The organism is Blastococcus sp. SYSU D00868 (assembly GCF_054050575.1).
This window is the reverse complement of sequence record NZ_JBJGZO010000033.1, coordinates 1-53,790: the sequence shown is the minus strand read 5'-3', so window position 1 is coordinate 53,790 and position 53,790 is coordinate 1. Positions and strand designations below refer to the sequence as shown.

Below are 53,790 nucleotides of genomic sequence, written 5' to 3'. Positions count from 1 at the left end.
GCGGGAGCGCCGGTTCCCTGCGCTCCCGCACTCCGCTCAGACCCAGCGGTCGAGGAAGGTCGCCACCCGCTCGGAGAGCTCCACCAGGTGCTCCCGGCCGACGATCGTGTGCCCCTCGCCGGGCAGCAGGAGCAGCTCGCTGCGGGCGCCCCGCGCCTGCAGCGCCTGGTGCGCCTGCACCGACTCCGCGACCGGCACGTTGGTGTCGCGGTCGCCGTGCGCGAGCAGGACGGGCGCGGTGAGCCGGTCCAGCGCGGTCATCGGCGAGATCGCCGCCAGCATCTCCCGCTCGGCCACGGGGTCGCCGTACTCGGTGACCGAGGCGGCGGCCATCCACGGCTCGGTGCCGGCGAAGAAGGTGCGCAGGTCGCTCATCCCGGCCAGCGACACCCCGGCGGCGAAGAGGTCGGGCCAGCGGGTGAGCGCGACCAGCGTCAGGTAGCCGCCGTAGGACCACCCGTGCGCGCCCACCCGGCCCGGCAGCGCGATCCCGGCGTCGACCAGGAACCGCACCGTGGCCGGCACGTCGGTGAAGGTGGACGCGCGGGCGGCGCCGTCGTCGCCGGCCATGAAGGCCCGGCCCTGCCCGCCGGAGCCGCGGACGTTCGGCGCGAACACGGTGAACCCGGCGGCGACCAGCGACTGGGCCACCGGCGACCAGGCCGGCCGCTCCTGCCCCTCCGGGCCGCCGTGGAAGCTCACCACCGTGCGGTTGGGCCCGTGCGCGTCCGGCGGGGTGTACAGCCAGCCGTGCAGGCCGGTGCCGTCGCCGCCGGCGTACTCGACGCGCACCGGCTCCACCGACAGCGCCCGGTCGGGACGGCGCGGCAGCGAGGGCAGCCGGGCCGGCGTGCCGCCCCGGCGCAGCGGCACCGACCACAGCCCACGCGGGGTGTGCGGGCCGGTGAGCTCGGCGACCATCGTCGCGCCGTCGGCGGCCAGCGACCAGCCCGGCAGCACCGGCTCGGGCAGCGGGAGGCGCTCGACGACCGCGCCGCCGGCCCGGTCGTGGACCGCCAGCTCCGTGACGCCGCCGGCGTTCCACACGGCCAGCACGGTGCCGTCGGGTCGCAGCGCGTAGCCGTCCAGGTCGGCGTCGGCACGGGCGAGGACCACGCGGCCCTCGCCGAGCTCGCCGTCGCCGGTCAGCGGCACCTCGACCAGGCCCGCGCGGTCGGCGCCGGGCGGCCCGGGCAGGGAGGCGCGCAGCAGCACCGCCCGGCCGTCGGGGGCGAACCGGCCGTCCTCGGACGCGACCCCGCCGGCGGCGCCGAGCGGCAGCACGCGCCGGGTCGTGCCGCCGGCGACGTCGACGAGGACGACGTGCCGGTGCCCGCGCGGGCCGCGGCGGGCCAGCACCCACCGCTCGTCGGCGGAGACGGCGGTGACCGACAGGAAGCCGCCGCGGGCCAGGGTGCGGTGCCCGCCGGTCGCGACGTCGACCAGGACGACGTCGGCGTCGGGCCCGGTTCCCGGGGCGATGGAGCACACGTAGGAGCCCGGCCGCGTCCAGTGCCCGGCGAAGACGGTGGCCCGCGGGTCCGCCCCGGCGACCAGCCGGGCGTCGCTGCCGTCCGGGCGGACGACGTGCAGCTCGGCGCAGATCGACCCGGCGGGGCTGACCAGGTACGCCAGCCACGCGCCGTCGGGCGCCCAGGCGACGGAGACGACCTCCTGGTCCGGGCCGGAGAGCACCTGCGGCAGCGTCGCGGCCGGCCCGTCGCCGCCGACGGGCAGGACCTCCAGCCGCGGGATGCCGGAGCGGTCGGTGACGTAGGCGACGCGGTCCCCGGCCGGCGACAGCGCCGGGCACCAGGCGCCGGCCGCGCCGGCGATCTCGGCGACGGCGAGCCGCACCTCGGCCGGCAGACCGGCGGTGGGCGGAGCGGCGGACACGGTGCCGAACGGCTCGGCCAGGACGGGGGACGGCGGGGAGATCAGGGGGCTGGCCACGGCACCTCCTCGGCTCGGAGCGACGGCCGCTCGCTCGCGGCCCGCGGGAGGGTCGCACGCCGGGGTGGTGTGGCCGCGCACGCACTCCGGAGGGCCCGTGCCGCCGGCACAACCGCCCCACCGGCCACAGTGCAGGCGTCGTGTTGCGCCCGTATGTCATCGGGAACAACTCCCGCCACGCCGGGCGTGGTTGCGGGGGCGCCCCGCGGCGCGCGGATAGCCTCGGGCGCCGGTCCATCCACCCTCGCGACGAACGGAGGACGCCCATGCGCACCCTGCGCCTCGTGGGGCTCTCCGACGACGGCTCGAGCCTGGTGCTCGTCGCCGAGGGCACCGAGCCCGGGGACGAGGGCGAGCGGTTCGAGCTGCCGATCGACGACCGGGTCCGGGCCGCGGCGCGCGGGGACACCCGGCGGCTGGGCCAGATCGACGTGGACCTCGGCATGAGCATCCCGCCGCGGGTCATCCAGGCCCGCATCCGCGCCGGGGAGAGCCCGGAGCAGGTCGCCGAGGCCGCGGGGATCCGGGTGGAGCGGGTGCTGCGCTTCGCGCACCCCGTGCTGCAGGAGCGCGAGCGGGTCGCCGAACAGTCGCGGGAGGCCCGGGTGCGCCTGTCCGACGGCAGCACCGCGCCGCCGCTGCAGCAGTTCATGGCCGAGCGGCTGCGGCTGCTCGGCGCCGACCTGGACGCCGTCCGGTGGGACGCCGCCCGCGCCGCCGACGGCGTGTGGCAGGTGACCGCCGCGTGGCAGGCCGGCGCGAAGTCCGGCGTCACCCGCTGGGCCTACGACCTGGCTGCCCGTGTCGTCTCCCCGGCCGACGCCGCCACCACCGACTTCGCCGAGGGGACCCGGCTGGTCCGCGTCGTCCCCGACGTGCCCGCCGGGCTGCCGGCGTCCCCGCTGTACCGCTCCCGGCCGGTCACGGTCGTGACCGAGCAGGTGCCGGCGACCGAGGCCGGGGACGAGCGGGTGCGCGACGTCGCCGCGCCCGACGGCTCCCCCGAGCCCCGCCCCGAGGCCCGCCCCGAGCCGCAGCGCCGGGCCGCGGACGCCGAGGTGGACCTCGACGAGATCGCCGAGCACGACACCGTCGTCCTCGGCCGCCCCGACGGCGAGGACGAGGACCCGCGGGCCCGCATCCCCGCGTGGGAGGACATCGTGTTCGGGGTCCGCAAGCACCGCTGACCGCGCCCGGAACAGCACCGACGTGTGCCCCGTTGTCCCGGGGTAGGAGGTGTCCCATGGGTATGTCGGTGTCGATGCCGCTCGGCGGCGTCCAGGTCGGGTCCTACGACAGCTACGAGCAGGCGCAGGCCGCGGTGGACTTCCTCTCGGACGAGAAGTTCCCCGTCGAGAACGTCACGATCATCGGGTCGGACCTCCGGATGGTCGAGAAGGTCACCGGGCGGCTGACCCGCGGCCGGGCGATCGCCGCCGGGGCCGCCGGCGGCGCCTGGTGGGGTCTGTTCGTCGGGCTGCTGCTCGGGATCTTCGCCAGCGACGGCAGCGAGTGGATCGGGTCGCTGCTGTCCGGCCTGCTCATCGGCCTGGTCTTCGGCGCGCTGTTCGGCGCCATGGGCTACGCCGCGACGCAGGGCAGGCGTGACTTCACGAGCACCAGCCGGATCACCGCCGGCCGCTACGACGTGATGTGCGAGCCCAGCCGCGCCGAGGAGGCCCGCGCCGCGCTGGCCCGCTTCTCCCTGCGGGGCTAGCTGTACTGCCCAGACAGGTTGGTCAAGCGGGTGATCGGTGGTCGGCGTCCGATCGCGGTGTGGGGCCGGTGATGGTTGTACTCGTGTAGCCAGCCGGGCAAGGCGCGGCGGCGGGCGAGTTCGCTGAGGAACATGCGGCGGAAGGCCCAGCCGTCTGCCATGGTGCGGTGGAAGCGCTCGATCTTGCCGTTGGTCTGCGGCCGGTAGGGCCGGGTCCGCTTGGGCTTGATTCCCAAGTCGGCGCAGGCCTGGCGCCAGGCGTGCGAGCGGTAGGCCGAGCCGTTGTCGGAGAGCACCCGCTCGCCGGTGACCCCGCGGGCAGCGAACCAGGCCACCGCCCGGCGCAGCACACCGATGGCGGTGGCGGCGGTCTCGTCGTCGTGGATCTCGGCGTAGGCGACCCGGCTGTGGTCGTCGAGCACGGTGTGCACGAACGCGGTGCCGAGCTTGGGGTTGTAGTGGGCGTTGCGCGGCTTGCCCGGGGTGGCGGCACGGTTGCGGTCGCCCTGGGCGCGGCCGACGTAGCGCCAGCCACCGCCGTCAGGGATGTTGCCCAACTTCTTGACGTCGACGTGCAGCAGCGCACCGGGCCGGTCGTGCTCGTAGCGCCGGATCCGCTCGCCGGTACGCCGGTCGATGTGCGACAGCCGGTTGATCCGGCAGCGCCGCAGCACCGCGTAGACCGTGGAGGCCGGCACGCCCAACCGGGCGGCGATCTCCACCGGCCCCAGCCGCTGATGCCAGCGCAGAGGCACGATCCGGCGCACCAGCGGCCGCGAGGTGCGACGGGGACAGCGGTGCGGGCGGGAGCTGCGATCGACCATGCCCGCCGGGCCGGCCTGCCGGTAGCGGACCGCCCACTTCTTCGCCGTCGGCCAGGCGACCTGGAACATCGCCGCCGCGTAGGTGATCGACCAGCCGTCCTCGACCACGGCACGACCGAGACGAAGACGCTGGCGTGGCGTCAGAGCGGCATTAGCGTGGGCCACGAGGACCTCCGGATCGTGTGTGGATGCCTTGAGCAGCTCCACTCCACGACCGGAGGTCCTCCCTCCACAAGATCGATCAATCAGATCCCGTGATCACATGCCCTCGACCAACGTCTCTGCTCAGTACAGCTAGCGGAGGGTCGCGAAGGCGACCGCCGCGGCGGCCGCCACGCCGAGCGAGTCGACGCCGGAGCGCATCGGGATGCGGGCCCGCACCCGCGCGGCGGCCTGCGCCTCCGGTGTGAGCCCGGGGCCCTCGGCGCCGAGCAGCACCGCGGTCCGCGGGTGCGCCCGCGGGTCGACGTCGCCCAGGTCGACCGCGTCGGCGGCGGGGGTGAGCGCCACGGTGAGGTAGCCGGCCTCGTGCAGCCGGTCGAGGCCGGCCGGCCAGTCGGGCAGGACGGCGAACGGCAGGGCGAGCACGTGCCCCATCGACACCCGCACCGCCCGCCGGTACAGCGGGTCGGCGCACCGCGGGTCCAGCAGCAGGCCGTCGATCCCCAGGGCCGCCGCCGAGCGGGCGATCGAGCCGAGGTTCTCCGCGTCGTTGAGCGCCTCGAGCACCGCCAGCCGCCGGGGGGCGGCCGGGTCGGAGCCCGCCAGCAGCGCGTCGAGGTCGGCGGGCGGACGGCGGTCGGCCGACGCCAGCACGCCGCGCGTGAGACGGAACCCGATGACCTCCGAGAGCACCCACTTGTCGGCCTCGTAGGCCGGCACCCCCTCGGGCAGGTCCAGGTCCGCGAGCCGGCCGGGGACGCCGAGCACGGCGCGCACCCGGTAGGGCGAGGCGAGCAGCCGCTGCACCGCGGGGACGCCCTCGACGATCACCGGGCCGGTGCCCCGCGGCGTGCCGGGCCTGCGGTCGCCGGCGACCAGGTCGCGGAAGTCGGCGACCCGCTCGTCGGCGGGATCGGTGATCGCCTCGGGCGCTGCCACGCCCCCGATCCTGAGGCATCGGAGGCTGTGCCCACGTATCCGGGCCTCGGACGTGTGCATCGCTTCCCATGCCTCGAGGGGCGGCCGGGTCTCGGAACCCGCAGGATCGAGCGGTGCCCTCCCCCGTGACCGTCGTCGGCGGCGGCATCGCCGGCCTGGCCTGCGCCCGCGCGGTCGCGGCCGCCGGGACCGCCGTCCGGGTGCTCGACCGCGCGCACCGCCCCGGCGGCCGCATGGCGTCCCGCTCGATGCGCGGCGGCCGGGTGGTCGACATCGGCGCCTCCTACCTGACCGCCTCCCCCGGCTCCGACTTCGCCGCCGTCGTCGACGGCTGGGTGGCCCGCGGGCTGGCCCGGCCGTGGACCGACACCTTCGCCGTCGCCGGGCCGGACGGCGTCGAGCGGACCACCACCGGCCCGGTCCGCTACGCCGCGCCCGCCGGGCTGCGGTCGCTCGTGGAGGACCTGGCCGACGGCGTGGTGGTGACCGCCGAGCAGACGGTCGAGGGCGTCCGGCCCGGCCCCACCGTGGACGGCGAGGACGTGCCGGCCGCCGTCCTCGCGATGCCCGACCCGCAGGCCCGCCGGCTCCTCGACCCGGCCACCGCCGACCGGCTGCTCGGCGACCGCGCGTGGGAGCCCGCCCTGGCCGTCGTCCTCGGCTTCGACCGGCGCCGCTGGCCCGCGGATCTGCACGGCGCCTTCGTGCACGACGACGACGCGGTGGCCTGGATCGCCGACGACGGCGACCGGCGCGGCGACGGCGCCCCCGTGCTGGTCGCCCACACGCCACCCGGCCTGGCCCGCGCCCACCTCGACGACCCGGACGCCGCCGCGCCCGCCGTCGCCGCGGCGGTGGGCCGGGTGCTGGGGCTCGACGCCGGCCCCACCTGGACGACGGTGCACCGCTGGACCTTCGCCCGGCCGGCCGAGCCGCGCGAGGAGCCCTACGGCCTGCTGGACGGCATCGGCGCCTGCGGCGACGGCTGGGCCGCGCCCTCGCGGGTCGAGGCCGCCTGGACCTCGGGGACGGCGCTGGGCCGGGCGCTGGCCGGGGCCGCCTGATGCCCGCCGGGCTCGAGCCGCCGCCCGGGCCGGCCGACCAGGCGGCCGAGGAGCGGCGTTCCGACGGCTCCACGGTCAGGGCCGGGCTGCGCGGCATCGTCCTGCCCGCCCTGGTCGCCGTCGCCGTGGGCGCGCTGCTGATCGCGGTCTACCTGGCCGCCTTCCCGACCGCCGAGCCGCACGACCTGCCGGTCGGCGTCGTCGGCCCGGACGCCGGGATCGGCGACGTCCGGTCCGCCCTGGAGCGGGACCAGCCGGGGGTGCTGCGGCTGGTCGAGCTCGGCAGCGCCGCCACCGCCGAGCGCGCGGTCACCTCCGGGGAGGTCTACGGCGCGCTGGTGCTGGACGGCCCGGCGCCGCAGCTGCTGGTGGCCGGCGCGCACGGGCAGTCGGTGACCCAGGACCTGACCGACACCCTGGGGCCGCTGGTCCAGCAGTCCGGCGGGCAGCTGGCCGTCACCGACGTCGCCCCGCTGGCCGCCGGCGACACCCGCGGCCGCGCCATCGACCACACCGCCTTCGGCGTGGTGCTCGGCGGCTTCCTGTTCGGCATCACCAGCTACCAGGTCGCCCCCAAGCTGCGGCTGCGGCTGCGGCTGCTCAGCGCCGGGCTGTTCGCCGCCGCGGCGGGGCTGGTCGGAGCCTGGCTGTCGGTCGGCGCATTCGACGCGCTGCCGGCCGGGTTCTGGACCGTCGCCGGGCTGGTCGCCCTGCTCGCCCTGGCGTGCGGCGCGGCCGCGGCGCTCGCCCTGCGGCTGCTGGGGGCGGCCGGCACCTTCGTGGCCACCGCCGTCCTGCTGACCATCGGCGCGGCGACGAGCACCGGCAGCCACCCCGCCGAGTACCTGCCCGGCTGGCTGGAGCCGCTGGCGCACGTGCTGCCGCCGGGCGTGGCGGTGCAGGCGCTCCGCGGTGCGGCCTACCTGTCCGGCGACGCGGTGGGGCGCGGGGTCGTCGTCCTGGCGCTGTGGTCGGTGGTGCCGTTCGCGCTCATCGCCGTCCTCGACGCCGTCTCCCGGCGCCGCGCCACCGCCTGAACCCCCCGGCGGGATCCGCACGGTCGTCGCCCTCGGCGGCCGACGGCGACGAGGGCGCAGATCCCCGTTGACGCCGGGGACAGAACTCACCTACCGTTGAGTTCATCAGGCGTTGAGTTCCGCCTCGGGAGGTCCCCATGACCGACGCCGTCACCGTCCGAGACCTGGTCGTCGACCGGGGGCCGCGCCGCGTGCTCCCCGGCCTCAGCTGCGCGGTGCCCGCCGGCCGGGTCACCGGCCTGCTCGGCCCCAGCGGCAGTGGCAAGTCCACGCTGCTGCGGGCCGTGGTCGGCGTGCAGCGCATCCGCTCCGGCGAGATCACCGTGCTCGGCGAGCCCGCCGGCTCGCCCGCCCTGCGTTCCCGGGTCGGCTACGTGACCCAGGCGCCGAGCGTCTACGCCGACCTCACCGTCCGGGAGAACGCCCGCTACTTCGCCGCGCTGTACGGCCGGGGTGCCCGGGCGGCCGACGCGGCGGTCGCCGACGTCGGCCTGGCCGACGCGGCCGGGCAGCTGGTCGCCGACCTCTCCGGCGGGCAGCGGGGCCGGGTGTCGCTGGCCTGCGCGCTGGTCGGCGAGCCGGAGCTGCTCGTGCTCGACGAGCCCACCGTGGGCCTGGACCCGGTGCTGCGGGTGGAGCTGTGGGACCGCTTCGCCGCACTGGCCGCCGAGGGGACGACGCTGGTCGTGTCCAGCCACGTCATGGACGAGGCCGGCCGCTGCGACCGGCTGCTGCTCCTGCGCGAGGGCGAGCTGCTGGCCGACTCCACACCGGAGCGGGTGCGGGCCGAGGCCGGCACCGACGACCTGGAAGAGGCCTTCCTCCGGCTGATCCGCGCCCGGCAGGAGGTGGCGGCGTGAGCACCGCCCTGAGCCCCCGGCTGACCGCCGCGACCGCCGGGCGGGTGCTGCGCCAGCTGCGGCACGACCCGCGCACGATCGCGATGCTCGTCGTGCTGCCCAGCCTGCTGCTCGGGCTGCTGTACCTGCTCTGGCGCGACGTCCCCGTGCTGCCCGGCCGGTCCCCGTTGTTCGACCGGGTCGGGCTCACGATGCTCGGGATCTTCCCCTTCGTCGTGATGTTCCTGGTCACCAGCATCGCGATGCTGCGGGAGCGCACCTCCGGCACGCTCGAGCGGCTGCTGTCCACGCCGCTGTCCCGGCTCGACCTCCTGTTGGGCTACGGCCTCGCGTTCGGCGTGGCTGCGGCGGTGCAGGCGCTGGTCACCGTGACCGTCGCGACGACGCTGTACGACCTGGACGTCGCCGGGTCGCTGTGGCTGGTCGTCCTGATCGCCGTGGTCGACGCCGTGCTCGGGGTGGCGCTGGGGCTGCTGGCCAGCGCGTTCGCCCGCAGCGAGTTCCAGGCGGTGCAGTTCATGCCGGTCGTCGTCCTCCCCCAGTTCTTCCTCTGCGGCCTGCTGGTGCCCCGCGAGCAGATGGCGGGGTGGCTCCAGGCGGTCAGCGACGTGCTGCCGCTGACCTACGCCGTCGAGGCCCTGGGGGAGGTCGGCCGGTCCGCGGCCGAGACCACCACCATGTGGCGCGACGTCGGGATCGTGGCCGGCGTCGCCGTCCTCGCCCTCGCCCTGGCGGCGGCGACCCTGCGGAGGAGGAGCAGCTGACCGAGACGCGACGGGCGCGCGGCGGACGCCGCCCCGGCAACCCCGACACCCGGCAGGCGGTGCTCGCGGCGGCCCGGGCGGCGTTCGCCGAGCGCGGGTACGACGGCGCCTCCATCCGCGGCATCGCCACCGCCGCCGGCGTCGACCCGGCGCTGGTGCACCACTACTTCGGCACCAAGGACAAGCTGTTCCTCGCCGCGGTCGAGGCGCCGGCCGACCCCGAGGACTTCCTCCCCGAGGTCCTCGCGACCCCGCTCGACGCGCGCGGGGCCGCCGTCGTGCGCATGGTGCTGCGCGTCTGGGACGGCCCCGCGCGGCCGGCGATCCTCGCCCTGGTCCGGTCGGCGGTCAACCACGAGTGGTCGGCGACCCTGCTGCGCGAGTTCGTGCTCGCCAAGGTCATCCGGCGGGTCATCGGCTCGATCGACATGCCGGTCGAGGAGCGCCAGGCCCGCGGCGCCCTGGTGGCCTCGCAGCTGATCGGCATGGTCATGACCCGCTACGTGCTGCGCCTGGAGCCGCTGGCCTCGGCCGCCCCCGACCAGGTGGTGGCCGCCGTCGGCCCGACGGTGCAGCGCTACCTCACCGGCGACGTCGACCTGCCCGGCTGACCGCTCGACGAGATCTGCACAGTCGTCCCCATCAGCGGCTGATGCCGTCGAGTGTGCAGATCTCGTCGAGGACGGCAGGGTCAGCGGGGCAGGCGGGCCAGCTGGCGGCTCTGCGCGACCAGCCGGCCGGTGGAGTCCCAGATCCGGCAGTCCTCGTCGGTCCAGCCGCCGGCCACCTCGGTGTTGACGTTCTCGACCAGGCACCAGCCCGGCGCCGGCAGCGCGCGGACGAGAACCTGCAGCTGCACGGTCGGCGCCCAGCCCATCCGGCCGATCGCGAAGCCCGCCGGCGGCAGGGCGTCGGCGAACACCAGCAGCGCCAGCGGGTCGGGCTCGCGACCGTCGGCCAGCCGCATCCAGGCCCGCAGCCGCGGCTCGGCGGCCGGGCGGCCCTCCACGAAGCCGGCGGTCGCGGGGTCGAAGCGGATGTCGAGCCGCTCCACCAGCCCCGGCACCGGCACCCCCGGCGGGCGCAGCGCGGCCGAGCACTCCGCCGGCGCCGGCACCGACGGCATCGGGTTGGCCGACCAGTCCACCGGCGCCTCGCCCAGCGTGGCGGTGGTGACCTGCGCGGTGAGCGTCGGCCCGCCCCCGGTCGACAGGACGGCGACGCTGTTGGCCAGCGTGCGCCCCGCCGGCCCGGACGTCAGCCGGACGTCGGCCCGGCCGCCGGCGCTGGAGCGCAGGAAGGTCGCCGACACCGCCACCGGGTGCGGGTGCGGGCTGCCCAGCAGCGCCGCCCGCGCCGCGACCGCCATCAGGTAGCCGCCGTTGAGGATGCCGCCGCCCACCTCCCACCCGGGGTCCAGCTCGGCGACGGCGCCGCCGCCCTCGGCGGCGGAGACGGCGGTGGCACGGTCGAAGGCGCTGTCGGGGTGGGTCTGCGGCACGTCGGTCAGGGTGCCAGGGTGCTCTCCCATGGAGTACACGCACCTCGGGCGCAGCGGTCTGTCGGTCTCCCGCCTCTGCCTGGGCACCATGAACTTCGGCTGGAAGACGCCGGAGGCCGACGCGCACGCGATCATGGACCGGGCCCTGGCCGAGGGCGTGAACTTCGTCGACACCGCCAACGTGTACGGCCGCAGCGCCGGCCGCGGGCGCACCGAGGAGGTCATCGGCTCCTGGTTCGCCCAGGGCGGCGACCGCCGGGAGAAGACCGTCCTGGCCACCAAGGTCTACGGGACGATGTCGGACTGGCCGAACGACTCCCGGCTGTCGGCCCGCACCATCGTGCGGTCCTGCGAGGCCTCGCTGCGCCGGCTGCGGACCGACTGGATCGACCTCTACCAGTTCCACCACGTCGACCTCGAGACGCCCTGGGACGAGGTCTGGCAGGCCTGCGAGACGCTGGTCGCGCAGGGCAAGGTCGTCTACGTCGGGGCCTCCAACCACGCGGGCTGGCAGCTGGCCACCGCCAACGCGGTCGCCGCCCGGCGCGGGTCGCAGGGCCTGGTCAGCGAGCAGTCGCACTACAACCTGCTCACCCGGCACGTGGAGCTGGAGGTGCTGCCGGCCGCCGAGCACCACGGCATCGGCGTCATCCCGTGGAGCCCGCTCGCCGGGGGGCTGCTGGCCGGGGTGCTCGACGAGTCAGCCGGCGACCGCCGCCGGGACGAGCGCGTCCGCGCCCGGATCGAGCGGCACCGGCCGGCGCTGGAGGCGTGGGAGGCGCTGTGCCGCGAGCTGGGGCACGCCCCGGCCGACGTCGGCGTCGCCTGGCTGCTGCACCGGCCCGCGGTGACGGCGCCGATCGTCGGCCCGCGGACGATGGAGCAGTTCGAGGGCGGGCTGCGCGCGCTCGACATCGCCCTCGACGACACGACCCTCAAGCGGCTCGACGAGATCTTCCCGGGCTACCGGCCGGCGCCGATGGAGTACGCCTGGTGACTCAGCCGCCGGGCGGCCAGCCGGCGAGGCGGTCGTGGCGGGGCCGCGGTCCCAGCGTGCTGCGCACCAGCGCCACCTCCTCGACCGGCCAGGCAGGCCCCTCGTAGCCGGTCAGCCGGTCGGCCAGGGCGCCGTCCGCGGGGCGGCCGGGCCGCCAGCGGCCCAGCGTGAGGTGCGGGCGGAACGGCCGGTCCTCCACCGGCAGCCGCAGCGAGCGCGCGGCCCGGCCCAGCCGCGTGGCCAGCGCGCCGAGCTCGGCGACGTCCCCGGCGAGCCCGGCCCACAGCACCTGCGGACGGCGGAGCGAGCCGAACCGGCCGCCGCCGGCGAGCCGCAGGGTCATCGGCGGGCCGGCGGCGACCGCCTGCCCCACCCGCTCCGCCAGCGGGTCGACGGTGTCCGGCGGCACGGCGCCGAGGAAGAGCAGGGTGAGGTGCCAGCGCTCGACCGCCGTCCAGGCCGGCGCGCCCGCGGTCTCGCGCAGCGGCCCCACCGCCGCGCCGAGGTGCGCCAGCGCCGGCCCGGGCGGGGTCACGGCGACGAACAGTCGCAGCGGCGCCGGCGCGCTCAGCGCGGGTCCAGGCCGGCGTCCGCGAGCGCCGCCTGGAGCCGTCCCCGCTCGGCGTCCCGGGCGGGCCCGACGGGCGTGAGGGTCATCGTGTGCCGGACCTCCAGCAGGGCCGCCGCCTCGACGAGGACGTCGTCGTAGGCCGCCTGCAGCCCCCGCCGCCGGGCCATGGGCGCGCCCGCGGGCACCAGCGAGAGCTGGCGGGCGAGCCGGCGCAGGTCCGCGGCCACCTGTTGCAGCGGGCGGTGCACCGGGACCTCGGGGGGACGGCGCCGCGTCCGCAGCCGCACGCTGCCGCAGAAGAGCCCCGTGAGCAGGCCCAGCAGCCCGAAGGCCCCGACGAGGGCCGCGGTCAGCAGCGCGATCTGGAACAGGGCGCCGGCCATGGCGGCCTCCGGGTCGGGCGGGACAGCGGTGGCCCGAACGGTACGCGCACTCAGCCCGCGGCGATCGGCGAGCGGCGGCCCGCCGCGGGGACGCCGTCCGCCGTCCCCGCCCGCCGCCGTCGGCGCAGCAGCCAGACCGCGGCGCAGAGCCCGGCGACCACCTGCAGGCCGCCGCTGGACACGAACGCCCACGGCGCGCCGAGGTGCTCGGCGACCCACCCGACCAGCGGCGCCCCGATCGGCATGCCCCCGGTCAGGCACATGAAGTACAGGGCCATGACCCGACCGCGCAGCTGCGGGTCGGCGCCCAGCTGCACGAAGCTGTTGTTGGCGACGGTGAACACCATGGCCGCCGCGCCGGTCGGCACCAGCAGCGCGGCGAACCAGGCGTAGCCGGGCATCAGCCCGGCGACCGCGCAGACGACGCCGAACACCACGACGGCGCCGACGAGGAAGCCCTCCCGCGGGCGGCTGCTGCGGCGGGCCGAGACCAGTGCCCCGGTGAGCGACCCGACGGCGAAGAAGGTGGTGAGCAGGCCGAACGCCTCGGCGCCCAGGTCGAACTCCTGCCGGGCCATCAGCGCGATGGTGACCTGGGTGTTCAGCCCGAACGTGCCCATGACCAGCGCCAGCGCCAGCGCCAGGACCAGGTCCGGGCGCGACCAGGTGTAGGCCAGGCCGGCGCGCAGCTGGCCGCGCGCCCGCGCGACGGGCGGGCTGGGGAACAGCTCCCCGGGGCGCATCACGAGCAGCGCGACGATCGTGGCCGCGAAGCTGCCGGCGTTGATCAGGAAGGCGGGGCCGGTGTCGCCCGCCGTGGCGCCGATGAGCAGCCCGGCCACCGCCGGGCCGACCAGCCGCGCGCCGTTGAAGATCGTGGAGTTGAGCCCGACGGCGTTGGTCAGCAGCTCCGGCCCGACCATCTCCGACACGAAGGCCTGCCGCACCGGGACGTCGACGGCCGACACCGAGCCCAGCGCCGCGGCCAGCACGAACACGTGCCAGAGCTGCACCGCGCCGGTGGTCACCAGCAGCCCCAGCACGAGGGCGACGATCCCCATCAGCGCCTGGGTGGCGACGAGCATCCGCCGCTTGGGGTACCGGTCGGCCAGGACGCCGCCGTACATGCTCAGGAGCAGGCCCGGCGCGAACTGCAGCGCGGTGACCACGCCGAGGGCGACGCCGCTGTCGCCGGACAGCTGCAGCACCAGCCAGTCCTGGCCGATCCGCTGCATCCAGGTGCCGATGAGGCTGACCAGGTTGGCCGAGGCGAACAGCCGGTAGTTGCGCACCCGCAGCGACCGGAACATCCCCCGGGAGGACCTCGCCCCGACGCCGGCCGCGCTCACCGGCCGGCCAGCTTCTCCATGATCTCCGCGGCCTCCCGCAGGACCGCGCGCTCCTCGTCGGTCAGCTCGGCCAGCTGACCGGTCAGCCACGCCTCGCGGGCCTGCGCCTCGGCGGTGAGCAGCTCCTCGGCCGCGGGGGTCAGGTCGATGACGACCTGCCGGCCGTCGGTCGGGTGCGGGCTGCGGGTGACCAGCCCCATGGCCTCCAGGGCCACCACGACCCGGGTCATCGACGGCGGCTGGACCCGCTCGTGCCCGGCCAGCTCGCCCGGGCTCATCGGGCCGTGCCGCTTGAGCGTGGACAGCGCGGCCAGGTGGGTGAGCGTGACCGACGTGTCGACCCGCTGGGCGCGCAGCCGCCGCGAGAACCGCATGACCGCCAGCCGCAGGTCGTGGGCCAGCGCCGCGGTGTCCAGCGTCGTCCGACCCACGATCCGTAGCGTACCTAACGATCGTCCTGCCTCGGGCCGGGTCGGCCCGGGGCCTGCCCGCTCAGACCAGCTGCTGGATCGGGTCGAGCGCGAAGTACACGAGGAAGACGACGGCGATGACCCACATCAGCGGGTGGATGTCGCGCCGCCGGCCGACCGCCAGGCGCAGCAGGACGAAGCTGATCACGCCGGCGCCGATGCCGTTGGTGATGGAGTAGGTGAACGGCATCAGCGCGATGGTCAGGAACGCCGGGATGACCAGGGACATGTCGTCCCAGGCGAGGTTCCGGATCTGCGTGATCATCAGCGCGCCGACGATCACCAGCGCGGGCGCGGCGGCCTCCGAGGGGACCATCTCGACCAGCGGGGTGAAGAACATCGCGACCAGGAACAGCACGCCGGTGACGACGCTGGCCAGGCCGGTGCGGGCGCCGTCGGCGACACCGGCGGTGCTCTCGATGTAGGTCGTGTTCGACGAGACGCTGCCCGCGCCACCCGCGGCGGCGGCCAGCGAGTCGACGAGCAGGACCGGCTGGGACTTCGGCAGGTTGCCCCGCTCGTCGAGCAGGTCGCCCTCGGCGCCGACGGCGGTGACCGTGCCGACGGTGTCGAAGAAGTCGGCGATCATGATCGAGAAGACGATGAGCAGGGCGGCGATGATGCCGATCCGCTCGAAGCCGCCGAACAGGGAGAAGTTGCCGACCAGGGAGAGGTCGGGGCTGCTGACGACGTCGTCGGGCAGCTCGGGCACCTGCAGCGCCCAGCCGCGCGCGTTCTCGCCGTCGTCGGTGAAGCGCGGGCCGATGTCGGCGATCGCCTCGACGACGATCGCCAGCAGCGTCGTCGCCACGATGCCGATGAGCAGCGCGCCCTTGACCTTGCGGACGACGAGGACGGCCATGAGCAGCAGGCCGACGACGAAGACCAGCAGCGGCCAGCCGGCCAGCTCGCCGCCGACGCCGAAGCTGATCAGCGGGCTGCCGGGTCGGATCACCCCGGCGTCGGCCAGCCCGATGATGGTGAGGAAGAAGCCGATGCCGACGGCGATGGCCGTCTTGAGCTGCGACGGGATGGCCTCGAAGACGGCCTTCCGGAAGCCGGTGAGCACCAGCACCGTGATGAGCAGGCCCTCGAGCACGACCAGGCCCATGATCTCCGGCCAGGTGAGCTGCGTGGCGGCGTAGACGCCGACGATGGCGTTGATGCCCAGGCCTGTGGCCAGCGCGAACGGGTACCGGCCGACGACGCCCATGAGGATCGTCATGGCCCCGGCGATCAGCGCGGTGACGGCGGCGACCGACCCGAACGGCAGCGTCGTCCCGTCGACGTCCGCGCCGGACAGGATGATCGGGTTGAGCACCACGATGTAGGCCATCGTGAAGAACGTCGTCAGGCCGCCGCGGACCTCGCGGGTGACGGTCGACCGCCGCGCGCTGATCTCGAAGTAGCGGTCCAGGCCGTTGCGCGGCCGGACCCGCGGGCCCTCGCTGCGGCGGGGCGGGGTCGCCGGCGCGGCCGCGGAGGCGTCCGCGGGGGTGGCGCCGGTGGCGGGGCGGGACTTCTCGGGCATGACGCTCTCCCCGTGGGAACTGCCGGTCGGGCGGCGACAGAGTAGCCACCCGCCGGGTGCGGGGAGATCACGGCCGTGTGACGCCTAGGGTCGGGGCGTGCCCGGACCGACCAAGCAGGCCCCTCCCCCGCTGCGGGTCGACACCGCCCGCGTCGTCCTCGCCGGGACGGCGCTGTGGGCGGTGGCGCTGGTCGTGGTGCTGCTGCTCGGCGACCGCGTCGACCGGGTGTGGACCTGGACGTGCGTGGCCGGCATCGCCCTGGCCGCGATCGGCCTGGGCATCATGCGCTGGCAGGGCCAGCTGGGCCGCCGGGACTGAGCGGAGCCGTCACAGGAGGTCGAAGTCGGCGGTGTCGTAGCGGGCGGTGTTGACGACCTCGGTGGCCTCCTGGACGACGAGCGTCGCCTGGCTGTGCGCGCCGCAGCCGTAGTCGACGGTGACGACGTGCCCGTCGGCCGGCGCGTAGGCGTTGCCGCAGGCGCCGAGCGCGCTGCGCAGGGAGCCCGCCAGCGGCAGGAAGAACCCGCACGTGCCGCAGTGGCCGGGGGCGTGCCGGGCCATCGACGACCGCGGCCCGAAGTCGCCGCCGTCCCAGCGGGCCAGCGCCTCCGCGCGCCCCTGCCGCGACATCACCCGCTCGCGGCCCAGGCCGATCTCGGCGGCGACCGCGCGGGCCTCGGGGTCGTCGGCGGCGTCGTCCTCGACGGCGTAGGCGGGCACGAGCCGCGGGTCGTCCTCGGTGGAGGGCAGCACGTCGCCGACGGAGAGGTCGCCGGGCCGCAGCCGCTCGTGCCACGGCACCCAGGCGGGTGCGAGCAGCGCCTGGTCGCCGGGCAGCAGCACCACCTCGTCGACGGTGACGGCCTCCTCCCCGGCCACGCGGGCGAGGGTGACCGCCCAGTACCAGCCGACGTAGCCGGGAAGGGTGCTGGCGAAGGAGTGGGTCAGGGCCTCGCCCAGGGCCGGGTCCGCGCCGGGCTCGGGGGTGGCCGCGAGGTGCTCGCCGACGACGGCGGGGTCGCCGGCGGTCTCCTCCGCCGCGGCGCGGGCGAGGTCGACGGCGGCGGCCAGCGGGGAGGGCGCGGTGTCGGGCACGGCGCCATTGTCGCGCACGCTCCCCGGGAGGGTGCGTGAGCGGCACCGCTCACGCCTTCCCCGCCTGATCAGCAGCGTGCGGCACCATGGGGTGGTGCCCGACTCCCCCGTCCCCGGCCCGCGCCGCGGCGTCCTGCGCCGCCGGTCGGCGCCGCCGGTGACCGGGAGCCTGGACACCACCCCGGTGGAGCGGCCGCGGTCGGCGACCCGGCCGATGCCGGCGGCCGGCACCGGCCCGGACGACGCGCCGACCGGCCCGGCGACGCGGGTGCCGGCCCCGGCCGCCCCGGCGTACCAGCCGCCGCCCGCGCCGCCGGCGCACCCGTCCGCCCAGCCCGGCGCGTACCCGCCGGCGTACGGCCCGGGCGGGCCGTACGCCGCGTCGCCGTACGCCCCGTCGCCGTACGCGGGCCCGCCCGCTGCGGCGCCGTACGGCGCCGGCGGCTCCCCGCCGGTGCCCGGCCAGCCGGGTGCCCACCCGGCCGGCGGCTACCCGCCGGCGGCCTACCCGCCCGCTGCATACCCGCCCGCTGCCTACCCGCCGGCGGGGTACCCGCCCGCGGCCTACCCGCCCGCGGCCTACCCGCCGGGACCCCACCCGCCGGGCCCGTACCCGCCGGGGGCCTGGTACCCGGCGCAGCAGCCGCCCTCCTGGCCGGAGCAGGACCCGGCGGCGGAGACGACGGTGCTGCCGGAGGAGCCGGCCGACGCCGCCACCGAGCCGGCCGGCCTGCCCGGGCAGCGCACGACGGTGACCCGGGTGGCGGTCGCCCGCTCCCGCGAGCTGACCGGCGCCGCGGTGCGCCGGGTCAAGGCGGCCAGCCGGGCCGACGGCGCCGCCGAGAGCGGCCTCACCCACCTGCTGTGGACCAACGCCCTGCACGCCGCCGGCGACGCGATGATCGCCGTCTCGCTGGCCGGCACCTTGTTCTTCGCCGCCACGACCGACGCGCAGCGCAGCAACGTCGCGCTCTACCTGCTGGTCACCATGGCGCCGTTCGCCGTCGTCGCCCCGGTGATCGGCCCGCTGCTGGACCGGCTGCAGCGCGGCCGCCGGTGGGCCATGGGCGCCTGCTCGATCGGCCGCGCGGTGCTCGCGCTGGTCATGGCGGCCCACTTCGACGACCTCGTCCTCTACCCCGCGGCGCTCGGCGTGCTCGTGCTGTCCAAGGCGCACAACGTGCTGCGCGCGGCCGTGCTGCCCCGGGTGCTGCCCGGGGCCATGTCGCTGACCAGCGCGAACTCGCGGACGTCGGTGTTCGGGCTGGTCACCGCGGGCGTGTTCGGCGGCATCGCGGCCGGCGTCTCCTGGGCGTTCGGGTTCCCGCCCGAGCTGTGGCTGACCGCCGTCGTCTTCACGGTGGCCGGGGTGCTGGCCGTCCGGCTGCCCGCGCACGTCGACGTCCCAGCCGGCGAGCAGCCCGCCGACGTGCTCACCACCACCCCGCAGGAGGCGGTCGGCAGGCGGCGCCGGCAGGTGAGCCCGCACGTCGTCGTCGCGCTGCGGGCCAACTCGGCGCTGCGCGGGCTGGGCGGGTTCCTCACGATCTTCTCGGCGTTCCTGGTGCAGGCGACCGCCGACGGCTGGGAGGCGACGCTGGCGCTGGGCGGCATCGCCGCCGCGGCCGGCGTGGGCAGCGTGCTGGGCACGGCGGTGGGCTCGCGGCTGCACACGGTCAGCCCCGACCGGATGGTGCTGGTCTCCGCCGGCGCCGCGGCCGCGATCACGGTGCTGGCCGCGATCTTCTACGGCTTCGCGATGGCGGCCGTGGTCGCCGGCGTCTCGGCCGTGGCCAACGCGCTGGGCAAGGTCTCGCTGGACGCGATCATCCAGCGGGAGGTCCCCGACTCGCTGCGGGCGTCGGCGTTCGCGCGCTCGGAGACCATGCTGCAGCTGGCCTGGGTGGTCGGCGGCGCGCTCGGCATCGCACTGCCGCCGATCGGCTGGCTCGGGTTCACCGTCGCCGCCGCGCTGCTGGTGCTCGCCGTCGGGGTGGTGCTGTGGGGCCGGCAGCGGCAGCGGCCGCCCGCCCCGGCCGGGGAGTGGGCGTCCTGAGGCGGGCGGGGGCCGGGGTCGCGGCCCTGCTGGTCGTGCTGGCCGGCTGCGGCGAGGACGAGCCGGACGGCCCCCCGTCGGTGCAGGTCACCGTCGGGCCGCAGGACGTCGAGGTCGCCCCGACGCAGTACTGCCTGGACGGCGAGGGCCAGCGGTACACCTCGGTGCAGCCGCCGGTCATCGAGGTCTCCGCCGACGCGGCCATCACCCTGACCGTCGCCGACGCCGTGGCCGAGCGCGGCTGGAGCGTGCAGGTCTTCGACGACCGGCTGGAGGAGCAGCTCGGCGAGGTCGACGTCGACGCCGGGCGCGCCAGCTTCGACGGGATCAACACCTCCGACGTCGTCCCGGCGGCGTTCTACCTGGTGGTCGTCGAGGACTCCGACACCGACTGCGACGGCTTCTCCGGCGCCTGGCCGGTCGGCTTCATCCGCGCCGAGTGAGGCTCAGTGCTCCAGGTCGGTGGCGACCGCGCGGAGCACCGTGCCGACCTTGCGGGCGTGCGCCCGGTCGGGGTGCCGGCCGTGGCGCAGCCCCTCGGAGACGTCGTCGAGGAGCTTGATCAGGTCCTCGATGATCGGCACGAGCTCGTCGGGCTTCTTGCGGGTCGCCGCGGCGTGGGCGGCGGTCACCGACGGCAGCGGGTCCAGGACGCGGACCTGCAGCGCCTGGTCGCCGCGGCGGCCGGCGACGATGCCGAACTCCACGCGCTGGCCCGGCTTGAGCTCCTCGGTGCCCGCGGGCAGGGCGTCCCGGTGCACGAAGACGTCGGGGCCGTCCTCGCGGGAGAGGAAGCCGAAGCCCTTCTCCGGGTTGAACCACTTCACTCTGCCGGTGGGCACGTCGATCCCTCAGTCACGTCGCGGTCGGTCCGGCGGGTCGCCGGGGGACGGCGCGGCACACGCGGCCGCTCACCGCCCAGGTTAGTCGGCCGGGCCCCCGAGCGCGGACACCGTTCCCGGCGGACGTCGCCGCGCCGCCGTCGTCAGTCGCCGCCGGGCACGTCCACGATGCCCAGCCGGTCGAGCAGGACGAGGAAGACGACGGCGAAGTCGTTGCCCGCGGTGTCGCGCCGGACCCGCTCCCAGTCGACCTGCTCGCGCAGCGCCCGGGCCACCGGCAGCATCCGGGCGAAGTCGCAGTAGTGCTCGTCCAGCGCCATCAGCTTGGTGACGACGATGTCGGTGGCGGCCAGGACCGGCATGTGCACCGACAGCACCGGCTTGTCCTCGGCCCGGTCGATGAGGTCGGTCTCCACCGGGGCGCCGCACACCCGCCACAGGACGTCGACGAACGAGTTGCCCTGGACGACCTTGGTCAGCCAGTCCTCCGCCGGGTCGGCGACCTCGAGCCCGGCCTCGGCCAGCACCTTGGCGGCCCGCTCGGACTCCGCGGCGGGCACGAGGAAGTCGGCGTCGTGGTCGGGCTCGGGGGCGCCGCGGACCCAGGCCGCGTAGCCGCCGCACAGGGCGAAGGGCACCCCGCCCTCCTTCAGGGCCACGGCGGTGCGCTTGAGCAGGTCGCGGATCTCTTCGCGGTCGTCGGGCTGCACCTGGCCCTGCTACCCGCTCGCGCCCGGCGCACGCACGGTAGGGAGCGGCTCACCCGGGGCATGGGAGATCCCGTGCGCATCGCGACGTTCAACATCCTGCACGGCCGCTCCCTCGCCGACGGCCGCGTCGACTGCGACCGCCTGGCGGCGGCGGTCAAGGCCCTGGACGCCGACGTCCTCGGGCTGCAGGAGGTCGACCGGGACCAACCGCGCTCGCTGAACGCCGACCTCACCGCGGTGGCGGCCGAGGCCATGGGCGCCACCGACCACCAGTTCGTGGCGGCGCTGGCCGGCACCCCGGGCGGCACCTGGATGGCGGCCACCGGCGACGAGCAGCCGGGGTCGGCCAGCTACGGCATCGCGTTGCTGTCCCGGCTGCCGGTGGTGTCCTGGCGGGTGGTGCGGCTGCCCGCGCTGACCACGCGGGTGCCCGTCTGGTTCAAGGGCGACCGCAGGCCGCGGGTGGTCGGGGACGAGCCGCGGGTCGCCGTCGCCGCCGTCCTCGAGGGGCCGGCCGGGCACCTCACCGTGGCCAACACCCACCTGTCGTTCGTGCCCGGGTGGCACGTGTTCCAGCTCGGCCGGCTCATGCGCTCGCTGGCCGGCACCCGGGAGCCCCTGGTGCTCATGGGCGACCTGAACATGGAGCCGCGGCAGGCCGCCCGGGTCAGCCGGCTGCGGCCGCTCGCGTCGGCGGCGACGTTCCCCGCCGACGCGCCCACGCGGCAGCTGGACCACCTGCTTGCCCGCGGGCCGATCAGCGCCGCCGGCCCCGCCGAGGCGGTACGCCTGCCGCTGTCGGACCACCGGGCGCTGGCCGTCGACTGCCGGGTGGGCTGACCGGCGAGGAGTCGCGCGACCGTGTGACCTGCGCGATCATCGTCGCCATGGCCGCCCGAGCACTGTCCGTCGTCGCCACCGTGGTGCGGGTGGTCTGCTCCCTCATCGGAGCGGTCATCCTGCTGCACGCGGTGTTCTGGTTCTTCAAGGCCAACCCGGCCAACTCGCTGGTCGACTTCGCGACCACGGTCCGGGAGGACTTCGGCTGGTTCACGGTGGACCTGTTCACGACCACCGGCGACAGCCGCGTCCCGGAGACCGTCAACGCGGCGATCGCCGCGCTGGTGTGGGTGGTCGTGGGCAGCGTGCTGTCGAAGCTGCTCGTGCGGCTGGCGCCGGCCTCCACGACGAAGGCCGGCTGACCAGCCGCCCCGCTTCAGCGCCGCTTGCGGGTCTCCCCGGCCATCAGGCCGGCCCGGTTCGGCTTGTCGGTGGGGTGGGCGTAGCGCAGCCGGTCGGCCGGCAGCGGGAAGCTGTGGTCCTCGCCGAACGGGGAGAGCCCCCCGGCCACCGACGTGGTCAGCTCGGTCACCGGCGGGCCGTCGTCGTCCGACTGCCCCCAGGTGGGTTCCACCAGGTGGGCCTGCTTGGGGTTGCGCTTCGCCATGTCGCCTCCGAGGTCGTGTGCGCACGCGGGGTGCGCCCTTGCGGCCATTCTCGCCGAACCGCCCGCCGCCGGTGCACGCGACACCACCCGGTTGGAGGTCAGCGCCGACGGCGGGGTTCCCGCGCCCCGAAGAGGGTGCCCAGCCCGTCGGCGGTGAACACCCACTCGCCGCCGCCCACCGGCACCGCCCGCACGTCCGCGCCGTCCAGCTGCTGCACCAGCCGCGCGCGCCAGATGGTCGTGCTCTCCAGCTGCCAGCGCACCGTCTCGTCGGTGTCGCCGCCCAGCGGCTCGAACGCGAGCACCGCCGGGCCGCCGGCCCGCAGCACGCCGGGCCGCCACGGCGTGGTCGCCAGCGCGACGGCCCAGCGGCGGGCGCGCAGCAGCGAGCCGACCCCGACGACGACCGCCGCCGGGGCCACCAGCAGCAGCGCGACGACGGCCAGCCCGACCACCGGCACCCGCCGGCCGGTGTCGTCGGCGACGGCCGCCACGGCCATCCCGACGAGCACCGCGAGCACGGCGGCCAGCACGCCCCCGGCGATCCAGCGCAGCGCGCCGCCGCGGTAGGCGGCGAGGGCGGCGACGGTCGCGGGGTCGTCGGCGGCCGGCTGCACGCGGCCATCGTCGCAGGCGCCGTACCGTGGACCGGATGTCCGCCGACTCCGATCCCGGGGCGAGCCCCGCGCAGGCCCCCGGCCGCCCGGCCACGCTCGCCGGCTGGCTGCGCACCCGCAGCGACACGCAGATCGCGGCGCTGCTGGCGGCCCGCCCGGACGTCGCCCGGCCCGCCCCCTCCGACGTCGTGGCCCTGGCCAGCCGGCTGGCGGTGCCGGTGTCGGTGGACCGCGCCCTCGACGAGCTGGACGCCGCGACGCTGCAGGTGCTCGACGTCGTCCTGCTGGCCCCGACCGACGGCGTGGAGGCGGCCGACCTCTTCGGCGCCCTCCCCGAGGTCCCCGAGGAGGTGCTCACCGGCGCGCTCGAGACGCTGACCACGCGGGCGCTGCTGTGGGGCGACGACGTCCTGCACGCCCCGGACCCGGTCCGCCGCGCCGTCCGGTACCCGGCCGGGCTGGGCCGGCGGGCGACCGAGCTGCGGCTGAACCCGCCGGCCGACCTGCCCGCCGCCCTAGGCGAGCTCGCGCCGGACGAGCGCGAGGTGCTCGAGCGCCTCGCCGGCAGCCGCCCGGTCGGCCACCTGCCCGACGCCGCCGGCGCCCCGGCCACCCCCGCCCGGCGGCTGCTGCAGCGCGGGCTGCTGGCCCGCATCGACGCGCTCAACGTGGAGCTGCCCCGCGAGGTCGGCCTGCTGCTGCGCGGCGACCGCCCCTACGGCCCGCCGCGGCTGCGGCCGGAGCCGGAGGTCGTCACCCGGGACGTCGCGACGCTGGACCGCCGGGCCGCCGGGGCCGCGCTGGAGACGATCGGCCGCGTCGGCGAGCTGCTGACGCTGCTGGAGGAGGAGCCGGCGGGCCTGCTGCGTAGCGGCGGGGTCGCCGTCCGCGACCAGAAGCGGATCGCCCGCACGCTGCACGTGGACGAGGCCGACGCCGGCTGGCTGCTGGAGCTCGCGCACGCCGCCGGGCTGCTCGACGTGGGCGGGCCGCACCGCGACGAGTGGCTGCCCACCCGCGCCTACGACGTGTGGCGCGAGCAGGACCTCGCCGCCCGCTGGGCCGTGCTGACCGGCGGCTGGCTGGACAGCCCGCGACTGCCCTCGCTGGTCGGGCAGCGCGACGTGGCCGGCAAGGCGGTCAACGCCCTGTCCCCCGACCTGGTGCGGCACACCGCCGCCGGCATCCGGCGGGGCGCGCTCGCGGCGCTGGCCGAGTACCCGCCCGGCTCCGGCCTGGCGCCGGACCAGCTGGTGGAGCTGCTGCGCTGGCGCACGCCGCGTCGGGCGGACCGGCTGGCCCCGGTCCCCGGCATGCTCGAGGAGGCCACCCGGCTCGGCGTCGTCGTCGGCGGGGTGCTCTCCACCGGCGGGCGCGGGCTGCTCACCGCCGGGGAGGACGGCGCCGCCGACGGCATGCGCGGCCTGCTGCCCGAGCCGGTCGACCACGTGCTGGCCCAGCCCGACCTGTCGCTGATCGCGCCCGGCCCGCTGGTCGCCGAGCTGGCCGACACCCTCGCGGTGGTCGCCGACGTGGAGTCCTCCGGCGGCGCCACCGTGTTCCGGGTCTCCGAGGGCAGCGTGCGGCGGGCGCTGGACTCCGGCTGGTCGGCCACCGACCTGCACGAGTTCTTCGCCCGCGCCTCCCGCACGCCGGTGCCGCAGGGGCTGGACTACCTCGTCGACGACGTCGCCCGCCAGCACGGCCGGGTCCGCGTCGGCTCGATCGAGAGCTACGTGCGCTCCGACGACCACGGGCTGCTCGCCCAGCTGCTCAGCGACCGGCGCACCGCCGCGGCCGAGCTGCGCCGCCTCGCGCCCGGCGTGCTGGTCAGCGGGCTGGGCGCGGACGAGGTGCTCGGCGTGCTGCGCGAGGCCGGCTACGCGCCGGCGGGCGAGTCCGCCGGCGGCGCCGTCCTCACCCGGCCGCCGGCCCGGCCGCGGGCGCTGGGCCGCAAGCACTCCACGGCGACCACGGCCGCCCCGCGCCCGCTCACCGAGGCCGAGCTGGCCGCGACCGTGCGGGAGATCCGGGCCGGCGACGCCGCGCTGTCGGCCCGCCGCGGCGAGGCGGTGCGCCAGGTCCCCGGGGTGACCACCGCCGGCACCCTGGAGCTGCTGTCGCGGGCCGTGCGCGCGGGGCTGCCGGTGTGGCTGGGCTACGTCGACGCGCAGGGCAGCGGCAGCCAGCGGATCGTGCAGCCGGTGTCGCTGGGCGGCGGGTTCCTGCAGGCCTTCGACGAGCGGCGCGGCGAGTCCCGGACCTTCGCCGTCCACCGGATCACCTCGGTGGCGCTGGTGGACGACGAGGAGGCGGCGCCGTGACCGCGAGCATCCAGGAGCGGCTGTACCCGTCGCTGACCTGCTTCGGCTGCGGGCACGCCAACCCGCGGGGGCTGCGGCTGCACAGCTACCCCGGCACGGACGGCGTGGTCGCGGAGTTCACGCCGTGGCCCGAGCACGACAACGGCCTGGGCTACCTCAACGGCGGGATCATCTCGACGGTCCTGGACTGCCACAGCGCGGCCGCGGTGATGCACGAGGCCGACGTGCGCGGCTGGGGGCCGCTGCCGGGCGCCGCGCTGGCGTACGTCACCGCCGGCCTGGACGTGCGCTACCTGCGCCCGGCGCCGCTGACCGAGCCGGTGTCGCTGCTCGCCGTCGTCACCGCGGCCGGCGAGGCGGAGATGACCGTCGACGTCCGGCTGCACTGGGACGGCAAGCCCCGCGCCACCGCCGTCGCGCACTGGAAGCGCTGGCGCCCCCGCACCTGACCCCGGCCCCCTCGCAGGGGCCCGACGCGAGCGGAGCGAGAGGTGGGGGGCGAGGGGGTCCTTACTGATCCTCCTCCGCGCCCGGAAGGCGCTGTCGCTCCCCGGCGTTACCTTGGGTAGTCCGGCGCGACCGCTGCGCCGCCATCCCCGATCGAAGGACTGCCCCGCGTGAGTGACGGCCCCCTGATCGTCCAGTCGGACAAGACGCTGCTGCTCGAGGTCGACCACCCGCTGGCCAAGGAGTGCCGGGCGGCGATCGCCCCCTTCGCCGAGCTCGAGCGCTCGCCGGAGCACGTGCACACCTACCGGGTCACCCCGCTCGCGCTGTGGAACGCCCGCGCCGCCGGGCACGACGCCGAGCAGGTCGTCGACGCGCTGGTGCGCTACTCGCGCTACCCGGTGCCGCACGCGCTGCTGGTCGACGTCGCCGACACGATGGACCGCTTCGGCCGGCTGACGCTGGTCAACAACCCGGTGCACGGGCTGGTGCTGACCTCCTCGGACCGCGCGGTGCTCGAGGAGGTCGTCCGGAGCAAGCGGGTGGCGCCCATGCTCGGCGCCCGCATCGACACCGACACGGTGGTCGTCCACCCCTCCGAGCGGGGCCGGCTCAAGCAGGCGCTGCTGAAGGTCGGCTGGCCGGCCGAGGACCTCGCCGGCTACGTCGACGGGCAGGCGCACCCGATCGAGCTGGACCAGAGCGGCTGGCAGCTGCGCGACTACCAGGCCGAGGCGGTCGAGGGCTTCTGGGCCGGCGGCTCGGGCGTCGTCGTCCTCCCCTGCGGCGCCGGCAAGACGCTGGTGGGCGCCGCGGCGATGGCCGAGGCGAAGGCGACCACGCTGATCCTGGTGACCAACACGGTCGCCGGCCGGCAGTGGAAGCGCGAGCTGATCGCCCGCACCTCGCTCACCGAGGAGGAGATCGGCGAGTACTCCGGCGAGCGCAAGGAGATCCGCCCGGTCACCATCGCGACCTACCAGGTGATCACCACCCGCCGGAAGGGCGAGTACCGGCACCTGGACCTGTTCGACGCGCAGGACTGGGGCCTGATCGTCTACGACGAGGTACACCTGCTGCCGGCGCCGATCTTCCGGCTGACCGCCGACCTGCAGTCCCGCCGCCGGCTGGGCCTGACGGCCACGCTGGTCCGCGAGGACGGCCGGGAGGACGACGTCTTCTCGCTCATCGGCCCCAAGCGCTACGACGCCCCCTGGCGCGACATCGAGGCGCAGGGCTACATCGCGCCGGCCGAGTGCATCGAGGTCCGGGTCGCGCTCGACGACGAGGAGCGGATGACCTACGCCGTCGCCGAGCCCGAGGAGCGGTACCGGATCGCGGCCACCGCGTCGTCCAAGCTGCCGGTGATCCGCCGCGTGCTCGACCGGCACCCCGACGAGCAGAAGCTGGTGATCGGCGCCTACCTCGACCAGCTCGAGGAGCTGGGCCGCGCGCTGGACGCCCCGGTCATCCAGGGCTCGACGACCAACCGCGAGCGGGAGAAGCTCTTCGACGCCTTCCGCGCCGGGGAGATCCGGACGCTCGTCGTCTCCAAGGTCGCCAACTTCTCCATCGACCTGCCCGAGGCTGCCGTCGCCGTCCAGGTGTCGGGGACGTTCGGCTCGCGGCAGGAGGAGGCCCAGCGGCTCGGGCGGGTGCTGCGCCCCAAGGCCGACGGCCGGCAGGCGCACTTCTACACGGTGGTCAGCCGCGACACGCTCGACGCCGAGTACGCGGCGCACCGGCAGCGGTTCCTGGCCGAGCAGGGCTACGCGTACACGATCGTCGACGCCGACGACCTGGCCGGCCCCGGCGAGGTCAACGGCCCCGACTGGGTGGACGAGCCCGCCGACTGAGGACGGGGCCCCGCCGGGCAACCCGGTGGACGGGGTCACCGGTGGGGTGGTGGGGTCGCCGGCGTGACGACGACGACCGACCCGGTGGAGCTGCTCGCCGTGCCCGAGGGGCTCACCGCGCGGCGCCCGGTCGAGGCCGACCACGCCCGCGTGCAGGCCGTGCTGGCCGACTGGTGGGGCCACCTCGGCGGCGACTCCGGCGACCTGCAGCGCGCGCTGCTGCTCCCCCGGCTGTTCTTCCAGCACTTCACCGGCACGAGCACGCTGGTGGAGGACGCCGACGGGCGCGTGGTGGCCTTCCTCGTGGGCTTCCTGTCCCCGGACGCGCCGGTCGCCTACGTCCACTTCGTCGGCGTGGACCCCGCGACGCAGGGCAGCGGCCTGGGCCGGCGGCTGTACGAGGCCTTCTTCGCCGCCATGAGCGCCCGCGGCGCCCGGGAGGTCCGCTGCATCACCGGCCCGGACAACCGCGGCTCGGTCGCCTTCCACACCCGGATGGGCTTCGCCCTGGAGCCGGGCGACCGGGAGGCCGGCGGCGTCCCGGTGCACAGCGACTACGACGGGCCCGGCCTGGACCGGGTCAGCTTCGTGCGGCCGCTCCCCTGAGCACCGCGGCCAGCCGGGCCATCCCCTCGGCGATCCGCTCCGCGGTGTTCGTGGTGAACGACATCCGCAGCGTCGCCCGGTCCGGCTCGCCGGCGAAGAACGGCGCACCCGGCACGAAGGCGACGTCGGCGCGCACGGCCGCGGTCAGCAGCGCCGCGGTGTCCACGCCGCCGGGCAGCCGCACCCACGTGAACATGCCGCCGTCCGGGTCGCTCCACGTGCTGCCGGCCGGCAGCGTCGCCGGCAGGGCGGCCACCATCGCGTCGCGCCGCTCGACGTAGGCGGCGCACAGCCGGGCCACGTGCGCCTCGACGTCGGTGGCGGCCAGCCACGCGGCGGCCGCGGCCTGGTCGACGGTGGAGGTGTGCAGGTCGGCCGCCTGCTTGGCCACCGTCAGCGCGGGCAGCAGGCCCGCGGGGGCGCGCAGCCAGCCGATCCGCAGCCCCGGCGCGGCGATCTTGGAGAAGCTGCCCAGGTACAGCACCCGGTCCTCCCCCGCCGGCTCGGCGGCCAGCGGGCGCTCCGCCGTCCCGCGGTAGCGCAGCTCGCCGTACGGGTCGTCCTCCACCACCCACAGCCCGGCCGCGGCGGCGATCTCCGCGACGGCGGCCCGCCGGTGCGCGGGCAGGGTCCGGCCGGTGGGGTTGGCGAAGGTGGGCACCAGGTAGAGCAGTGCCGGCCGCTCGCGGGCGACGACGTCGGCCAGCGCGTCGGGGTCGATGCCGTCCTCGTCGCTGCGGACCGGGACCACCCGCGCGCCGGCGAGGGTGAAGCACTGCAGCGCGGCCAGGTACGTCGGCTCCTCGACCGCGACGACGGCGCCCGGGTCGAGCAGGGCGGCCGCGACCAGCGTGAGCGCCTGCTGCGAGCCGGTGGTGACGAGCAGGTCGCCCGCGGTGGTCGGCAGGCCCCGGGCGGTCAGCCGCTCGGCGACCAGGGCCCGCAGCCGCGGATCGCCCTCGGTGGGCGCGTACTGCAGGCTGCGGCGGGCGCGGTCGCCGTCCAGCGCCGCCGCGAAGGCCGCGCGCAGCCCGTCGGCGTCGAACAGCTCGGGGGCGGGCAGCCCGCCGGCGAAGGAGATCACCTCCGGCCGGTCCAGCAGGGCGAGCAGCTCGCGCACCGGCGAGCTGGCGACGCCGCGCAGCCGGGCGGCGAGGGCGGGCGTGGGACGGGCGGGGACGACGGCGGACACGGACGGCTCCTGCGCGGGACCTCGGCGGACGGAGGGAGGCGGCGCGGACGGCGGCGGGTGGTGTCCCTGCCGCGTCGACGCACCGGGCGGGCTGCCTGGTCGAGGAGCTCGCCGCCGAGGGTAGCGCCGGCGTCCCGCCCCGGACCAGCCACTTCCCGCCCGGGGGACGCGGCGGCCGGCGCTCGAGGTGCCGGGCCGCCGCGGCGGCCGTAGCCTTCCGTGGTGGCCGATGTCCCGGACCTCGTGCGCCGCCGCCTGTGGGAGCTCGACTGCTCCCCCGTGCAGGCGTCCCGGCGGTCCCGCTGGGAGATCCCGACCGAGGTGTTCGAGCTGATCACCCGCGGCGGCCGGGTGTTCGTCTCCGCCGACCTCGCGCGGCCGCTCGCCCGCGCCCTCGACGTCCCGGAGGCGCGGCTGCGCCGGGCGGCCGGGCTGCCGCCGGTGCCCGACCCGCGGGCCGGGATCGAGACGCGCCCCGACCTCCGCGTGGTCGGCCAGGAGCGCTAGCGACGGCTGGGGACGGCGGGACCGGCGGGGCGGGACGGACCGGTCCGGCCGCGGCATGACGCTCGCCACACGCACGTCGGGCCGACTGCCGAAGGACCAGGTCAGCGAGGCGTCGGGGGCTCCCCATACGTCGTCCGCGGGGCGGCGCGCAAGCGCCGGGTGGTTGGGCGTGTCTCCTCCGCGGACGGCAGGATGGACCCCGACATGGGGAGTGCAGCACGTGCGGAGGCGGTCGCCCCGCAGAGGACCAGCCGACCGCTCCGGGCGTGGCAGCAGGCCGCGCTCGGCCAGTACGAGGAGCAGTCCCCCAAGGACTTCCTCGTCACCGCGACGCCGGGCGCCGGGAAGACCACCTTCGCGCTGACGCTGGCCGCCCGGCTGCTGTCGCGGCGCGAGGTCGCCCGCGTCGTCGTCGTCGCGCCGACCGACCACCTGCGCCTGCAGTGGGCCGAGGCCGCCGACGCGATGGGCATCGTGCTGGACCCGAACCTGACCAACGCCGTCGGCCCGGTGCGCGCCGGCACCCAGGGCTACGTGACGACGTACGCGCAGGTCGCCGGCAAGCCGATGCTGCACGCCGCCCGGGCCACCGCCGTGAAGTCCCTGGTCATCCTCGACGAGGTGCACCACGCCGGCGACGGGCTCTCCTGGGGCGAGGCGATCGAGGAGGCCTACGGCATGGCCGCGCGCCGGCTGTGCCTGACCGGGACGCCGTTCCGCACCAAGCCCGACGAGCGCATCCCCTTCGTCCGCTACGAGGAGGACACCTTCGAGGGCGAGGCCGGCGGTCTGGTCAGCCGCGCCGACTACACCTACGGCTACAAGGAGGCGCTGGCCGACAACGTCGTCCGCCCGGTCGTCTTCGCCGCCTACACCGGCACCGCCCGCTGGCGGAACTCCGCCGGCGAGGTCGTCGCCGCCTCGCTCACCGAGGCCGGCACAAAGTCCGTGGAGATGCAGGCCTGGCGCACCGCCCTGGACCCCAAGGGCCAGTGGGTGCCGCACGTCATCGCCGCGATGGACGACCGGATCACGCACCTGCGCGAGGAGGGCGGCATGCCCGACGCCGCCGGGCTCATCCTCGCCAGCGACCAGGACGACGCCCGCGCCTACGCCCGCATCGTCAAGCGGGTCACCGGCAAGGCCCCGGAGCTGATCCTCTCCGACGACCCCAAGGCGTCGAAGAAGATCGAGCGCTTCGCCACCGGATCGGCCCGGATCGCCGTCTGCGTCCGCATGATCTCCGAGGGCGTCGACGTGCCCCGCGCCGCCGTCCTGGCCTGGATGACCTCCTACCGGACGCCGCTGTTCTTCGCCCAGGCCGTCGGCCGCGTGGTCCGCGCCCGCGCCGCCCACGAGTCGGCGACGGTGTTCCTCCCCGCGGTGCGGCCGCTGCTGTCGCTGGCCGCCACCATGGAGGAGCAGCGCAACCACGTCATGCCGCCGCCCAAGAGCCAGCCCGACGAGGAGCTGGAGGCGCTCGACCTGCCCCCGCGGGAGCCGCGCGAGGGCGAGATGAAGCAGTGGGAGGCGCTGGAGGCCGACGCCCGGTTCGCGCACGTGCTGCACGGCGGGACGGCGCACACCGGCGGGGGCTCGGGCGGGGTCGCGGTCGCGGCGGAGGACGAGGACTTCCTCGGCATCCCCGGCCTGCTGACCGCCGAGCAGACCGCCGAGCTGCTCGCCAAGCGGGACGACGAGCTGCGGCTGCGCGTCGCGCAGAGCCACCGCGCCGACGACGGCGACTTCATGATCGTGGAGGACCACCCCGACGAGGACGACGCCGGCCGCTCCTGGCGGGACGCCGCCGAGCTGCGCCGCGAGATCAACCGCCTGGTCAGCCGGGTGTCGGCGAAGACCTCGACCCCGCACGCGGTGGTGCACACGCAGCTGCGCCAGCACGTGCCCGGGCCGCCGTCGGCGTCCGCGTCGGTCGACGTCCTCCGCGCCCGCCGGGAACGCCTCCGCACCATGTTGTGACGCCGTTGCGGGTCGAACCCGCGCTCTGCGGGTGCTGCAGGACCCGTAGAGCACGAGATGGACCCGCAATGGGCGGCTTCTGCGGTGTTCTGCGTGCCCCTGCGGTGTGCAGCACCGCACGAGGGCGAGAAACACCGCAGGAGCCGCGGGCTCGGCCGGGCGGCTCAGCCGGCGGAGGCCTCGGGCAGCAGGCCGCGGGCGGCGGCCAGGGCGACGGCCTCGGTGCGGCTGCCCGCACCGAGCTTGGCCAGGATGTTGCTGACGTGCACGCTGGCCGTCTTCTCGCTGATGTAGAGCTCGGTGCCGATCTGCCGGTTGGTCCGGCCGCGGGCCAGCAGCCCGAGCACCTCCAGCTCGCGCGGGGTGAACACCGCCGCGGCGTCCGGGACCCGGCCGAGGCCGGGCAGCTCGACGGCGAGCCGGCCCCGCCGGGCCAGCGCCGCCACCGCCTCGCGCAGCGGCTCCGCGCCCAGCCGCACGGCGACGTCGGCGGCCTCCTGCAGCGCCTCGCGGGCCCCGTCGCGGTCCCCGGTGGCCAGCAGCGCCTCGGCCAGCCGCCGGTTGCCCCGGGCCCGCTCGTAGACGTGGCCGTAGTCGAAGGCGCGGACGGCGGCGCGCCACAGCTCGGGGTCCGTCCGCCCCTGCAGCCGGGCCTCCTCGGCGTCCACCCGTGCCACCCAGGCCGCGCCCTCGGCCCCGTACCCGCCGATGGCGCGGAGGTGGTCGGCCACCGCGGACCGGGCCCGCGCCACCAGCCCCTCGCCGCGGGTCACCCACCGGCGTTCCGCGTCGGCGTCCCCCGCGGCCCGCGCGGCGGCGGCGGCGTCCGCGACCGGGGAGAGCGCGGTGGCCACGAGCCGGACGGCGGCGAGCCTGTCGTCGCGCCACAGGAGGCCGAGCTGCCGCTCCGCCGTCTCGGCCTCGCTCGCCGCGGCCTCGGCGTCGCCCGCCCACGCCGCCAGGTCGATCGCCGCCCCCGCCGTGGCGAGCATGAGCAGCACGTGCGCCTCGAGCCGGGCGGAGAGCCCGCGCGCCCAGGCCACCCGCTCGGCGGCGGCGGGGTCGCCGCGGCCGACCTGCACCAGCAGGCCGGCGGCGCGCACGTGCGCCGCCATCTCCGGCACCCGGGCCAGCCGCTCGGCCAGCGCCAGGCTGCCGTCCCAGTCCCCGGAGACGTAGCGGGCCACCACGCCCAGGTGCCGCAGCTCGGCGGCGTAGAAGGTCCACGGCAGGCCGAGGTCCTCGGCGCGGGTCAGGGCCGTGTCGATCCAGGGCAGCGCGCCGGCCACGTCGCCCGCCTCGTACGGGACGACGGCGAGGTTGAACAGCACCCGCATCTCGACGTCGCGGTCCCCGGAGCGGCGGGCGCGCGCGAGGGCCTCCTCGAGCCGCGCCGCGATGACGGCCGTCGACCCGCCGCGGGCGCGGGCCAGGGTCACCGCGGTGTCGGCCCACGCGCTGTCCAGCCCCAGCGCGTCGGCGGCGGCGAGGGCCTCCTCGGCGGCGGCGTCGCCCTCGGCCCACCGGGCCAGGTCGTAGGCGGTGCGCGCGTGCGTGGCCGCGGCCCAGGCCCGGGCCGGCGAGGGCGGGGACGCCGGGACCAGCTCCATCGCCCGCGTGCTCTCCCGGTGCGCGGCGGCCTGGTCCTCGATGCGGCCCAGCGCCTGCGCCAGCGTGTAGTGGACCCGCGCCAGCGTGGCGCGGTCGCCGTCGGGGCCGAGCAGCTCCCGCGCGGCGTGCAGGAAGGCCACGGCCCGGTGCACCTCGCCGCCCGCGCGCGCCGCGGCCGCCGCCTCCAGCAGCAGCACGGGGTGGTCGCGGCCGGCGCGGGCGGCGGCGTCCGGCACGGCCGGCCAGAGGGTGAGCGCGGCCTCCAGGTGCTGCAGCTGCTCGGCGGGCGCCCCGACCCGGGCGGCGTCGGCCGCCGCGTCCAGGGAGGCGGTCAGCGCGGTCGGCAGGTCGTTGCTCTCCCGCGCGTGGTGGGCCCGCTCCGCGGCCGTGCCGGCGGCGGGGTCGGCGGCCAGGTGGGCGGCGACGGCCGCGTGCAGCCGCACCCGTTCCCCCGGGAGCAGGTCGGCGAGCACCGCCTCGCGCAGCAGCGCGTGCCGGAAGCGGTAGCGGCCGTCGGGCGAGACCACGAGCAGGTGCGAGTGCACCGCCTCGGCCAGCGCCGGCTCCAGGTCGGCCGGCGACAGGGCGGAGACGGCGGCGACCAGCTCGTGCCGGACCTGCCGCCCGGCCACCGCCGCCGCGCGCAGCACCTGCTGGGCCGGGGGCGCGAGCCGCTCCACGCGGGCGAGCAGCACGTCGGTGAGGCCCAGCGGCAGGCTCTCCCCCGCCAGCCCGGCGGCGAGCAGCTCCTGCGCGTAGAAGGCGTTGCCCTCCGCGCGGGCCACCACGTCGTCGACCGTCGCCTCCGGCACGCCCGCGGCGAGGTCGCGGACGAGCTGCCCGACCGCGGGGTCGGGCAGCGGGGTCAGCTCCAGCCGCTCCACCCCGGGCAGCCGGACCAGCTCGGCGAGCAGCGGCCGCAGCGGATGCCGGCGGTGCAGGTCGTCGGCGCGGTAGGAGGCCACCACCGCCACCGGTTCCTCGCCGAGGCGGGCCAGCAGGTAGCGCAGCAGGTCGCGGCTGGAGCGGTCGGCCCAGTGCAGGTCCTCGACGACGAGCAGCAGCGGCGCCTCCGCGGCGAGCCCGGCCAGCAGGCCGGCGACCGACTCGAACAGCTGCAGCCGGCCGTCGTCCGCCGGGATGCGGATGGCCCGGCTGGGCAGCGGGCGCCCGAGGTCGGCGGCGTCACCGGCCGGGGGCTCGGGCGGCGGCCCGGCGGTGCGGCCGGCGAGCAGCCCCTCCAGCGCCGGCTGCCCGGTGGTGGCCGGGTCGCCGGCGACCGGGCGGAGCAGGTCGACGAACGGCAGGTAGGGCAGCCCGACGTCGCCGAGGTCGACGCAGTGCCCGGTCAGCACCCGCACCCCGCGGGCGGTGGCGCGGGCGCACAGCTCGTCGAGCAGCCGGGTCTTGCCGACGCCGGCGTCGCCGGCCAGCAGGACGGCGCTGCCGTGGCCGGCGACGGCCCGGTCGACCGACGCCAGCAGCCGGGCCAGCTCGGGGTCCCGGCCGACCAGCGGACGGTCCTCCCACTGCGGCACGCCCGGCATCGTGGCACGGGCCACCGACGGCCCGGGCGCGACGGTGGTCAGCCGGCCCGCCGGCGCCGCCGGGACAGCCACGGGTTGCGGCGGGTGCGGGTGCCGCGGCCCAGGGCGCTGAGCAGCTCGTGGCGGTAGGCCAGCTCGGCCTCGAGTCCGGGGTTGGGATAGGCGCTGTACACGACCGGCTCCTCGTCGTCGTCTCGTCCTTGACGGGGACGACGGTCGTACTGAGGGGGCCGGCGCGGCATCGGCAGGTCGGGCAGTCCTGCCGGCCCCGGGACGGCTGAGGCCCCTCAGGTGGGTTCCTGAGGGGCCTCAGCCGGTGCTCGGTCAGGGTCCGGACCGGGCTCTGGTCGCCTCGCGGCGAGTTGCACGACGCGGCTCCAGGCCCCCGACCGAGGTCGGGGCGGTAGTCCGTGAAGGCGGTATCCAATTGGCACCCGGGGACACAGATCGCCCGGCCCGGACACCACCGAGGCTACCCCTCGACGCGCGCCGGTGCGCCGGTTCAGCCGAATCCGCGGGCGTCCTGCTTGAGCGCGGTGTCCACGGTCAGCGCCGAGGCGATGACCATGCTGGCCAGCGGCTCGGGCAGCTTGTAGTGCACCTGGACGACGTACTTGTCGGCCGTGGTGAACATGGTGCGGGCCAGGCCCTCCCAGTTCTTGGTGATCCGGGCGATCTCGGTGCCCGCCGCGTCCAGGACGGCGAAGTCCCACGCGCGCCAGTTCTCGCCCTGGATCGCGCCGACGACCTGCCCGCCCGCGACCATGTCGAAGCGGATCCTGCCGAACACGTTGCCCTGGACGATCTCGCCGACCGGCGACCCGTCGGGCCGCTCGACCAGCACCCGCGACTTGACGAACTTGGCGGGGCGGGTCAGCACGAGGACCACGCCGGTCGCGTCCCGGACCTCGAGCCGGTGGGTCATGAACTGGTCGAGGCTGGAGACGAACCGCGCCGCCTTCTTCAGCCCGCTCTGCCCGACCTGGACGACGGCGCCGACCTGCTGGCCCTGGGCGTCGAGGACCGCGTACTCGTTGGTCAGCTCGATCAGCTTCGTCTTCTGGTTCACCACCAGGACGGGCTGGTCGTACAGCGACGGGCCGCGGCCGACCGGCACCTGCTGCTGCGCCGGGGCGTGCTGCTGCGCGGGCGCGTGCTGGACCGGCGCCTGCTGCACCGGGGGCGGCGGAGGCGGCGGGGTCGCCGCGACCGGAGGTGGGGTCGGAGGAGCCGGGGCCGGCGGGGGCGGCGGCGGGGCCTGCTGCTGGAGGTGCTCGGTCCAGCCCTGGCCGTCCCACCAGCGCATGCCGCCGCTGCCGCCGGGGTCGGGGTACCAGCCGGGAGGCGGAGGGGGTTGCGTCACGCCCGGCAAGCTAACGCCCCGGGTCGGTGACGGCGCCCCGCGGCTCGCCGGTCGGGCGCGTGCCAGACTCCGCGGCGTGGCCGACCCGACCGCCGCCGAGGCCCGCGTCCTGTCCGCCGTCGATGCGGCCTGGGCCACCGACCGGCTGGCCCGCCTGGTCGCCGTCCCGTCGATCGGCGGCACCGCCGCGGAGGTCGAGGTGCAGCACCTGGTCGGCGACTGGCTGGACGGGCTGGGCTGCGACGTCGACCGCTGGCCGATCGACCTGGTTGCCGCCGCGGCCGCCCCGGACGCGCCGGGCCAGGAGGTGGTCCGCGAGGAGGCGTGGGGCGTCGTCGGCACGCTGCCGGCGGCCGACGACGGCGTCCCGGCGCTGGTGCTCTGCGGGCACACCGACGTCGTCCCGCCCGGAGACCGCGCGCAGTGGGCCGGCGACCCGTTCGTCGCCCGAGTGGCCGACGGCGCCCTGCACGGCCGCGGCGCCTGCGACATGAAGGGCGGGCTGGTGTCGGCGCTGGCCGCGCTGGCGGCGATCCGGACGGCGGGCGTCCGGCTGGCCCGGCCGGTGGCGCTGCACGCCGTCGTCGGCGAGGAGGACGGCGGTCTCGGCGCCTGGGCGACCCTCGCGCGCGGGCACCGCGGCGACGCCTGCGTGATCCCCGAGCCCACCGCCGGCGCGGTCGTCACCGCCGCCGCGGGCGCGCTCACCTTCCGGCTGCGGGTCCCCGGCCTGGCCGCGCACGCCGCGCACCGCGATCGCGGGGTCAGCGCGGTCGAGCTGTTCGCCGAGGTGCACGCCGACCTGCGGGCGTTCGAGGCCGAGCGCCAGCGGGGCGCCGACCCGCGGTTCGGCGAGGCGCGCTACCCGTTCGGGCTGTCCATCGGCACGGTCCGCGCCGGCGACTGGGCCAGCTCGGTGCCCGACCTGCTCGTCGCCGAGGGGCGCTACGGGGTGCGGCTCGGCGAGCCGGTCGTGGCGGCGCGGCAGGCCCTGGAGGACCGCGTGGCCGCGTTCTGCGCCGGCCACCGGTGGCTGGCCGGCCACCCGGTGCGGGTGGAGTGGACCGGTGGCTCCTTCGCCAGCGGCGAGCTCACCCCCGGCTCCCCGCTGCTGCCGGAGGTCCGGGCGGCGCTGGCCGACGCGGGCGCCGGTCCCGCGCCGGAGCGGGCGGTGGCCGCCGGCACGGACCTGCGGCTCTACGCCGCCGCCGGCATCCCGACGCTGCACTTCGGCCCCGGCGACCTGCACCTGGCGCACGGCCCGGCCGAGCGGGTGCCGCTGGCCGAGGTGGTCACCGCCGCGCGGGCCTTCGCGCTGCTGGTCCTGCGCCGCTGCGGGGTGGCGTGATGGAGCTGGTCGGCTTCGGGGCCTGGGCGGCGCTGGCCGGTGACTCGGCGACCTCGCGCACCGAGTGGGCCGCCGTCGTCGACGCCTGGGGGCAGCCGCACCGGCGGTACCACGACCTGGCCCACCTGGCCGCCGTCCTCGGCATCGTCGGCGAGCTCGAGGAGGCCGCCGACGACCCCGCCGCCGTCCGGCTCGCCGCCTGGTACCACGACGTCGTCTACGACCCCCGCCGCGGCGACAACGAGGCGGTCAGCGCCGAGCGGGCCCGGGCCGGGCTGCGCGGGCTGGTGCCCGCCGAGCGGGTCGAGGAGGTGGTGCGGCTGGTGCTGCTCACCGCCGGGCACGACGCCGGCCCCGGCGACGCGAACGGCGCCGTCCTCTGCGACGCCGACCTCGCGGTGCTGGCCGGCCCGCCGGCCGCCTACGCCACGTACGCCTCCGCGGTCCGGGAGGAGTACGGCCACCTGTCCGACGCGGAGTTCACCGCGGGGCGGATCGCCGTGCTGGAGCACCTGCTGGGCCTGCCGACCCTGTTCCGGCTGCCGGCGGTGGCGGCGGAGTGGACGCCGCGGGCGCGGGCCAACCTGACCGCCGAGCTCAGCCTGCTGCGGGCGCGCGCGGCTTCTTCCGCCGCAGACCCGCCGCCGCCAGCCGGCTGAGCAGCTCCCGCGACCCCACCGGCTGGGCGCCGGCGGCGACCGCGTGCTCGAAGAGCTCCTCGGGGACGTCGTAGTGGTCGCCCTGGAACGCCCGCCGCGGGATGCCGAGCTCGGCGGCGACGAAGCCGTGCAGCTCCTCGTAGGAGACGTCGCTGACCAGGTGCGACCACCGTCGGCCGCGCCACGGCCAGACGGGACTGTCGATCAGCACGGCCACGGCACGAGTCTGCCGGGCGGCGGCTAGCGTCGGCCCGGTGACCGCCGAGATCCGCTGGGGCATCGTGGGGCCGGGCCGCATCGCCGAGAGCGTGCTGCCCGACTTCGTCCACGTCGAGGGCGCGCGGGTGACCGCCGTGGCCTCCCGGTCCGCGGAGCGGGGGGCCGACTTCGCGCGGCGGCACGGCATCCCGCGCGCGCACGGCTCCTACGCCGAGATCCTCGCCGACCCCGACGTCGACGTCCTGTACCTCGCCACCCCGCACGCGCAGCACGCCGCCGTCGCCCTCGCCGCGATCGAGGCCGGCAAGGCGCTGCTGGTGGAGAAGGCGTTCACCGCCACCCCCGAAGGGACGGCGCAGGTGGTCGCCGCGGCCCGGTCCGCGGGCGTCTTCGTCATGGAGGCGATGTGGACGCGCTTCCAGCCCGCGGTGGTCGCCCTGCGCGACCTCGTCGCCGAGGGCGCCATCGGCGAGGTGCGCTCGGTGCAGGCCGACCTCGGGGTGGCCCGGGTGTACGACCCCGCCGACCGGCTGTTCGCCCTCGAGCTGGGCGGCGGGGCGCTGCTCGACCTGGGCGTCTACGTCGTCTCCTTCGCCCAGATGCTCCTCGGCACGCCGGACACCGTCACCGTCGCCGGCTCGACGTTCCCGACGGGCGTGGACGCCGAGGCCGCGCTGCTGCTCGGGTACGCCGACGGCCGCTCGGCCACGCTGACCACCTCGCTGCGGTACCCGACGCCCGGCGCCGCGCGGGTCCTGGGCACCGCCGGGTGGATCGACGTCCTGCCGCGCTTCCACCACCCGGATACCATCGTGCTCAGCCGGCTCGGCGCCGACCCCGAGACCCTCACCCGCCCGCAGACCGGACGCGGCTACGCCCACGAGCTGATCGAGGTCACCGAGTGCCTGCGGGCCGGCCGCACCGAGAGCGCCGGCATGCCCCTGGCCGACACCCAGGCGGTGATGGACGTGCTCGGCCGGGCCGCGCAGGCGCTCGGTGTCGCCCACTCGGAGGACCCCGCCGCGCTCTGAGCAGGGACCAAGGTCCTTCACGGTTCAAGTTCCTCGGCGTGCTGCCGATCACAGCCGCATGCCGCTGATCGCAGGTCTCGCCGCCCTCGCCGCGAAGGTCGCCTCCGCCTCGACCGTCGCCCAGGTCACCGCGGGGGTGGGCATCGCCGTCGCCGGGGTCACCGGCGCCGGGTTCACCGGGGTGCTGCCCGGCGCCGTCCAGGACGGCGTCGCGGGGGCGCTCGAGGTGGTCACGCCCTTCGACGTCCCCGACTCCCACGACGTCCGCCGCGCCTCGGCCGACGACGCCGCCGAGACCGACGACTCCGGCCTCGACTCGCCCTCCGACCTCGACGACTCCGACGAGGACGCCGGGGAGACCGACGACTCGGGCGCGGACTCGCCCTCCGACCTGGACGACGCCGGCGAGACCGACGACTCCGGCGCCGACTCGCCCTCCGACCTCGACGACTCCGACGAGGACGGCGGCCCCCGCGCACCGTCGACCGGCACCCCGGCCGCCCCGACCGGCAACTCGGGTCCCGGCAGCGCGAGCAGCGGGCACGGCGGCGGCAACAGCGGGCCGGGCAGCGCGAACTCCGGCCGCGACCACGCCGAGGACGACGGCCCTCCCGCCGGCCCGACCGCCGGGCCCACGCCGTCCGACGACGCCGACGAGACCGACGACTCCGGCGCGGACTCCCCCTCCGACCTCGACGACTCCGACGAGGACTCCTCCGGGCGCGGCTCCGGTCACGGCTCCGGTCACGGCTCCGGTCACGACGAGGGGGACGACGACCCCTCCGGCTCGGACGACGACTGAGCCGGTAGCCGCTCCTCGCCCGTCCAGGCGGCCCCGGTGGCCTGGGCGGGCGCGGGCACCCGCGTCGGCGTCCGGCCGGCCCGCCGGACGGCGTCGGCGAACACGACCGCGTCGGTGACCGCGTTCCCGCCCGGGTCGTTGTTGAAGTAGACGAGCACGTCCTCCGCCTCGGCGTAGGTCGCCGCGAGCCGGTCGGCCCAGGTCTGCAGCACCGACGGCGGGTAGCCCCAGCCCTCGGCGCCGGTGTGCAGCCGCAGGTAGCCCCAGCCTGTCGTCCGCCACAGCGGCGCGACCGGCTGCTCGGCGCGGTCGGCCCAGCACAGGGCGGCGCCGTAGCGCTCCAGCAGCGCGCGGACCTCGTCGGTCCACCAGCTGTCGTGCCGCGGCTCGACGGCCACCCGCACGCTCGGCGGGAAGCAGGCCAGGCACTCCTGCAGCAGCCCGGTGTCCGCGCGCAGGGTCGGCGGCAGCTGCAGCAGGACGGCGTCCAGCCGCTCCCCCAGGCCCGCCGCGCGCTCCAGCAGCCGGGCCACCGGCTCGGCCGGGTCGCGCAGCCGCTTCACGTGGGTGAGGAACCGGCTGGCCTTGACCGCCCACCGGTAGTCGGGCGGGGTGCGCCGCCGCCACGCCTCGAAGGTGTGCTGCTCGGGCAGCCGGTAGAACGCGGCGTTGCTCTCCACCGTGGCGAACAGCGCGGCGTGGTGCTCCAACCAGAGGCGCTGCGGCAGCTTGGGCGGGTAGAGGCGGCCGCGCCAGTCGCGGTACTGCCACCCCGACGTCCCGATGACCACGGCCACCGACCCGGCCTACCCACGAGCCGACGGCGCGACTCGCAGGGCCCGCACCGTCCCCGCAGGTGAGCCGCACGGGCGCCGCGTCCCGGGCGGGAGGACCGGCCCGCGACTCCCCCTGGTTGGGGGGGCACGAGCCCCCCTCGGGACGGCTGCCTGTCGGCTCCTCGGCGAACGACCGTGTTCGTGTGCCTCCTCACCCCCGAGCGAGGCGTTCCAACGGTTCGACTGCGGAGAGGTCATGACCAGGACACGACCAGGCAAGCACAGCGGTCGCGGAGGCGGGACTGGAGCTCCCTCCGCATCGCGCACGTCCCCCAGCAAGCACGCCCGGCTGGCCGCCGCCGGCCTCGTGGCCGCCACGGCCACCAGCGGGCTCATCGGCATCGTCGGCACCGCCTCGGCCGCCACGCCTCGTGGGCCGGGCAACATCGAGGTCTTCCCCGACCGCGACATGGTGGCCATCGAGGGTTACACGGCGCAGGCCGGCCAGACGGCGACCCTGACCGTCACCCGGGGCGGCCAGGTCATGGGCACCGCCACGGGCGTCGTGCCCGCGGACGGCTTCATCGAGTGGAACCACGACGCGGCGTCGTGCTTCACCGACCTGACCCCGGACATCGTGGCCGGCGACAAGGTGTCGGTCAGCTTCAGCGGCTCGACGCTCGTCGACGACATGACGGTCAGCTCCGCCGTCATCACCGAGCGGACGGCCAGCGTCCCGAGCACCGGCAACACCAACTCGGTCACCGTCCGGGGCACGTATGGCGGCGACGTGAACCTCGACCACTTCGCCGTCGAGGTCGTCAACCCCGCGATGCGCGATGCCGGAGCCATCGGCGAGCGGGCCATCAGCTGGAGCCCCAACGAGGCGCCCGACCCGGCCGCCACCGGCTACACCGTCAGCGGGTCCGCCGCCGACGGCCGGTTCGAGGTCACCTTCTCGAACATGTCGCAGGAGGACCAGCAGATGGTCTTCGACGGCCAGTGGGTGGCGCTGGGCTGGATGGCCGAGCCCACCACCGGCATCGAGCAGCAGCTCGGCCTGACGCTGGCGGAGTACGGGCTGGCCAGCGGCGGCGCGCCCGGTTGCCCGGCCGGTCCGGCCGGCGCCGAGCCGCCGGCGAGCGAGTTCTCCGTCGTGTGGAACAGCGACACCCAGGCGACGGTCACCTGGAAGGCGGCGGCGCCCGTCGCCGGCGGCTCGGCCGTCACCGGCTACAACATCGAGGCCCTCGAGCCGGCGGACACCGCCGGCGCGCGGGAGCTCCGGGGCGTCCGCGTCGGCCAGAACGCGACCCAGGCGGTCCTGACCGGCCTGGACCCGGCAGCGCTGTACGACATCGAGGTCCGCTCGATGGTCGGCGGCGAGCTCGGTGCTCCGTTCGCGCTCCTCGGCACCAGTGCCGTGCCCGGTGACACGCCCGGCGCGGTCGGGCCGACGCTCACCACGACCCCGGCGTTCAACGGGGACACCGCGGTGATCGCCGAGAGCCGCACCCTCACCCTGACCCCGGAGACGGGCAGCACGGCGTACTACACGCTGGACGGCACGCCGGTCACGACGGAGCCGAACGGCCGGGTGCCGGCGACGAACGCGACGCTCTACACCGAGCCGATCCCCATCACGGCCGACAACACGCGGGTCAACGTCGTGGCCATCAACGCCGCCGGCGGCGCCACCCACGCCACCGGTGTCGTCTCGCCGAAGCCCGCGGCCGCGGCGGTCGCACCGACGGGGGTCGCGGTCCTGGGCAGCACGGGGGCCGGGCCGGCCAACAACGCCGGCACGATCAACGTGGGCTGGAACCCGGTGCCGGACGCGACCAGCTACCGGATCCGGGTCTTCGACCAGACGATCGGGTCGTCCACCGCGCCCGTGCTCCAGTCGCAGTACGACACGGTCGTCACCGGCGCCACGAACGGCACCGTCACCGGCCTGCCGAAGAGCCAGCCGAACCACCGGTACGTCGTCCGGGTCCAGGCCAGGACGCCGGTGACACCCGTCAACCAGTGGGGTCCGATCAGCACGGGCAACCTCGCCAACGCGATCGTCACGGGTGACGACATCGCCGTCGAGGTGGCGATCTACCGGGCCGGTGACGAGTTGCGGATCCGCGGCGCCGGCACCGTTCCCGGCTCGACCATCACGGCTCACCGGACCAACACCGCCGGCACCGGCCCGGTGGCCACCCCGGTCGCCGGCTACCCGACCGGAGTCGTCGGCCCCCTCGACGCGGGTCTGCCGACCGGCACCTGGGAGATCGTGGTGGACCCCGCGCCCGCGACGAACCCGGGGACCCTCTGGTTCAAGTCCAGCAACGGGGACGTGATCGGCCCGATCACGGTCGAGAACCGGTGATCGCGTCCCGGCCGGGTCCCCACCTCCGCCAGGGGTGAGCCCGGCCGGGAGACACCACAACTGAACACACCGAGGGCCCGTCGCAGCGTCGCGGCGGGCCCTCGGCATGTGCCCGTGTGGTGAGGTCGGGCCGTGACCGCTCCGGCCCGCTTCAAGGACCTCTGCCTCGACGCCCGCGACCACCAGGCCCAGGCCGACTGGTGGTGCGCCGCGCTCGGCTACGTCCGCCGTGACGAGCTCGAGGGAGACGGCGGCGACCCGCGGCCGGCCGACTGGCCGGTGCCGATCGTCGACCCCGCGGGCGGCGGGCCGCTCATCTGGATCGTGCCGGTGCCGGAGTCGAAGCTGCTGAAGAACCGCATGCACTTCGACGTCGTCGGCGACACCCCGGCGCTGCTGGCGGCCGGCGCGACGCTGGTCCGGCAGCGCGACGCCGTCCCCACGCCCGACGGCGTCGAGTGGGACGTGCTCGCCGACCCGGAGGGCAACGAGTTCTGCGTCTTCTCCCCGGAGTGACCCAACGAGATCTGCACACTCGTCGGCATCGGGCCCCGAGGGTGACCACTGTGCAGATCTCGTCGAGGGCGCCGGGCCCGGAACGCCGACAGGGGCGGCCCGCCTGCGCGGACCGCCCCTGCCGGGCGTTGCTGGTACTACCGAGGAGCTGGACTCAGAAGTCCATGCCACCCATGTCGCCGGCGCCCGGGGCGGCCGCGGCGGCCTTCTCCGGCTTGTCGGCGATGACGGCCTCGGTGGTGAGGAAGAGCGCCGCGATGGAGGCGGCGTTCTGCAGCGCGGAGCGGGTCACCTTGGCCGGGTCGATGATGCCGGCGCCGACCAGGTCCACGTACTCGCCGGTGGCGGCGTTGAGGCCGAAACCGGTGTCGGAGTTGCGGACCTTCTCCGCCACGACGCCGCCCTCGAGGCCGGCGTTGATCGCGATCTGCTTCAGCGGCGCCTCGAGCGCGACGCGCACGATGTTGGCACCGGTCGCCTCGTCACCGTCGAGCTCGAGCTTCTCGAACGCGACCGCGGTGGCCTGCGCCAGGGCGACGCCACCACCGGCGACGATGCCCTCCTCGACGGCGGCCTTGGCGTTGCGCACCGCGTCCTCGATGCGGTGCTTGCGCTCCTTGAGCTCGACCTCGGTCGCGGCGCCGGCCTTGATGACGGCGACGCCACCGGCCAGCTTGGCCAGGCGCTCCTGCAGCTTCTCGCGGTCGTAGTCGGAGTCCGACTTCTCGATCTCGGCGCGGATCTGGTTCACCCGGCCGGCGATCTGGTCGCTGTCACCGGCGCCCTCGACGATCGTCGTCTCGTCCTTGGTGACGACGACCTTGCGGGCGCGGCCCAGCAGGTCCAGACCGGCGTTCTCGAGCTTGAGGCCGACCTCCTCGCTGATGACCTGGCCACCGGCGAGGATGGCGATGTCGGCGAGCATGGCCTTGCGGCGGTCACCGAAGCCGGGGGCCTTCACCGCGACGGACTTGAAGGTCCCGCGGATCTTGTTCACGACCAGGGTCGCCAGGGCCTCGCCCTCGACGTCCTCGGCGATGATGGCCAGCGGCTTGCCCGACTGCATGACCTTCTCCAGCAGCGGGAGCAGGTCCTTGACCGAGCTGATCTTGCTGTTGACGACGAGCACGTACGGGTCGTCGAGGACGGCCTCCATGCGCTCGGTGTCGGTCACGAAGTAGGGCGAGATGTAGCCCTTGTCGAAGCGCATGCCCTCGGTGAGCTCGAGCTCCAGGCCGAAGGTGTTGCTCTCCTCGACCGTGATCACGCCCTCCTTGCCGACCTTGTCCATCGCCTCGGCGATGAGCTCGCCGATGGCCGGGTCAGCGGCGGAGATCGACGCGGTCGCGGCGATCTGCTCCTTGGTCTCGACGTCCTTGGCGGTCGAGAGGAGGTACTCGGTGACCGAGGCGACGGCCTTCTCGATGCCCTTCTTCAGGGCCATCGGGTTGGCGCCGGCGGCGACGTTGCGCAGACCCTCGCGGACGAGCGCCTGGGCCAGCACGGTGGCGGTGGTGGTGCCGTCACCCGCGACGTCGTCGGTCTTCTTCGCGACCTCCTTGACCAGCTCGGCGCCGATCTTCTCCCACGGGTCCTCGAGCTCGATCTCCTTGGCGATGCTGACACCGTCGTTGGTGATCGTGGGGGCGCCCCACTTCTTCTCGAGGACGACGTTGCGGCCCTTGGGGCCGAGCGTCACCTTGACGGCGTCGGCGAGGGTGTTCATGCCCCGCTCGAGGCCGCGGCGCGCCTCTTCCTCGAAGGCGATCATCTTGGCCATGTGGTGATGTCCTCCATGCATGGATCGCTGCACGGCCGGGACCGGCGCCCGCGACGGACGACACCGGCACGGCGGGCGCTCCGTCGGCCCGCGCACCAGTGCCTCACCGTTCCGACCTGATTGGCACTCGGCACTGTCGAGTGCCAACCGAAAGTCTGGCACTCGGGACCGGCGAGTGCAAGGAGAGGGGTCGGCGGTGACACTGCGGTCCTCCGGACCGCACCGCGGTCAGGTGCCGTCCCCGAATGCCGCTGAGCCGCTGAGCCGCTACCCGTGTCCCGGTCGGGGACCCTCGGGGCCCCGCGACCGTGCCACCCCGGCCACCTGCCGTCCCCGACTCCCAGCGTCCCGTCACCCGAACGTGACAGAGGCCCGGCCCCCGTTCGGGGACCGGGCCTCTGCGAGGACTGCGGAGGACTCAGGCGACGCGGACGCCGTCGGCCTGCGGGCCCTTCTCGCCCTGCACGACCTCGAACGTGACCCGCTGGCCCTCGTCGAGGCTCTTGTAGCCGTCCATCTGGATGGCCGAGTAGTGGACGAAGACGTCCTGGCCGCCGTCGACGGCGATGAAGCCGAAGCCCTTCTCGGCGTTGAACCACTTCACGGTGCCCTGTGCCACGTGTGCTCCCACGTCTCGTGCGTGCGGACGGTCTCCCGTCTACCGGGAGCCGGGTTACTCGCTCTTCCGCCCGTCGGACACGTGCGTGGAACTCGAACCGCGCGAGAAGGTACAACAAGGAGACGTCGAACACACCAGTCCGGCGCGCGACGCGGGCCCGTGGCGGCGGACGGCGTCGTTCCGCCACCCGGTCAGGGGACGAGCCTATCCCCTAGGCGATGAGCCCCGCCGCGCGGACCGACCGCAGCGAGGGCTCCACCCGGTGGGTGGGGCCGACGACCGGCTCCAGCGGGTCGAGGGTCTTGAGCCCCTCACCGGTGTTGAGGACGACGGTCTCCTTCGCCCGGTCCAGCCGCCCGTCGGCGACCAGCTGCCGGAGGACGGCGACGGTCACCCCGCCCGCGGTCTCGGCGAAGACGCCGGTGGTCCGGGCCAGGTCGCGGATGCCCTGGACGATCTCCTCGTCGCCGACCCGGCCGACCGAGCCGCCGGTGCGGCGGATGGCGTCCAGCGCGTACGGGCCGTCGGCGGGGTTGCCGATGTTGAGCGACTTGGCGATGCCGGTGGGCCTGACCGGCTTGACGACGTCCCAGCCGTTCTCGAACGCCGTGGCGATCGGGTCGCAGCCGGCCGACTGGGCACCGAAGATCGTCCACTCGGTGGCCTCGACGATGCCGGCGGCGGTCAGCTCGCGGAAGGCCTTGTCCACCTTGGTCAGCAGCGAGCCCGACGCCATCGGGATGACGACCTGGGCCGGGATCCGCCAGCCGAGCTGCTCGGCGATCTCGTAGCCCATCGTCTTGGAGCCCTCGGCGTAGTAGGGCCGCACGTTCTGGTTGACGAAGGCGGTGTCCTCGAACTCGTCGGTCTCGGCGAGCTCGCTGGTCAGCCGGTTGACGTCGTCGTAGGAGCCGTCGACGGCGACCAGCGTCTGGCCGTAGACCGCCGACTGCACGACCTTGCCGGGCTCGAGGTCGGCGGGGATGAACACGTAGGAGGGCAGGCCGACGCGGGCGGCGTGCGCGGCCACCGAGTTCGCCAGGTTGCCCGTCGAGGCCGCGGCGATCTTCGTGTAGCCGAGCTTCTTCGCGGCGGTGGCCGCGAGGCTGACCACCCGGTCCTTGAACGAGTGGGTGGGGTTGGCCGAGTCGTCCTTGACCCACAGCCCGCCGGTGAGGCCCAGCTCCGCGGCGAGCCGGTCGGCGCGCACGAGCGGGGTCATGCCGGGGTCCAGCGAGACGCGGCCGGCCGGGTCCTGGCCCACCGGCAGCAGCGCGACGTAGCGCCAGATGTTCTGCGGCCCGGCCTCGATCTGCTCCCGGGTCACCGCCTTCATCAGCTCGGGGTCGTAGTCGACCTCGAGCGGGCCGAAGCACTCGGCGCACGCGTGCTCGGCGATCAGCCCGAAGGTGGCGCCGCAGTTGCGGCACACCAGGCCGCGGGCGGGACACGGCGGCACGGGGCCGCCGGCGCTCGAGTCGGCCTGGGTGGAGCCGGGAGCGGTCAGGGTCATGCGACGACTACCTCCTCATCTTCCCCGCGTCGGGCCGTCGAGCCGCGCGGGACGGAATTGGCACCTGCCGCCGCGCGGGTGCGCAGCTGGCGGTTGCCGGGGCTTCGTCGGGCCGTGTCCCTCTGCCCCTCTGGATGAGTGGAACGCCGCGAGCCTACCCGGGTCGGCCCGCGGTCCCGCGCGCGGCCAGACTGCGCGGGTGGCCACGCGCATCGTCTACACCGACATCGACGGCACGATGGTGGGCCCGCGCGGCTCCTTCTGGCACACCGCGGGCCGCGAGCTGACCGCCGACCCGGCCACCGCGCTGCTCGAGCTGCACCGGGCGGGCGTCGCGCTGGTGCTGGTCAGCGGCCGGACCTTCGAGCAGGTGGTGGAGGCGGCGCGGATCTTCGCCGCCGACGGCGCCATCGCCGAGCTGGGCGCGGTGGTCAGCTGGGACGGCGGCCGCGGCACGCACCGGCTCACCGGCGAGCTGCCCGCCGAGCACGCCGGCCGCACGCCGATGGACGTGATGGCCGAGGCCGGCGTCGTCGAGGAGCTGATGGCCCGCCACCCCGGCCGGCTGGAGTGGCACGCGCCGTGGCACTCGACGCACGAGACCGACGCGCTGCTGCGCGGCCGGGTCGACCCGCTGGCCGTCGACGCCGAGCTGGCGGAGCGGGGGTTCGGCTGGCTGACCCTCAAGGACAACGGCGCGATCCTGCCGACCTCCCGGATGACGCTGGACCCCGATCCGGCGCCGCCGCGGGTCTACCACCTCATGCCGCGCGGCATCTCCAAGGGCCTCGCCATCGCCTGGGACCTCGAGCGTCGCGGGATCGACCCGGCCGAGGCGGTGGCGATCGGCGACAGCGTGAGCGACCTGGAGATGGCGCCCGCGGTGGGCCGGCTGTGGATCACCGCGAACGGCGCCGAGGTCGACGGGATGGCCGATCGCCTGGACGCCGTCCCGAACGCCGCCGTCACCGGGGCCGCGATGGGCGAGGGCTGGGCCCAGGCGGTCCGCGCCAGCCTGTAGCGCAGTCGCCGGGTGACGGGAACCGTCACCCGGCGACTCCACTACCGCTCGGCCCGGACGCCGTGCTCGGTGCCGTCGGGCTCGCTGGAGGGGAACCGACGGCCCGCCGTGCGCGGCGACGGCAGCCAGGGTCGGTCGAGGTCGGTCACCGCCGGCTCGACGTGGTCGATCCCGTGGTGGCGTGGGGCGCCTGCTCCGGCCATGCCGGGGATCGCGCCGCGCCGGTACCCGCAGCGGAACCGCCCGGGTTCGCCGCGCGCGCCCGGTGCCCCTGGGTGATCATGTGTCGCGGGATGTCGCGGTCAGCGGGACGGCGGCGCCAAGGGGACGAGCAGCGGTCCGGACGGGCACTGGCGCACCGTCGCGCGGCGGCTGCTGACGGAGGGGAGTCATGGCCGACTCGAGCACGGCGGACCTCGGCAAGGGCAAGCGCATCACCGGCGGGGACCGCACCTCGCTGGCCGACGAGCTGCGCAAGCGGTACGACGAGGGGGAGAGCATCCGGTCGCTGGCCACCTCGACGAACCGCTCCTACGGCTTCGTCCACCGGCTCCTGTCGGAGTCGGGTGCGAGCCTGCGCAGCCGTGGGGGAGCGAACCGCAACAGCAAGAAGGAGGCGTGACCGCGGGTCTCGCCGACGGGTGGGTGCGGACGGCGCGGGACGGCGCCGTCCTCACCGTCACGCTGGACCGCCCCGACCAGCTCAACGCGCAGACCCCGGCCACGTGGACGGCGCTGGCCGCCGTCGGGGCGTCGCTGGACGACGACGTGCGCGTCGTGGTGGTCCGCGGCGAGGGGCGCTCGTTCTCCGCGGGGCTGGACCGCAGCCTGTTCAGCGCCGACCCCTCGACCTCCGGGGGGCTGGGCGAGCTGGGGCGGATCCCGGCCGACCTGGCGCAGGAGCGGATCCGCGGCTACCAGGCCGGCTTCCGGTGGCTGCGCTCGCCGGGGATCGTCTCGGTGGCGGCGGTGCAGGGGCACGCCATCGGCGCGGGCGCGCAGCTGGCGCTGGCCTGCGACCTGCGGGTGCTCACCGAGGACGCCAGCCTGCGGCTGCCGGAGGTGACGCTGGGCCTCGTGCCCGACCTCACCGGCACCAGCACGCTCACCGAGCTGGTCGGCTACTCGCGGGCGATGGAGCTGTGCCTGACGGGGCGGCCGGTCCCGGCCGCCGAGGCGCTGGCCCTGGGCCTGGCGAACGCGGTGGTCCCGGTCGCGGGGCTGGACGCCGCCGTGGGCCAGCTGGTCGCCGCGCTGACCGCGCCGCCGGCCGGGGCCAGCCGGGAGACCGCGGCCCTGGTGCGCTCCGCCGTCCGCAACGACCCGGCCGCGCAGGACGCCGCCGAGCGGGCCGCGCAGGCCCGCCGGCTGGCCGAGCTCGCCGCGTTCGCGCAGGGCTGACCGCCCGGGTGGAATCCTCGGTTCCCGGGCCCCGTTGCCCGGAACCGAGAGAGGAGGTCGAGCGGTGAACAACATGACCTCCATGGCGGCGATGCGCTCGTTCCGCCGCGACCCGTCGGTCACCGCCCGGGCGCTGCCGAAGGGCACCGTGCGGCGCATCCTCGGCGTCGCCCGGCCCTACCGGCGCGAGCTGAGCTGGTTCCTGCTGCTGGTGGTCGGCTCGTCGGTGATCGGCGTGCTCACCCCGCTGCTGGCCGGCGACATCGTCAACCGGATCGCGCGGCTGTCCGGCACGGCCGGCGACGTGGTCCGCATCGCGCTGATCATCGCCGGGCTGGCGGTCGTCGACGCGGCGATCTCGCTGGCGACCCGCTGGTACTCCGCGCGCATCGGCGAGGGCGTCATCTACGACCTGCGGGCGCGGGTGTTCGAGCACGTGCAGCGGATGCCGGTCGCCTTCTTCACCCGGACCCAGACCGGCGCCCTGGTCAGCCGGCTGAACAACGACGTCATCGGCGCGCAGCAGGCGTTCACCTCGACCCTGTCCGGGGTGGTCTCCAACGTCATCGGCCTGGTGCTCACCGCCGGCGTGATGCTCACCCTGTCCTGGCAGATCACGCTGCTGTCGCTGGTGATGGTGCCGCTGTTCGTGCTGCCCGCCCGGCGGATCGGCAAGCGCCTGCAGGAGATCACCCGGGAGTCCTACGCGCTCAACGCCTCGATGAACGCGACGATGACCGAGCGGTTCAACGTCGCGGGCGCGCTGCTGGTCAAGCTGTTCGGCCGCCCGTCGGCCGAGGCGGAGGCCTTCCGCGGCCGAGCCGCCCGGGTCCGCGACATCGGCGTCCTGTCGGCGATGTACGGGCGCACCTTCTTCACCGCGTTGACGCTCGTGGCCGCGCTGGCCACCGCGCTGGTGTACGGCCTGGGTGGCGCGCTGGCGTTCGACGGCTCGCTGAGCCCGGGCGACGTGGTCGCCCTGGCCCTGCTGCTGTCCCGGCTCTACGGCCCGCTGACCGCGCTGTCCAACGTCCGGGTCGACGTCATGAGCGCCATGGTCAGCTTCGACCGGGTCTTCGAGGTCCTCGACCTGCCGCCGATGATCCGCCAGGCGCCCGACGCCGTCCCGCTGCCGGCCGACGACCGCTCGATCGAGTTCGCGCACGTGTCGTTCAGCTACCCGGCCGGGTCCGACGTCTCGCTGCCCTCCCTGGAGGAGGTCTCCCTGCCCGAGCACGGCGGGCCGACGGCGGTGCTGCACGACGTCTCCTTCCGCGTCGAGCCGGGCCAGCTGGTGGCGCTCGTCGGGCACTCCGGCGCCGGCAAGTCGACGATCGCCAACCTCGTGCCGCGGCTCTACGACGTGACCGACGGCGCCGTCCGCATCGGCGGCGTGGACGTGCGGGCGGCGACGCTGGACTCGCTGCGCGACGCCATCGGCGTCGTCAGCCAGGACGCCCACCTGTTCCACGACACGATCCGCGCCAACCTGCTCTACGCCCGGCCCGGCGCGACGGACGAGGACCTGTGGAACGCGCTGACCGGCGCCCGGATCGCCGCGCTGGTGGGCTCGCTGCCCGACGGGCTCGACACCGTCGTCGGCGACCGCGGCTACCGGCTCTCCGGCGGGGAGAAGCAGCGGCTGGCCATCGCCCGGGTGCTGCTCAAGGCGCCGGGGATCGTGATCCTCGACGAGGCGACCGCGCACCTGGACAGCGAGTCCGAGGTGGCCGTGCAGCACGCCCTGGACACCGCCCTGGCCGGCCGGACGTCGCTGGTGATCGCGCACCGGCTGTCCACGATCCGCAGCGCGGACCAGATCCTCGTGGTCGACGACGGTCGCATCGTGGAGTCGGGCACTCACGAACAGTTGCTGGCGCTCGGCGGCCGCTACGCCGAGCTGTACCGGACCCAGTTCGCCGACGGCGAGCGTCGAACGGTCGGCGCGGCCTGACCACTACCGTCACACCCGTCCCAGCACGCTCAGGAGGGGTACCAGCGTGACCTCAGCTCATCCGCAGGACGCGCAGATCCGCGCCCTGTACGCCACGTTCCTCGACGGCTGGAACCGGCGCAGCGGCGCCGGCGTCGCCTCCGCCTTCGCCGACGACGGGGACATCGTCGGCTACGACGGCACCCACACCAGCGGGCGGCTGTCCATCGCCTCGGAGCTGCGCCGCGTCTTCGGCAGCCACCCGACGGCGACCTACGTCGGCCTGGTGCGGTCGGTCCGGCCGGTCGCGCCCGGCGTCGCCGTCCTGACCGCGCACGCCGGAGTCATCCCGCCGGGGGAGGAGGACCTGGAGCCGTCGCTGCACTGCCTGCAGACGCTGGTCGCCGTCGACGAGGGCGGTGGGCGCTGGAAGATCACGCTGCTGCAGATCACCCCGGTGGGCTTCGCCGGCAAGCCGGAGGCCCGCGACGCCCTGACCACCGAGCTGCGCGGCCTGCTCGCCGTCCGGTGAGCCGCGACGGCGTCCTCGTCGCGCCCGGCGACCTGCTGGCCCGCCCCGCCGGGGCGGTGCTGCTCGACGTGCGCTGGGCGCTGGGCGACGACCGCGGGCGCGAGCGGTACCTGGAGGGGCACCTGCCCGGGGCGGTCTTCGTCGACCTCGAGGCGGAGCTGGCCGACCCGCCGTCTGCCGCGGCCGGCCGGCATCCGCTGCCGTCGTTACAGCGACTGCAGTCAGCGGCCCGCCGCTGGGGGATCTCCGCCGGCGACCGGGTGGTCGCCTACGACGCCACGGGCGGCCTGGCCGCCGCCCGCGCGTGGTGGCTGCTGCGCTGGGCCGGCCTGCCCGACGTCCGGCTGCTCGACGGCGGGCTGGCCGCCTGGCGCGCGGCCGGGGGGCCGCTGGAGGCCGGCGACGTCGTCCCGGCGCCCGGGGACGTCGTCCTCGCCGGGGGCGGCATGCCGACGCTCACCGCGGACGAGGCCGCCGCCCTGCCCGCGGCCGGCGGCGTGCTGCTCGACGCGCGCGCCGCCGAGCGCTTCCGCGGGGAGGTGGAGCCGGTGGACCCGCGGGCCGGCCACGTGCCCGGCGCGCGCAGCGCCCCGACCACGGAGAACCTGGCGCCCGACGGCACGTTCGCTCCGGTCGCTGTACTCACCGAGCGCTTCGCGGCGCTGGGCGCGACCCCCGGGGCCCGCGTGGGCGTCTACTGCGGCTCCGGCGTGACCGCGGCGCACGAGGTGGCCGCGCTTACCGCGGCCGGGGTCGAGGCGGCGCTGTGGCCCGGCTCGTGGTCGCAGTGGTCGGCCGACCCCACCCGGCCGGTGGCGCTGGGCGGCGACGAGGGGGGTCCCGGGAGCCCCCGCGGCGGGGCGTCGGGTAGCCCCGCCGCCGGGGCGCGAACCGCGACCGGCCGCCCCCCCCCACCACCAACACCGGGATTAATTTTTTG

Annotated in this window: 55 protein-coding genes and 1 riboswitch; of the genes, 31 read left to right on the top strand and 24 right to left on the bottom strand. The window is 76.1% G+C overall.

Annotated elements, in window-relative coordinates; genetic code table 11:
- Positions 1-36: 36 nt before the first annotated feature.
- Positions 37-1,953 carry an alpha/beta fold hydrolase gene (locus ACI79F_RS20910; RefSeq protein WP_456543020.1) on the bottom strand — a complete coding sequence of 639 codons (1,917 nt, stop codon included), beginning with the start codon at positions 1,951-1,953 and terminating at the stop codon, positions 37-39.
- 266 nt (positions 1,954-2,219) lie between these two features.
- Between ACI79F_RS20910 and sepH the strand changes: the two genes are divergently transcribed.
- On the top strand, positions 2,220-3,140 hold the full coding sequence (gene sepH / locus ACI79F_RS20905) for a septation protein SepH (protein ID WP_456543021.1): 921 nt from the start codon (positions 2,220-2,222) through the stop codon (positions 3,138-3,140).
- Positions 3,141-3,196: 56 nt separating this feature from the next.
- On the top strand, positions 3,197-3,670 hold the full coding sequence (locus ACI79F_RS20900) for a general stress protein (RefSeq protein WP_456543022.1): 474 nt from the start codon (positions 3,197-3,199) through the stop codon (positions 3,668-3,670).
- On the opposite strand, the gene ACI79F_RS20895 is transcribed toward ACI79F_RS20900, so the two are convergent.
- On the bottom strand, positions 3,667-4,659 hold the full coding sequence (locus tag ACI79F_RS20895) for an IS481 family transposase (RefSeq protein WP_456543330.1): 993 nt from the start codon (positions 4,657-4,659) through the stop codon (positions 3,667-3,669). The genes ACI79F_RS20900 and ACI79F_RS20895 overlap by 4 nt on opposite strands.
- 129 nt (positions 4,660-4,788) lie before the next feature.
- Positions 4,789-5,595: a TrmH family RNA methyltransferase gene (locus tag ACI79F_RS20890; RefSeq protein WP_456543023.1), complete on the bottom strand. Its 807-nt coding sequence runs from the start codon at positions 5,593-5,595 to the stop codon at positions 4,789-4,791.
- Positions 5,596-5,708: 113 nt separating this feature from the next.
- Here ACI79F_RS20890 and ACI79F_RS20885 point away from each other — a divergent pair, with 113 nt between their 5' ends.
- The 5 genes from ACI79F_RS20885 to ACI79F_RS20865 all read left to right on the top strand — a co-directional run bounded on the left by ACI79F_RS20885 (position 5,709) and on the right by ACI79F_RS20865 (position 9,931).
- Entirely contained in the window at positions 5,709-6,659 is a 951-nt protein-coding gene (locus ACI79F_RS20885) for an NAD(P)/FAD-dependent oxidoreductase (protein WP_456543024.1), read from the top strand.
- Positions 6,659-7,696, top strand: coding sequence for a hypothetical protein (locus ACI79F_RS20880; protein ID WP_456543025.1), 1,038 nt, complete (start codon positions 6,659-6,661; stop codon positions 7,694-7,696). The genes ACI79F_RS20885 and ACI79F_RS20880 overlap by 1 nt, the downstream gene beginning before the upstream one ends.
- A 137-nt stretch (positions 7,697-7,833) precedes the next feature.
- On the top strand, positions 7,834-8,556 hold the full coding sequence (locus tag ACI79F_RS20875) for an ABC transporter ATP-binding protein (protein WP_456543026.1): 723 nt from the start codon (positions 7,834-7,836) through the stop codon (positions 8,554-8,556).
- Complete coding sequence (locus tag ACI79F_RS20870) at positions 8,553-9,320, top strand: ABC transporter permease (protein ID WP_456543027.1); 768 nt, start codon at positions 8,553-8,555, stop codon at positions 9,318-9,320. Before ACI79F_RS20875 ends, ACI79F_RS20870 begins: the two co-directional genes overlap by 4 nt.
- Before the next feature lie 59 nt (positions 9,321-9,379).
- A complete protein-coding gene (locus ACI79F_RS20865; protein ID WP_456543028.1) occupies positions 9,380-9,931 on the top strand; it encodes a TetR/AcrR family transcriptional regulator in 552 nt (183 codons plus the stop codon).
- An 80-nt stretch (positions 9,932-10,011) separates the two neighbouring features.
- On the opposite strand, the gene ACI79F_RS20860 is transcribed toward ACI79F_RS20865, so the two are convergent.
- Positions 10,012-10,851, bottom strand: a complete 840-nt coding sequence (locus ACI79F_RS20860; protein ID WP_456543029.1) for a thioesterase family protein — start codon at positions 10,849-10,851, stop codon at positions 10,012-10,014.
- Between ACI79F_RS20860 and ACI79F_RS20855 the strand changes: the two genes are divergently transcribed.
- Positions 10,850-11,818: an aldo/keto reductase gene (locus ACI79F_RS20855; protein ID WP_456543030.1), complete on the top strand. Its 969-nt coding sequence runs from the start codon at positions 10,850-10,852 to the stop codon at positions 11,816-11,818. The two genes, ACI79F_RS20860 and ACI79F_RS20855, sit on opposite strands and share 2 nt — an antisense overlap.
- A 1-nt stretch (position 11,819) precedes the next feature.
- On the opposite strand, the gene thpR is transcribed toward ACI79F_RS20855, so the two are convergent.
- The 5 genes from thpR to ACI79F_RS20830 form a co-directional block, all read right to left on the bottom strand.
- Positions 11,820-12,365, bottom strand: coding sequence for an RNA 2',3'-cyclic phosphodiesterase (thpR, locus tag ACI79F_RS20850; protein WP_456578937.1), 546 nt, complete (start codon positions 12,363-12,365; stop codon positions 11,820-11,822).
- A 20-nt stretch (positions 12,366-12,385) separates the two neighbouring features.
- A complete protein-coding gene (locus tag ACI79F_RS20845) occupies positions 12,386-12,772 on the bottom strand; it encodes a hypothetical protein (RefSeq protein ID WP_456543031.1) in 387 nt (128 codons plus the stop codon).
- A gap of 50 nt (positions 12,773-12,822) precedes the next feature.
- Positions 12,823-14,082, bottom strand: a complete 1,260-nt coding sequence (locus ACI79F_RS20840) for an MFS transporter (RefSeq protein WP_456543032.1) — start codon at positions 14,080-14,082, stop codon at positions 12,823-12,825.
- A 35-nt stretch (positions 14,083-14,117) separates the two neighbouring features.
- Positions 14,118-14,552, bottom strand: a complete 435-nt coding sequence (locus tag ACI79F_RS20835; protein ID WP_456543033.1) for a MarR family winged helix-turn-helix transcriptional regulator — start codon at positions 14,550-14,552, stop codon at positions 14,118-14,120.
- Between the two features lie 61 nt (positions 14,553-14,613).
- On the bottom strand, positions 14,614-16,122 hold the full coding sequence (locus ACI79F_RS20830) for an NCS2 family permease (RefSeq protein ID WP_456543034.1): 1,509 nt from the start codon (positions 16,120-16,122) through the stop codon (positions 14,614-14,616).
- 97 nt (positions 16,123-16,219) lie between these two features.
- Here ACI79F_RS20830 and ACI79F_RS20825 point away from each other — a divergent pair, with 97 nt between their 5' ends.
- Positions 16,220-16,441: a DUF2530 domain-containing protein gene (locus ACI79F_RS20825; RefSeq protein ID WP_456543035.1), complete on the top strand. Its 222-nt coding sequence runs from the start codon at positions 16,220-16,222 to the stop codon at positions 16,439-16,441.
- A 9-nt stretch (positions 16,442-16,450) separates the two neighbouring features.
- Here ACI79F_RS20825 and ACI79F_RS20820 read toward each other — a convergent pair whose 3' ends face one another.
- Positions 16,451-17,218 (bottom strand): DUF3027 domain-containing protein, encoded by a 768-nt coding sequence (locus tag ACI79F_RS20820; protein ID WP_456543036.1) that lies wholly within the window; start codon positions 17,216-17,218, stop codon positions 16,451-16,453.
- Between the two features lie 94 nt (positions 17,219-17,312).
- Here ACI79F_RS20820 and ACI79F_RS20815 point away from each other — a divergent pair, with 94 nt between their 5' ends.
- A complete protein-coding gene (locus ACI79F_RS20815; RefSeq protein ID WP_456543037.1) occupies positions 17,313-19,274 on the top strand; it encodes an MFS transporter in 1,962 nt (653 codons plus the stop codon).
- Entirely contained in the window at positions 19,262-19,717 is a 456-nt protein-coding gene (locus tag ACI79F_RS20810) for a DUF2771 family protein (protein WP_456543038.1), read from the top strand. Before ACI79F_RS20815 ends, ACI79F_RS20810 begins: the two co-directional genes overlap by 13 nt.
- Before the next feature lie 3 nt (positions 19,718-19,720).
- On the opposite strand, the gene ACI79F_RS20805 is transcribed toward ACI79F_RS20810, so the two are convergent.
- Both ACI79F_RS20805 and ACI79F_RS20800 read right to left on the bottom strand, forming a co-directional pair.
- Entirely contained in the window at positions 19,721-20,116 is a 396-nt protein-coding gene (locus ACI79F_RS20805) for a cold-shock protein (protein WP_425330367.1), read from the bottom strand.
- A 143-nt stretch (positions 20,117-20,259) separates the two neighbouring features.
- The gene (locus tag ACI79F_RS20800; protein WP_456543039.1) at positions 20,260-20,826 is read right to left on the bottom strand and encodes a hypothetical protein; all 567 of its coding nucleotides are present in this window, start codon (positions 20,824-20,826) and stop codon (positions 20,260-20,262) included.
- 72 nt (positions 20,827-20,898) lie between these two features.
- Between ACI79F_RS20800 and ACI79F_RS20795 the strand changes: the two genes are divergently transcribed.
- Entirely contained in the window at positions 20,899-21,666 is a 768-nt protein-coding gene (locus ACI79F_RS20795; protein WP_456543040.1) for an endonuclease/exonuclease/phosphatase family protein, read from the top strand.
- Positions 21,667-21,713: 47 nt separating this feature from the next.
- Positions 21,714-22,028: a hypothetical protein gene (locus ACI79F_RS20790; protein WP_456543041.1), complete on the top strand. Its 315-nt coding sequence runs from the start codon at positions 21,714-21,716 to the stop codon at positions 22,026-22,028.
- 14 nt (positions 22,029-22,042) lie between these two features.
- On the opposite strand, the gene ACI79F_RS20785 is transcribed toward ACI79F_RS20790, so the two are convergent.
- Together ACI79F_RS20785 and ACI79F_RS20780 are read right to left on the bottom strand one after the other, a co-directional pair.
- Positions 22,043-22,273, bottom strand: coding sequence for a hypothetical protein (locus ACI79F_RS20785; RefSeq protein WP_456543042.1), 231 nt, complete (start codon positions 22,271-22,273; stop codon positions 22,043-22,045).
- Between the two features lie 98 nt (positions 22,274-22,371).
- Positions 22,372-22,890, bottom strand: coding sequence for a hypothetical protein (locus tag ACI79F_RS20780; protein ID WP_456543043.1), 519 nt, complete (start codon positions 22,888-22,890; stop codon positions 22,372-22,374).
- A 35-nt stretch (positions 22,891-22,925) separates the two neighbouring features.
- Here ACI79F_RS20780 and ACI79F_RS20775 point away from each other — a divergent pair, with 35 nt between their 5' ends.
- From ACI79F_RS20775 to ACI79F_RS20760, 4 genes are all read left to right on the top strand, one after another.
- On the top strand, positions 22,926-25,214 hold the full coding sequence (locus ACI79F_RS20775; protein ID WP_456543044.1) for a helicase C-terminal domain-containing protein: 2,289 nt from the start codon (positions 22,926-22,928) through the stop codon (positions 25,212-25,214).
- Positions 25,211-25,663 carry a PaaI family thioesterase gene (locus ACI79F_RS20770; protein ID WP_456543045.1) on the top strand — a complete coding sequence of 151 codons (453 nt, stop codon included), beginning with the start codon at positions 25,211-25,213 and terminating at the stop codon, positions 25,661-25,663. Before ACI79F_RS20775 ends, ACI79F_RS20770 begins: the two co-directional genes overlap by 4 nt.
- A 168-nt stretch (positions 25,664-25,831) precedes the next feature.
- Positions 25,832-27,517, top strand: coding sequence for a DNA repair helicase XPB (locus ACI79F_RS20765; RefSeq protein WP_456543046.1), 1,686 nt, complete (start codon positions 25,832-25,834; stop codon positions 27,515-27,517).
- Between the two features lie 63 nt (positions 27,518-27,580).
- Positions 27,581-28,123: an N-acetyltransferase family protein gene (locus ACI79F_RS20760; protein ID WP_456543047.1), complete on the top strand. Its 543-nt coding sequence runs from the start codon at positions 27,581-27,583 to the stop codon at positions 28,121-28,123.
- On the opposite strand, the gene ACI79F_RS20755 is transcribed toward ACI79F_RS20760, so the two are convergent.
- Positions 28,098-29,315, bottom strand: a complete 1,218-nt coding sequence (locus tag ACI79F_RS20755; protein ID WP_456543048.1) for an aminotransferase-like domain-containing protein — start codon at positions 29,313-29,315, stop codon at positions 28,098-28,100. The genes ACI79F_RS20760 and ACI79F_RS20755 overlap by 26 nt on opposite strands.
- Before the next feature lie 222 nt (positions 29,316-29,537).
- Between ACI79F_RS20755 and ACI79F_RS20750 the strand changes: the two genes are divergently transcribed.
- Both ACI79F_RS20750 and ACI79F_RS20745 read left to right on the top strand, forming a co-directional pair.
- Positions 29,538-29,822: a hypothetical protein gene (locus tag ACI79F_RS20750; protein WP_456543049.1), complete on the top strand. Its 285-nt coding sequence runs from the start codon at positions 29,538-29,540 to the stop codon at positions 29,820-29,822.
- Between the two features lie 204 nt (positions 29,823-30,026).
- Complete coding sequence (locus tag ACI79F_RS20745) at positions 30,027-31,802, top strand: DEAD/DEAH box helicase (protein ID WP_456543050.1); 1,776 nt, start codon at positions 30,027-30,029, stop codon at positions 31,800-31,802.
- 164 nt (positions 31,803-31,966) lie between these two features.
- Here ACI79F_RS20745 and ACI79F_RS20740 read toward each other — a convergent pair whose 3' ends face one another.
- The 3 genes from ACI79F_RS20740 to ACI79F_RS20730 all read right to left on the bottom strand — a co-directional run bounded on the left by ACI79F_RS20740 (position 31,967) and on the right by ACI79F_RS20730 (position 36,323).
- The gene (locus ACI79F_RS20740) at positions 31,967-34,960 is read right to left on the bottom strand and encodes a helix-turn-helix transcriptional regulator (protein WP_456543332.1); all 2,994 of its coding nucleotides are present in this window, start codon (positions 34,958-34,960) and stop codon (positions 31,967-31,969) included.
- Between the two features lie 38 nt (positions 34,961-34,998).
- Positions 34,999-35,133, bottom strand: coding sequence for a hypothetical protein (locus ACI79F_RS20735; protein ID WP_456543051.1), 135 nt, complete (start codon positions 35,131-35,133; stop codon positions 34,999-35,001).
- Between the two features lie 329 nt (positions 35,134-35,462).
- Entirely contained in the window at positions 35,463-36,323 is an 861-nt protein-coding gene (locus ACI79F_RS20730) for a phospholipid scramblase-related protein (protein WP_456543052.1), read from the bottom strand.
- Between the two features lie 76 nt (positions 36,324-36,399).
- Here ACI79F_RS20730 and ACI79F_RS20725 point away from each other — a divergent pair, with 76 nt between their 5' ends.
- Positions 36,400-37,671, top strand: a complete 1,272-nt coding sequence (locus tag ACI79F_RS20725) for an ArgE/DapE family deacylase (protein ID WP_456543053.1) — start codon at positions 36,400-36,402, stop codon at positions 37,669-37,671.
- Complete coding sequence (locus ACI79F_RS20720) at positions 37,671-38,330, top strand: HD domain-containing protein (RefSeq protein ID WP_456543333.1); 660 nt, start codon at positions 37,671-37,673, stop codon at positions 38,328-38,330. Before ACI79F_RS20725 ends, ACI79F_RS20720 begins: the two co-directional genes overlap by 1 nt.
- Here ACI79F_RS20720 and ACI79F_RS20715 read toward each other — a convergent pair.
- Complete coding sequence (locus tag ACI79F_RS20715) at positions 38,269-38,547, bottom strand: DUF4031 domain-containing protein (RefSeq protein WP_456543054.1); 279 nt, start codon at positions 38,545-38,547, stop codon at positions 38,269-38,271. The two genes, ACI79F_RS20720 and ACI79F_RS20715, sit on opposite strands and share 62 nt — an antisense overlap.
- A gap of 37 nt (positions 38,548-38,584) precedes the next feature.
- On the opposite strand from ACI79F_RS20715, the gene ACI79F_RS20710 reads away from it, so the two are divergent.
- Positions 38,585-39,580 carry a Gfo/Idh/MocA family protein gene (locus tag ACI79F_RS20710; RefSeq protein ID WP_456543055.1) on the top strand — a complete coding sequence of 332 codons (996 nt, stop codon included), beginning with the start codon at positions 38,585-38,587 and terminating at the stop codon, positions 39,578-39,580.
- 58 nt (positions 39,581-39,638) lie between these two features.
- Positions 39,639-40,382 carry a hypothetical protein gene (locus ACI79F_RS20705; RefSeq protein ID WP_456543056.1) on the top strand — a complete coding sequence of 248 codons (744 nt, stop codon included), beginning with the start codon at positions 39,639-39,641 and terminating at the stop codon, positions 40,380-40,382.
- On the opposite strand, the gene ACI79F_RS20700 is transcribed toward ACI79F_RS20705, so the two are convergent.
- On the bottom strand, positions 40,337-41,179 hold the full coding sequence (locus ACI79F_RS20700) for a DUF72 domain-containing protein (RefSeq protein WP_456543057.1): 843 nt from the start codon (positions 41,177-41,179) through the stop codon (positions 40,337-40,339). The genes ACI79F_RS20705 and ACI79F_RS20700 overlap by 46 nt on opposite strands.
- A 346-nt stretch (positions 41,180-41,525) precedes the next feature.
- Between ACI79F_RS20700 and ACI79F_RS20695 the strand changes: the two genes are divergently transcribed.
- Both ACI79F_RS20695 and ACI79F_RS20690 read left to right on the top strand, forming a co-directional pair.
- The gene (locus ACI79F_RS20695) at positions 41,526-43,535 is read left to right on the top strand and encodes a fibronectin type III domain-containing protein (protein WP_456543058.1); all 2,010 of its coding nucleotides are present in this window, start codon (positions 41,526-41,528) and stop codon (positions 43,533-43,535) included.
- 132 nt (positions 43,536-43,667) lie between these two features.
- Positions 43,668-44,051: a VOC family protein gene (locus ACI79F_RS20690; RefSeq protein ID WP_456543059.1), complete on the top strand. Its 384-nt coding sequence runs from the start codon at positions 43,668-43,670 to the stop codon at positions 44,049-44,051.
- 154 nt (positions 44,052-44,205) lie between these two features.
- On the opposite strand, the gene groL is transcribed toward ACI79F_RS20690, so the two are convergent.
- From groL to thrC, 3 genes are all read right to left on the bottom strand, one after another.
- Entirely contained in the window at positions 44,206-45,831 is a 1,626-nt protein-coding gene (gene groL, locus ACI79F_RS20685) for a chaperonin GroEL (protein WP_456543060.1), read from the bottom strand.
- A 418-nt stretch (positions 45,832-46,249) separates the two neighbouring features.
- The gene (locus tag ACI79F_RS20680; protein ID WP_089405184.1) at positions 46,250-46,450 is read right to left on the bottom strand and encodes a cold-shock protein; all 201 of its coding nucleotides are present in this window, start codon (positions 46,448-46,450) and stop codon (positions 46,250-46,252) included.
- A 211-nt stretch (positions 46,451-46,661) separates the two neighbouring features.
- Positions 46,662-47,963, bottom strand: a complete 1,302-nt coding sequence (gene thrC / locus ACI79F_RS20675; RefSeq protein ID WP_456543061.1) for a threonine synthase — start codon at positions 47,961-47,963, stop codon at positions 46,662-46,664.
- Between the two features lie 12 nt (positions 47,964-47,975).
- Positions 47,976-48,104: riboswitch (SAM riboswitch) on the bottom strand.
- A gap of 58 nt (positions 48,105-48,162) precedes the next feature.
- Between thrC and ACI79F_RS20670 the strand changes: the two genes are divergently transcribed.
- On the top strand, positions 48,163-48,984 hold the full coding sequence (locus ACI79F_RS20670) for an HAD-IIB family hydrolase (RefSeq protein ID WP_456543062.1): 822 nt from the start codon (positions 48,163-48,165) through the stop codon (positions 48,982-48,984).
- Positions 48,985-49,025: 41 nt separating this feature from the next.
- Here ACI79F_RS20670 and ACI79F_RS20665 read toward each other — a convergent pair whose 3' ends face one another.
- Positions 49,026-49,187, bottom strand: a complete 162-nt coding sequence (locus ACI79F_RS20665; RefSeq protein WP_456545780.1) for a hypothetical protein — start codon at positions 49,185-49,187, stop codon at positions 49,026-49,028.
- Between the two features lie 188 nt (positions 49,188-49,375).
- Here ACI79F_RS20665 and ACI79F_RS20660 point away from each other — a divergent pair, with 188 nt between their 5' ends.
- The 5 genes from ACI79F_RS20660 to ACI79F_RS20640 form a co-directional block, all read left to right on the top strand.
- Positions 49,376-49,606, top strand: a complete 231-nt coding sequence (locus ACI79F_RS20660) for a helix-turn-helix domain-containing protein (RefSeq protein ID WP_456545779.1) — start codon at positions 49,376-49,378, stop codon at positions 49,604-49,606.
- A complete protein-coding gene (locus ACI79F_RS20655; protein ID WP_456545778.1) occupies positions 49,603-50,385 on the top strand; it encodes an enoyl-CoA hydratase/isomerase family protein in 783 nt (260 codons plus the stop codon). The genes ACI79F_RS20660 and ACI79F_RS20655 overlap by 4 nt, the downstream gene beginning before the upstream one ends.
- 73 nt (positions 50,386-50,458) lie before the next feature.
- The gene (locus tag ACI79F_RS20650) at positions 50,459-52,339 is read left to right on the top strand and encodes an ABC transporter ATP-binding protein (RefSeq protein ID WP_456545783.1); all 1,881 of its coding nucleotides are present in this window, start codon (positions 50,459-50,461) and stop codon (positions 52,337-52,339) included.
- Between the two features lie 46 nt (positions 52,340-52,385).
- Positions 52,386-52,850: an SgcJ/EcaC family oxidoreductase gene (locus tag ACI79F_RS20645; protein ID WP_456545777.1), complete on the top strand. Its 465-nt coding sequence runs from the start codon at positions 52,386-52,388 to the stop codon at positions 52,848-52,850.
- On the top strand, positions 52,847-53,790 hold a 944-nt coding region (locus ACI79F_RS20640), incomplete at its 3' end, for a sulfurtransferase (protein WP_456578936.1). The genes ACI79F_RS20645 and ACI79F_RS20640, both read left to right, overlap by 4 nt.

What these genes read in the sequence shown, in the direction of transcription:
- ACI79F_RS20860 (WP_456543029.1), bottom strand. Translation starts at nt 10,851, where the DNA reads ATGGGAGAGCACCCTGGCACCCTGACCGACGTGCCGCAGACCCACCCC.
- ACI79F_RS20840 (WP_456543032.1), bottom strand. Translation starts at nt 14,082, where the DNA reads ATGTTCCGGTCGCTGCGGGTGCGCAACTACCGGCTGTTCGCCTCGGCC.
- ACI79F_RS20785 (WP_456543042.1), bottom strand. Translation starts at nt 22,273, where the DNA reads ATGGCGAAGCGCAACCCCAAGCAGGCCCACCTGGTGGAACCCACCTGG.
- ACI79F_RS20705 (WP_456543056.1), top strand. Translation starts at nt 39,639, where the DNA reads ATGCCGCTGATCGCAGGTCTCGCCGCCCTCGCCGCGAAGGTCGCCTCC.
- thrC (WP_456543061.1), bottom strand. Translation starts at nt 47,963, where the DNA reads ATGACCCTGACCGCTCCCGGCTCCACCCAGGCCGACTCGAGCGCCGGC.
- ACI79F_RS20740 (WP_456543332.1), bottom strand. Translation starts at nt 34,960, where the DNA reads ATGCCGGGCGTGCCGCAGTGGGAGGACCGTCCGCTGGTCGGCCGGGAC.
- ACI79F_RS20880 (WP_456543025.1), top strand. Translation starts at nt 6,659, where the DNA reads ATGCCCGCCGGGCTCGAGCCGCCGCCCGGGCCGGCCGACCAGGCGGCC.
- sepH (WP_456543021.1), top strand. Translation starts at nt 2,220, where the DNA reads ATGCGCACCCTGCGCCTCGTGGGGCTCTCCGACGACGGCTCGAGCCTG.
- ACI79F_RS20665 (WP_456545780.1), bottom strand. Translation starts at nt 49,187, where the DNA reads ATGGCCGGAGCAGGCGCCCCACGCCACCACGGGATCGACCACGTCGAG.
- ACI79F_RS20745 (WP_456543050.1), top strand. Translation starts at nt 30,027, where the DNA reads ATGGGGAGTGCAGCACGTGCGGAGGCGGTCGCCCCGCAGAGGACCAGC.
- ACI79F_RS20720 (WP_456543333.1), top strand. Translation starts at nt 37,671, where the DNA reads ATGGAGCTGGTCGGCTTCGGGGCCTGGGCGGCGCTGGCCGGTGACTCG.
- ACI79F_RS20845 (WP_456543031.1), bottom strand. Translation starts at nt 12,772, where the DNA reads ATGGCCGGCGCCCTGTTCCAGATCGCGCTGCTGACCGCGGCCCTCGTC.
- ACI79F_RS20790 (WP_456543041.1), top strand. Translation starts at nt 21,714, where the DNA reads ATGGCCGCCCGAGCACTGTCCGTCGTCGCCACCGTGGTGCGGGTGGTC.
- ACI79F_RS20830 (WP_456543034.1), bottom strand. Translation starts at nt 16,122, where the DNA reads ATGCCCGAGAAGTCCCGCCCCGCCACCGGCGCCACCCCCGCGGACGCC.
- ACI79F_RS20900 (WP_456543022.1), top strand. Translation starts at nt 3,197, where the DNA reads ATGGGTATGTCGGTGTCGATGCCGCTCGGCGGCGTCCAGGTCGGGTCC.
- ACI79F_RS20875 (WP_456543026.1), top strand. Translation starts at nt 7,834, where the DNA reads ATGACCGACGCCGTCACCGTCCGAGACCTGGTCGTCGACCGGGGGCCG.
- groL (WP_456543060.1), bottom strand. Translation starts at nt 45,831, where the DNA reads ATGGCCAAGATGATCGCCTTCGAGGAAGAGGCGCGCCGCGGCCTCGAG.
- ACI79F_RS20650 (WP_456545783.1), top strand. Translation starts at nt 50,459, where the DNA reads ATGACCTCCATGGCGGCGATGCGCTCGTTCCGCCGCGACCCGTCGGTC.
- ACI79F_RS20775 (WP_456543044.1), top strand. Translation starts at nt 22,926, where the DNA reads ATGTCCGCCGACTCCGATCCCGGGGCGAGCCCCGCGCAGGCCCCCGGC.
- ACI79F_RS20855 (WP_456543030.1), top strand. Translation starts at nt 10,850, where the DNA reads ATGGAGTACACGCACCTCGGGCGCAGCGGTCTGTCGGTCTCCCGCCTC.
- ACI79F_RS20660 (WP_456545779.1), top strand. Translation starts at nt 49,376, where the DNA reads ATGGCCGACTCGAGCACGGCGGACCTCGGCAAGGGCAAGCGCATCACC.